The organism is Pseudomonas sp. CMR5c (genome assembly GCF_003850545.1).
Taxonomy (GTDB): Bacteria; Pseudomonadota; Gammaproteobacteria; order Pseudomonadales; family Pseudomonadaceae; genus Aquipseudomonas; species Aquipseudomonas piscis.
In genome coordinates, this window is the sequence record NZ_CP027705.1 from 3,836,334 (window position 1) to 3,892,326 (window position 55,993).

The following is a 55,993-nucleotide window of genomic DNA, read 5'->3' on the forward strand; positions in this document are numbered from 1 at the left end:
AAGCTGATGCCCTACACCGCGACCCTGGCCATGGTGGCCAGCGCCTCCATGGCCGGGGTGCCGCTGCTCAACGGCTTCCTGTCCAAGGAGATGTTCTTCGCCGAGACGGTGTTCATCAATTCCAGCGCCTGGGTCGAGATCGCCCTGCCGGTGATCGCCACCATCGCCGGGACCTTCAGCGTCGCCTATGCCCTGCGCTTCACCGTCGATGTGTTCTTCGGCGAGCCGGCCACCGACCTGCCCCACACGCCCCACGAACCGCCACGCTGGATGCGCGCGCCGGTGGAGCTGCTGGTGTTCACCTGCCTGCTGGTGGGGATCTTCCCGGCCCAGATCATCGGGCCGTTGCTGGCCGCCGCTGCGCGGCCAGTGGTGGGCGGGACCCTGCCCGAATACAGCCTGGCGATCTGGCACGGCCTCAATGCGCCGATGATCATGAGCCTGATCGCCATGTCCTGCGGCATCGTCCTCTACCTGTTGCTGCGCAAGCCGCTGGTGGGTGGCCGCTTCGCCTACCCGCCGGGCGTGGGCCGCTTCAATGGCAAGCGCCTGTTCGAACGCTGCCTGGTAGCCCTGACCCGACTGGCCCGTGGCCTGGAACGGCGGCTGAGCACCAAGCGCCTGCAAAGCCAGTTGTTCCTGCTGGTGCTGGCGGCGGTGATCGCCGGGTTGATCCCCATGCTCTACAGCAGCCTGACCTGGGGCGACCGGCCGAAGATCCCCGGTTCCATCGTCTTCGTGACCTTCTGGCTGCTGGCCATCGCCTGCGCCCTGGGCGCCGCCTGGCAGGCCAAGTATCACCGCCTGGCCGCCCTGACCATGGTCAGCGTCTGCGGGCTGATGACCTGCGTCACCTTCGTCTGGTTCTCCGCCCCCGACCTCGCCCTGACCCAGCTGGTGGTGGAAGTGGTGACCACTGTGCTGATCCTGCTGGGCCTGCGCTGGCTGCCGCGGCGGATCGAGGACGTCTCGCCGCTGCCCAGCAGCGTGCCCAAGGCGCGTATCCGCCGCCTGCGCGACCTGAGCCTGTCGGTCGCCGTGGGCCTGGGCATGGCGCTGTTGTCCTACGCCATGCTGACCCGGCCGACGCCCAACGACATCTCCTCGTTCTACCTGAGCCGGGCCCTGCCCGAGGGTGGCGGCACCAATGTGGTCAACGTGACCCTGGTGGATTTCCGCAGCTTCGACACCCTGGGCGAGATCACCGTGCTGGTGGCCGTGGCCCTGACCGTATTCGCCCTGCTGCGACGCTTCCGCCCGCCCAAGGAAAGCATGCAATTGCCGGCCCAGCAGCGCCTGCTGGCACCGGACGTGGTTACCGACCTGGTCAACCCGCGCCAGGCCAGCGACACCGCCCTGGGCTTCATGATGGTGCCTGCGGTGCTGGTGCGCCTGCTGCTGCCGATCGCCCTGGTGGTGTCCTTCTACCTGTTCATGCGCGGGCACAACCTGCCGGGTGGCGGTTTCGTCGCCGGGCTGGTGATGTCGGTGGCGTTCATCCTGCAGTACATGGTGGCCGGTACCCAGTGGGTGGAAGCGCAGATGAGCCTGCGACCGCTGCGCTGGATGGGCACCGGCCTGCTGTTCGCGGTGGCCACGGGCCTCGGCGCGCTGGCCTGGGGCTATCCGTTCCTGACCACCCACACCCTGCACCTGGACCTGCCGCTGTTCGGTGATATTCATATCGCCAGCGCGCTGTTCTTCGACATCGGCGTGTACGCGGTGGTGGTGGGCGCGACGCTGCTGATCCTCACCGCCCTGGCGCACCAGTCGGTGCGGGCCCACAAGCCTGCCAGCCAGTCCAAATCCCTGATCAAGAGCGGAGCCGCCTGATGGAAGAAGTCATTGCAATCGCCATTGGTGTTCTCGCCGCCTCGGGAGTCTGGCTGGTGCTGCGCCCGCGGACCTTCCAGGTGGTGATGGGCCTGTGCCTGCTGTCCTACGCGGTCAACCTGTTCATCTTCAGCATGGGCAGCCTGTTCATCGGCAAGGAGCCGATCGTCAAGGACGGCGTGCCCCAGGACCTGCTGCACTACACCGACCCCCTGCCCCAGGCGCTGGTGCTCACCGCCATCGTCATCAGCTTCGCGATGACCGCGCTGTTCCTTGTGGTACTCCTGGCATCCCGGGGCCTGACCGGCACCGACCACGTCGACGGTCGGGAGCCCAAGGAATGAACCTGTTGTCGTCGCACCTGATCGTCGCCCCTATCCTGTTGCCGCTGCTGACCGCGGCCCTGCTCCTGTTGCTGGGAGAAAAACACCGGCCGCTCAAGGCCCGGCTCAACCTGTTCTCCAGCCTGCTGGGCCTGGGCCTGGCGCTGTACCTGCTGTACTGGACCCAGGCCGATGGCGCCACCGGCTCGTTCGGCGTGTACCTGCCGAGCAACTGGCAGGTACCGTTCGGCATCGTGCTGGTGGTCGATCGCCTGACGGCGCTGATGCTGGTGCTGACCGGCATCATCGGGGTCAGCGCGCTGCTGTTCGCCATGGCCCGCTGGGACGGCGCCGGCGCCAGCTTCCACGCGCTGTTCCAGATCCAGCTGATGGGCCTGTACGGGGCCTTCCTCACCGCCGACCTGTTCAACCTGTTCGTGTTCTTCGAAGTGCTGCTGGCAGCGTCGTATGGCCTGATGCTGCATGGCTCGGGACGGGCGCGGGTGTCCTCGGGGCTGCACTACATCACCATCAACCTCCTGGCCTCGTCGTTGTTCCTGATCGGCACGGCGATGATCTACGGAGTCACCGGCACCCTGAACATGGCCGACCTGGCCATGAAGATCCCGCTGGTGCCCGAGGCCGACCGTGGCCTGTTGCACGCCGGCACGGCGATCCTGGCCATCGCCTTCCTGGCCAAGGCCGGGATGTGGCCGCTGAACTTCTGGCTGGTGCCGGCCTATTCCTCGGCCAGCGCACCGGTAGCGGCCTTGTTCGCGGTGATGACCAAGGTCGGGGTCTATACCGTGCTGCGCTTGTGGACCCTGCTGTTTTCCGGCCAGGCCGGAGCCTCGGCCTATTTCGGCAACCAGTGGCTGGTGTACGGCGGCCTGGCGACGATCTGCTGTGCGGCGCTGGGCATCCTCGCCGCGCAACGCCTGGAGCGCATGGCCAGCCTGAGCATCCTGGTCTCGGCGGGGATCCTGCTCGCGGTGATCGGCTTCGCCCAACCGGCACTGACCGGCGCGGCGCTGTTCTACCTGTTCAGCTCGACCCTGGCCATGTGCGCGCTGTTCCTCCTGGCCGAACTGATCGAACGCTCACGCTCGGCCACCGAGGCGCCCCTGGAAGACGAAGGCGAGATCCTGCCCCAACCACTGGGGGCCTCGCCGCCCCGGGGCAGCAACCTCGACGATGAGCAGCAGGTGGTGGTCGGCCAGGTGATTCCCTGGACCATGGCCTTCCTGGGTCTGAGCTTCATCGCCTGTGCCCTGCTGATCATCGGCATGCCGCCGCTGTCGGGCTTTATCGGCAAGCTCAACCTGATCGCCGCCCTGCTCAATCCCCAGGGCCTGGGCAGTGGCCTGCAGACCCAGGTGCCGGTGGCGGGCTGGTGCTTCCTGGCGCTGCTGATCCTCTCCGGCCTGGCGTCCCTGATCGCCTTCGCGCGCCTGGGCATCCGCCGCTTCTGGACGCCCGAGGAGCGACCCTCGCCTGTGCTGCGGCGCCTGGAGTGCGTGCCGATAGTGGCGCTGCTGGGCCTGTGCGTGTTGCTGAGTTTCAAGGCCGAGCCGCTGCTGCGCTTCACCCAGGACACCGCCGACAACCTCAATCATCCCGAGCACTACGTGATGGCGGTACTGGGCACCCGGACGGTGCTCAGCCCCGAGGCCAAGGCTGCACTGTCGATGGAGGTGCAGCCATGAAGCGCCTGTTCCCCTCGCCCTTCCTGTCCCTGGCGTTGTGGCTGCTGTGGCTGCTGCTGAACCTCTCCGTCAGCCCCGGCAACCTGCTGCTGGGCGCGGCGCTGGGTTTTCTCGCGCCGCTGCTGATGCGCCCGCTGCGCCCGCAACCGATCCGCATCCGCCGGCCCTGGACCATCCTGCGCCTGTTCCTGCTGGTGGGTCGCGACGTACTGGTGTCGAACCTGCTGGTGGCCTGGGGCGTGCTCAACAACGGCCGGCGTCCGGTGCGCTCGGCGTTCGTCAAGGTGCCCCTGGACCTGCGCGACGCCAACGGGCTGGCGGCGCTGTCGACCATTACCACGGTGGTGCCGGGCACGGTCTGGTCCGAGCTCTCCCTGGACCGCAGCATCCTCTTGCTGCACGTGTTCGACCTGGAGGATGAAGCGCAATTCATCCAGCACTTCAAGGCCACCTACGAGCGCCCGCTGATGGAGATCTTCGAATGAGCGCACTGATGGATAACGCGATCCTGCTGAGCCTGTTCATCTTTTCCCTGGCCATGGTCCTGACCCTGGTGCGCCTGTTCCGGGGGCCTTCGGCCCAGGACCGGGTCCTGGCGCTGGACTACCTGTACATCCTGGCGATGCTGATGATGCTGGTGCTGGGCATTCGCTACTCCAGCGATACCTACTTCGAGGCGGCGCTGCTGATCGCCCTGTTCGGCTTCGTCGGCTCCTTCGCCCTGGCCAAATTCCTCCTGCGTGGCGAGGTGATCGAATGAACGACCTGCAACAACTGCCCCTGTGGGTGGAAATCCTGGTGGCCCTGTTGCTGCTGCTGGGCAGCCTGTTCGCCCTGATCGGCGCGCTGGGCATCCTGCGCATGAAGAGCTACTTCCAGCGCATGCACCCGCCGGCCCTGGCCTCGACCCTGGGCTCGTGGACCGTGGCCCTGGCCTCGATCCTGTATTTCTCGGCGCTCAAGTCGGGGCCGGTGCTGCACGCCTGGCTGATCCCGATCCTGCTGTCGATCACCGTACCGGTGACGACCCTGCTGCTGGCCCGCGCCGCGCTGTTCCGCAAGCGCATGGCCGGCGACGACGTGCCGGCGGAAGTCAGCAGCAAACGCCAGGAAACCGGCAACTGAGCAGGCGCGGGCTCGCCCCGCGCTTGCCTTGCGGGGCTGCTCAGGCCCAGGCCAGCACCAGCAGCCCAGCCCCCAGTACCACGCACAAGGGCGAATAGAACAGCGTGTCGAGCCGGGCGAAGCGCGAACCCCGCACCTGCTTGAAGAACCCCACCAGTTCCGAATCGCCAATGGCCCGGCCGAACATCAGCAAGGCCATGGCGCTGATGACCCACTGCAAGGCCGGATGGCTCACGCTCGGCAACAAGAGCCCGACCCGCAGGCACACCAGCAGCGCGACCAGCAACAGGGCCAGCGCCACCAGCAAGGTCGCCAGCGCCGGTATCTGGAAGGCCGGCTGGCTCTGCCCGGGCGCAGGCCCAGGCACCTGCGGGATCACCGCCTCGCTGCCGCGCTTGCCGCCAGCGGCCCAGTACAGGTGCAACAGGCTGATCGATAAAAAGGTTCCGGCCACTCCCTGTGCAAGCAGATGAGTCATGTTGGACGTCCCTGGAAAATTTCGCTGAAGAATGGACCTGATTGCGCGTTTTGGTAAGTACGTTCGTCGTCTTCGATGCTAAAGTGCCGGCCCATGAAATTCGCCCGTTCCGATCGCTCGCTCGTTGCCTGGATGCTGTATTGCTGCGTCCTGTTCAACGTGTTCGCCTGCAGCATCGGCCATGGCCAGATGCTGGGCATGCAGCTCAACGGCATCGGCGGGCAGTTCTGTAGCGTCGATCCGGCCACCCAGGCGCCGGTACAAGCCCCCACCGACCAGGATTCGCTGCCGACCCTGGCCAAGGCCTTCGGTTGCCCGCTGTGCTCCACCGGTGGCATGGGCCCGGCGCTGAACACCAGCCTTGGCCTGGCTTTCCTGCCGCAGCCCCAGGCGCCGCCGCTGGCCGGCCCGCTCCAGGTCGATCTCCCCGCCCACCATAGCTGGCCCACCGCCCGTCCCCGGGCACCGCCCCACGCCTGACTCTTGTCCCTACCCGCCCCACCCACCGCGCCCTTTGCGTGGCGCATGGCCGTGGGCTGTTTCCTAGTCAAGAATTCAGGACCTATCAATGAAACACCTTCCTCTGCTGGCGAGCCTGCTGGGCTGCCTGTGTGCCAATGCCTGGGGCGCGCAGCGCCTTGAACTGGCCCCCACCACCATCGGCGCCGACGAAACCGAGGCCGAGCCCGGCCTGTCCCTGGACCAATCCAGCGGCATGGCCTCGCGCTTGGGCCTGAGCCTGCGCGAAACCCCTGCCTCGGTGGCGGTAAGCAACCGCCAGGACATCGAACGCCGGGGCGATCGTACCTTCCAGGACGCCGCCAATGCCCTGCCCGGGGTCAATGCCAGCGCTCCTCCAGGGTTCGGCGGCTTCGTTTCCTATCGTGGCTTCACCAACAGCCAGATCACCCAGATGTTCAATGGCATCAATGTCGCCACCGGCCTGGCCCGCCCTGTGGACGCCTGGATCTACGACCGGGTGGAACTGGTGGGCGGCCCGTCGTCGCTGATCAATGGCGCAGGCTCCGTGGGCGGTTCGCTGAACTACGTGACCAAGCTGGCCGAACGCCGCGAACTGGCCGCCGAGGGCCTGCTCGGCTATGGCAGCTTCGACACCACCCAGACCGCCTTCGGGGTCAACCATGCCCTCAGCCCGGCCAGCGCCGATGTGCAGCACTTCGCGCGGCTGGATGTCAGCCACAACACCAGCAACGGCTATATCGACCGCCAGGAACGCGACGCCTGGAGCCTGGCATTCTCCCTGCTCAGCGACCTGACCCCGGACCTGTCCCACACCCTGGCCGTGGAGTATCAGGACGAGCACGAGGACAGCCCCTACTGGGGCACGCCGGTACTCAATCCCAAGGCCGGCGACCTGAAGATCGACAAGCACAACCGCTTCAACAACTACAACGTCGCCGATGGCCTGTACGAACAGCGCACCGTCTGGCTGCGTTCGATCCTCGACTACCGGATCAACGACAGCACCAGCCTGCGCAATACCCTTTATCACCTGGACAGCCAGCGTGACTACCGCAACCTGGAGACCTACCAGTACAGCCCCGACAACCGGCTGGTGAACCGCTCCACCGCCTACCTGGTGCGGCACCAGGGCAACCAGGTGGGCAACCAGTTCGAGGTGCGTCACGAAGACCAACTGCTGGGCCTCGACACCACCTGGGCCGCCGGTTTCGAGTACAAGGTCAACAGCACCACCAATTCGCCGAACAACGTACCTGCACGCAACAGCGTCGACCCGAACAGCTACCGTCCTGGGCACTTCTACGAACTGGAAGGAACCCGCCAGGGCTGGGTCAAGGACAAGACCAATCAGGTCACCACCCGCGCGCTGTTCGTCGAGAACCGCCTGGCCCTGACCGACGAGCTGTCGCTGCTCAGCGGTTTGCGCTACGACGCCATCGACCTGGACGTGACCAACCACCGCGCCATCACCGCCAGCAACCCGCGCCACTTCAAGCGCAGCTGGGAGCCGGTCACCGGACGCCTGGGCCTGACCTGGCAGTTCTTGCCCAGCGCCAACGTCTATGTGCAATACAGCACCGCCGCCGAACAGCCCAGCGGCACCCAGAACTTCGACGTATCCACCGGCAAGCAGTGGGAAGTGGGGAGCAAGTTCGACTACCTGGACGGTCGTGGCTCGGCGACCGTGGCGGCCTACCGCATCGAACGCAAGGACTTCGCCGTGACCGATCCACTGGACCCGGCCAATAGCATTCCGGTGGGCCAGCAGACCTCCAAGGGTATCGAGCTGGCCAGCTCGCTGCACATCACTCCACGCCTGCTGGCCCAGGGCAACTTCGCCTGGGTGGATGCCGAATACGATGCGTTCAACGAGAAGCTCGCCAACGGCACGGTGGTCTCGCGCAAGGGCAATACCCCCACCAACGTGCCCTCGCGGCTGGCCAATCTGTGGCTGACCTACGACCTGGCGAGCAATTGGCAAGCCGGCGTCGATGCCCGCTACGTGGCCTCGGTATACGCCGATAACGCCAACACCCTGACCATGCCGGCCTACACCCTGTATGGCAGCTTCCTGCGCTACCAGCTCGACAGCCACACCAGCATCACCGGCCGGGTGCGCAACCTGACCAACGAAACCTATGGCCAGTTCGCCCACGTGTCCCCGGCCTACTACCTGGGTACGCCGCGAACCTTCGAGGTGGCCGTGCAGACCCGCTTCTAAAGCCGGTCCCGCCTTCGCGCAAGGCGCAGGCGGGACACACCGCTAAAGTGTCGCAGCGAGCTTGTCCGCCACGTCAGCGGGCACCCAGGCACGCCACAGGTCGGGGTGTTGCCGCAAGAATGCCCGGGCGCTGTCCCGGGGCTCGCTGTGGTTCTCGCTCATCTGCGCCAGGGCCTGGTTCAGGGGCCCGATGGGCAGGTCGACCTTGGCGAAGAACTCCACCAGCTGCGGGTATTGCTGCTGGAACGGCGTGGACACGCCAATCGACAGTTTGGAAGCCAGGGACCGGGTCGGACGGGGGTTGGGCTCGGCGGGATCGGTCAGGGTCTTCCAGGCCTGGGCATCGAAGGGCGGCTCCTGCAACTGGACCAGCTTGAAACGCCCCAGCAACGGCGTTGGCGACCAGTAGTAGAACAGCACCGGCTTGCCACGCCGGATCGACGAGCTGATCTCGGCGTCCAGGGCCGCTCCGGAGCCGCTACGAAAGTTCACGTAGCTGTCCTCCAGGCCATAGGCCTTGAGCTTCTGCTTGTTGACGATCTCCGAAGTCCAGCCGATGGGGCTGTTGAGAAAGCGTCCCTTGTCGGGGCTTTCCGGGTCCTTGAACACTTCCTTGTAGCGCTTGAGATCGGAGACGCTACGCAGCTCGGGGGCCAGGGGCTTGATGCCCCGCTGCGGATCGCCCTTGATCACGTATTCGGGAACCCACCACCCCTCGGTGGCGCCCTTGACCGTGTCCCCCAGCGCCACCACCTTGCCCTCGGCCTCGGCCTTGACCCATACCGGGCTGCGCCCTGCCCACTCCTCGCCGATGACCTGGATGTCGTTGTTGGCCAGGGCAGTTTCCAGGGTGATGGTGGTGCCGGGCAAGGTATCGGTGGGCAGGCCATAGCCGCTCTCGACCACCGTGCGCAGAATCTCGGTGATCAGGCTGCCGCTCTCCCAGTTCAGGTCGGCGAAATGGATCGGCTGCGGCGCCGCAGTCGCCGCTGGCGCCGCGCCAAGAGCAGCAAGGGTCAACAGGCTGCTGGCCAGCAGCGCACGTAATCCGTTCATGGCAAGCACCTCTCTAGGTCGAGTCCTGGGCAAGAGGGACAGCGACGCACCAGCGCAAGGCCCCTGAAGCATTAAGTCAACTGACTGTAGTAGAGGTTCCGTGTTTTCAAGCACCCACGGATGGCATCAGGAGTCCGGCGGCTCCTGCAGGCACTGCAATTCGCGGCGCACCATGCTGGCGTAGGCCGCTGGCCGCAGGTTGTAGATCTGCGCGGCCACCCAGCTCAACCAGGCACCTTGCAGGACGGGCTTCTGTGCGAACAGGCGCTGGGCCTCGCTGCGCGCAGCGGCCAGATGCTGCTGGTGGAATTCGGCGCGGCTCTGGCTCGTCACTCGCTGGCCTTGAAGCTGATCAGTTCGCCCTTGCGCCACTTGGCGGCCTTGGCGGATATGGCCTTGAGGGTCTTGGTCAGGCCTTCCTGCAACTGCTCGTTGGCGGCGAAAACCATCACCACCGATTGCCCTTCCCTGAACACTATCCCCTGCCCCAGGGGGCTGGCGACGAAGGCGTAGTCGCCCAGGCCATAGACCGTCAGCTTGATCTCGCGAAAGCGAATTTCCATCTTGCCGCCTTCGCGGCTGGGCAATACCGCAGCGCGAAAATGGTCTCCTACTTTCAGTTCCAGGCGGGGCTTGTCGTCCACCACCATGGCCGTCTCGGTATCGAGTTCGGCGATGTAGATGCCTTCGGCGGACTGTTCGGTGACATAGACAAAACGAGATTGAAACTGCTTGACCAGCTTTGCGCGCAAATCACCCAAGACAAACAACGCGTGCATTTCAAGATTACTTACTGCCAAGGAAAGGCTCCCCGATACTCAAAATGATGCTGTCCTTAAAAAAACGGGCAGCACAAAAAAACGCCATGACGGCGTACTCACTCCAATCACTCAACCAGAAGTTCACTCAGATGGACCTGCTACTCCGGCGGCCGTGGGCACTGGGCAAGGGGAATTCCACCATTGCATAGGCACATGTCGAAGGCTGGAGAATAGGCTCTGAACCCGAAAAACGTGGCGCCGCGCAGTAGGGAACGAGTGCTGGAACAGGCCTGCTGGCCGTAAACACCCTGGTCAATTCCCGGAATCGGCAGCCACTTCGGGCGGCTGGGGGCAATTCTAGAGCAACTTTGTGTATTTCGACTATGCAAAGCGCAAGTCCATCACCCTTTGCACCAGTCAAGCAAAGACCAGTACCGCACTCCAGCCGGTAACGTTATCCCAGGCATGTTACCGGCAGGCGTCATTCTAGTGCGCCGCCCCACTCCTGTCCTGGCATTGCTGATGCAGATACTTGAGCGCCGCTCTTGAGGAAAATACTCACAAGCTGATCTGACTCAGGATCCGGTTTGCCCATCCACGCAATACTCGACGCCGGGTCCACCGGCCACACTCCGTGGGCACCCGAGACTCAACGAGCCAAAGGAGCAGAGGGGAAATGAAAGAGCTGGATATTGGCGAATTCTTCATCCGCGGCCAGTGCCGGGAAGTCAGGGGCGAATACCAGGCCGTGATCGCCCTGCGCACCAAGGTGCCCAAGAGCCGGTTCCACTTCTACCAAGTGGAACGCGACCGCTGGTTCAAGACCTCGGAGGAAGCCGCGGCAGCAGCCCGGGAACAAGCCAGGGCCCTCAAGCAAGCGATCGACCAGGGCGCGCTGGCCCCTTGAGCCAGTGGAGCCGGCCTAGGCCGAGTGCTTGAAACGGTCCGGGTCGGGGGCAAGCACTGCCAGTTGCTCCTGCCAGGCCAACTGGCATTCCTCAGCGTCGGCGCGACTGGCGAACGCGGTACCCCGTTGTTCGCCATTGACCAGTACCACCCAGCACACCTTGCGCCCCAGGGCTTGCAACGAGCCGGGCACGCCGCTGCCTATCATCACCGCTACATCGACCTTGTACATGGCTATCCCCGCGGAAATAGTTAGCAACCTAACGATATAGGCATGCTAAATGATTTCCGCCTCTGGACAACAGCCGGTTATTGCACATCAGCATTACGCCAACGGTAACAATCGCCGCTCGCCATCAGGCCCGCCGAGATGGCGCCTGCTCGGGTTTGTAGCCCAGGCGCAGGCCGCCCCAGTGGCGTCCCTGGACCATGATCGGCACCGAAAGATCGTGCATCAGCTCGCCGGTATCGCGGGTGTAGGTCTGCAACAACAGCGGCTGCTGATGGCTGCCGCAGCGAATACCGGTGCGATCGGCGAACTTGCGCTTGCTGCGGTTGTGCAGGTTGTCCACCTGGGGATCGCCGGTCAAGGGTTGGGAAAACGCCTGGTTATGGGTCGGCACGTAGCCTTCCTGGGTACAGGCGATGGCGAACACCAGGCCGTCATGGCGTGGCAGCAAGGACTCCTGGATCGCTGGCAGCACCTGATCGGTATAGCGATCGAAGCGGGTGTGATACCTGCTTGGCTCGGTGTTGGGAATCAACTGGTAATTGCGGTCGAACAGCTCGTCGAGGCTGATGCGCTGGGCCGCGAGGTCGGCCTCGAACTGCTCGGCGATGCGTCGCGCGCCTTCGCGGGCCAGGTCGTAGATGCGCTGGTGATATTCATCCAGGCCCACCGCGGCCAGGCGCTCGCTGATGGTTTCCGCCTGCCCTTCCATTTGCACCGCCGCCTCGGCCAGGCTGCGGGTCTGCTGGTCGCTGACCGCCAGGTCGCTGCGCATCTGCTCCACCGCGTGGAACAAGCTGTCCAACTGTTCGCGATTGGTCTCGGCGCCCCGGGCGATCTCGCTGACCTGCTCCTCGACCCCGGCCGCCAGGCGGGCGATGTTGTCCAGGTGGCGACCGGTATGCTCCACCTGCTCGACCCCAAGATTCAGGTCATCGGACAACTGGCGGATCTGTTCCACTACATCACCGGTGCGCTGCTGGATATCGGCCACCATCACCCCGACCTCATCGGTGGCCACCGCCGTGCGCCCGGCCAGCCCGCGCACCTCGTCGGCGACCACGGCGAAACCGCGGCCATGCTCGCCGGCCCGGGCCGCCTCGATGGCCGCATTGAGGGCCAGCAGGTTGGTCTGGCTGGCAATGGACTGGATCACCAGGGCCACGCGCTGGATCTCCTCGCTGCGCTGGCTGAGGGCCTCGATCGACTCACGGCTGTCGTTGGCGCGCTGGCTCAGAAGGTGCATGCGGTTGATGGACTCGCCCAGCACCGTGCGCCCTTCGGCACTGCTGGCATGGGCTTCGCTGGCGGCTCCCAGCGCTTGGCGGCTGAGCTGCGAGGTGACCTGCTCGGTCTTGATCATCACCTCGGCGTTGCCGACGATGCGCACCGCGGCATCCAGCTGGGATTGCAGCTTGTCGGCCAAGCGGGTTACCGAATAGGCCACGCCAGCGGCGGACAATGCATTGTGGGAAGTGCTGTAGGACAGATCGCGGGTCAGCGCCGACATTTCGCCATCGCTGGCCGCCAGCACCGCCCCCGTCACCTTGCGGCTACGCAGCCGGGGCAACCAGATCACCACCACCGCCAGCGGCAGGCACAGGTACAGCGGCCAGTCGCCCAGGGCCTGACCGGCCAACAGCGCCATCAGGGCCGCACTCTGTAGCGCCGGAGCCCACCAACGGGCAGGTTCGGGAGTTGCCAGCGCCTGCGCCACAGGCACCGCGAGAGATCCATCTCTTGACATGTTGCTCACCCCATATCGTTCTAATTGTTTTGCCGCATTAAACGCCACTATAACGCCATGATCCATGGTCCCTTAGTCGGAACAGGCACAGCGGCAAGCTTGCAGCCTCAAGCGGCAAGAAGCGCGTGCGGGGCATTATTCAGGGTCTGGCGGGATGGGTATTGCAACAGATCAAGGGAACGGTGGCCGTGGCGCGGCTACCGAAGGGAGGGCAATTGTAGCGAGGGGTTTGCACTCCAGGGACGCAGCGCCGGCTAGGCTGCGCCCCTGAAGGCATCAATGCACTTGAAACACTTGCAGCGGCTGTCAGGCCTGGCGCTGGTGCTTGTCGATCTGCTCGTGACGCTCTTGGGCTTCGATGCAGTACTTGGTGGTCGGGCTGATCAGCAGGCGCTTGAGGCCGATCGGCTCGCCGCTGTCGTCGCACCAGCCGAAGCTGTCGTCACTGATCCGGCCCAGGGCCTGCTCCAGCTGCGGCAACATGCGCTGGTCGCGATCGATGGCATTGACCAACCAGGTGCGCTCTTCTTCGACGGAAGCGGCGTCGGCCGGGTCAGCCGGGGTATCCAGGCTTTCAATGGCGATCCGGTTCTGCTCGATGCGCTCGTGGGTTTCCACCTTCATGGCTTGCAACAGCTCAGTGAAAAAAGCGTGTTGCTCGGCATTCATGTAGTCATCCGCCGGCATGGCCAGCAACTTTTCCTTGGTCATTGATTTCTCTATAAAAAATACGTGCATTAAGGCGAATTCAAACTGTTTCCGGTTGACCTTCAGGGTCATCAGAAAGGCGCCATACCTTCCAAGCGCCACCCGGCACTCAATTTACGAGGGGCGGCAGTCTAAGGCCGGTTTGAGGGCTCAGCAACTGAAATGACAGCGAATCTGTCCGACAAACCGCACAAAGCCCGCAATTGCGGGCTTTGGGGCTGGTGATCGGAGTGCTTTTATAACAAAAAATTCCATGCACGAAGGTCTTTTAGAAGACAAACGGCAGTACCGGACAGCGGATTTGGCCATTTTTGCGACAGATTACCGCCCTGCCCGTCCGCCTCCAGGCATCGACATCAGCGTTTGAGCTTGCGTTTGTTGCGGTACTGGTCGATGACCACCGCCACCACGATGATCAACCCCTTGATGATGTCCTGGATGTAGGCATCGACACCGACGAAAGTGAAACCGCTGGCCATCACCCCCAGGATCAGTGCGCCGATCACCGTGCCGGTGATGCGTCCCACGCCTCCGGCCAGGCTGGTGCCGCCGATCACCGCAGCGGCGATGGCATCCAGTTCGTAGGACATGCCCATCCCCGCCTGCCCGGTGGCGGCCCGCGCCGAGGCCACCACCCCGGCCAACCCGGCCAGCAGCCCGGCGATGCTGTAGACGATCACCAGGTGGCGCTTGACGTTGATCCCCGACGTGCGTGCCGCCTGCATGTTGCCGCCGATGGCGTAGGTGTACTTGCCATAACGGGTGTAGCGCAGGGCGACATGGAAAATCACCGCCACCGCCAGGAAGATCACCACCGGCATCGCCCCATGGCCAATGGCAGTGTAGGAATCGGACAGCATGCTCACCGGCTGGCCCTGGGTGTAGTAGCGCGCCAGGCCACGGGCCGAGACCATCATTCCCAGGGTGGCGATAAAGGGCGGGATACCACTGAGGGCGATGATGCTGCCGTTGATCGCCCCCGCCAGCAGGCCGACCCCCAGCCCTGCCAGTACCGGGATCCATACCGGCAGATCGGTCAACCCGGGGAACACCGCGCGGCTGAAGTCGGAAGTCTGCGCCAGGCTGGCGGCGATCATCGCCGACAAGGCCAGCACCGAGCCCGAGGACAGGTCGATGCCGGTGGTGATGATCACCTGGGTCACGCCGATGGCCAGCAGGCCAATGACCGAGACCTGGAGGATCATCAGCACCAGACGCTGGGAATTGAGCAAGAAGCTCTGCTCGCGGACCACCCAGCCGGACAGCTCGAACACCAGGGCGATGCCGATCAGCACCAGGAAGATACTCAGTTCGGTCGGCAGGCGCCGACGGCTCTTGGCCGGTGCCAGGGCCGGTTTGTTTTCCAGTATTGCGTTCATCACCGTCCACCTTGATCAGGGGCGGCGCCATTGCAGGCGGCCGGCCCAGGTTGAATGTCGTGTGTCGCCGCTAGTGTTCCAGGGCCAGGCCCGAGGCCAGCTGCATCACCCGCTCCTGGCTCGCTTCGCTGCGGTCCAGGGTGCCCATTAGCTGCCCCTCGTGCATGACCATTACCCGGTCGCTCATGCCCAGGACCTCGGGCAGTTCCGAGGAGATCATCAGCACCGCCATGCCTTCGCCGGCGAGTGTGGCGATCAGGCGATAGATCTCGGCCTTGGCCCCGACATCGATGCCCCGGGTCGGCTCGTCGAGGATCAGGATCCGCGGCCGGGTCATCAGCCAGCGGGCCAGCAGGGCCTTTTGCTGGTTGCCGCCAGACAGGGTGTCGATGCACTGCTCTAGCGACGGGGTCTTGACCCGCAACTGGCGACACATGTCCTCGCACAGCGCACGCAGGGCCTTGTGCTTGACGAAACCCGCCCCGGCATAGTGCTTGAGCACCGCCACTTCCATGTTCTCCAGCACCGACAGGCAGGGGAACAAACCACTGAGCTTGCGATCCTCGGTGAGCAGCGCCAGGCCCTGGCTGATGGCCACGTGGGGCTCGCCAATGCGCAACACCTGGCCATCGAGGATGATCTGCCCGCCATCGGCCGGGGTGATGCCGAACAGGGTCTCGGCCACGTTGGTCCGCCCCGAGCCCATCAGCCCGGCGATACCGAGGATCTCGCCGGCATGCAGGTCGAACGACACCCCCTCGAACACCCCGTCCAGGCGCAGGTCGCACACCTGCAGCAAGCGCTCGCCGATGGGCTGGTCACGCGTGGGAAACAGCTGGCTCAGCTCGCGCCCGACCATCATCGAGATCAGGCTGTCGCCGTCCAGGTTCTCGGCCCGTTGCAGGCCGATGTAGGTGCCATCGCGGAACACCGCCACCTCATCGGCGATGGCGAACACTTCGTTCATCTTGTGGGTGATGTAGATGATGCCCTTACCCTGGGCCTTGAGGTCGGCGATGATCGAGAACAGGTGGGCCACTTCCTTGTCGGTGATGGCCGAAGTCGGCTCGTCCATGATCAGCACATCGGAGTCATAGGACACCGCCTTGGCGATCTCCACCATCTGCCGCTCGGCAATGCTCAGGTGGCCCACCTGTTCCTGGGGATCGAGCTCGATGCGCAGGCGCGCCAACAGCGCGGCGGTGGCCCGATGCATCGCCCGATGATCGACCAGGCCCAGCCGGCCCAGCGGCTCGCGGCCGATCCAGATGTTCTCGGCGACGCTCATGTGCGGCATCAGGTTGAGTTCCTGGTGGATCATGGCGATCCCCGCCTCCAGGGCCGCCAGTGGCGAGGCGAAGCTCACCGGCCGGCCCTTGAGGCGCAACTCGCCGGCATCGGGCTGGTAGATCCCGGCGATGATCTTCATCAGGGTCGACTTGCCGGCCCCGTTCTCCCCCATCAACGCCAGCACAGTGCCGGGACGTACCCGCAACTGCACCTCTGACAGGGCCACCACCCCGGGAAAGCCCTTGCTGACATTGATCACCTCCAGCAGGTAAGGCTCGATGACGGGGGTGATCCCGGCCGGATTCGAAACGGACGCACAGGCGTTCATGCTCAGCTACTCCCGCCGCCAGGCACCCAGGGCGCCCGGTCGGCTTGCTCGGTGAATGAGGCCCGGCTACTTGAACTGGGCGACGTTGTCCGGAGTGATCAACCGATACGGGATCCACACCGCAGCCTCCACCGGCTGCTGCTTGATCATCTTCACCGCGGTCTCCACCGAACCTTCGGCCTGGCCCTTGGCGTCCTGGAATACCGACATCGCCAGCTCGCCGCGCTGCACCGCGCGCAGCCCGTCGGGGGTACCGTCGACCCCGGCGATCAGCACGCTGCCGCGTTCCACCCCGGCCTGGTTCAAGGCCATGGCGGCGCCGATGGCCATCTCGTCGTTGTTGGCCACCACGGCGTTGAACTCGCGGCCCTGGGTCAGCCAGTCATTGACCAGGGTCATGCCGCGGTCGCGCAGCCAGACCCCGGTCTGCTCCTGGTCGATCCGGATGCCCGGGTACTTGGCCAGCACCTCCTTGACGCCCTTGGTGCGATTGGCCGTGGAGTTGTTGGCCAGGTCCCCCAACAGGATCACCACGCTGCCCTTGCCACCCATCTTGTCCGCCAGGTACTGCATCTGCATCCGTCCGGCCTCCAGGTCGTCGGAGGCCACGGTGACCACCCCCTTGGGCAGGGCCAGGTCATCCGGGCGACGATTGACGTAGACCAGCGGGATCCCGGCCTTGACCGCCGCCTCGGTGATCTTGCGAGTGGCGGCGGTATCCACCGGGTTGACCACGATGGCGTCGACCTTCTGGCTGACGAAGCTTTCGACCTGGCTCAACTGCTTGACCACGTCGCTGCGGGCGTCCTCGAACTGCAAGTCCACGCCCTCGGGCATGGACTTGGCCTTCTGGTCCATGGACTCGCGCAGGTAGGTCAGCCAAGTGTCATCGAACTGCGACATGCTCACACCGATCCGCATCTGGGCCTGGGCCACGCCGCTGGACAGCAGCAAGGCCAGGGCCAGGGAAACCACTCGGGTCTGGATATTCATCAAGGGTGCTCTCCACGTTGTTGTCGGTTGGCGGTTCGGGCGCCGCCGTGCCTCAGGCGCGTGAATACAGGACCGGGGCGCCGGGCATGCAGCCCAGCAGCGAACCTTGGTGTTCGACACACAGGCAACCCAGCAGCGACAGCAAGCGGGAGGACCAGGGAGTGCGAGGCATCTCGCGAGGGGGAATGGCACCTGCCCGGGAGGGCAATGGCGTGGCAGAGCGAGGGATCTTCATCGACGGCACCTGTGTTGTTTTTGTTGGATGGCTGGCCAGGACACCAGGCAGAACCTGAAGACCCCGGCAGCCTGGGTAGTCGGCAACCTGGAAACGACTCTATTGGAAAATATTTTCTATATCAACTCATTTTAGAATTTTGTTGCAAGCCCTGTTCAAGCCCCATTCGAGGGCCTTGGCCCGGGCCTCTCAGCCATAGAATGCGGGGCGCGGCGGCAAGTGCACCGGCACAATGGCCCCGCTCTGCTGGGCCTGGATGCAAGCGTCGGCAGCCACCGCCGCCGCCAGGCCGTCCCAGGCCGAGGGGCCACCCACCTGCCCTGCCGCCACGGCATCGATGAAGGCTTGCAGCTCGACGTCATAGGCGGCGATGAAGCGCTCCTTCCAGTCCATGAGGATGGCGCTGGACAGGTTGGCCGCACTGCGCAGTTGCACCTGGGGCGGCTCGGGCAGGCGCGCGATACCGCTCTCACCCACCACCTCGCACTGGATGTCGTAGCCGTATTGGCAGTTGACGAAAATCTCCACATCGATCCGCACCCCACGGGCGGTCTCCAGCAGCACGATCTGCGGGTCGCGCAGTTGCCCATGGGCCTTGCTCGAAACCCGGGGGAACAGCACCTGCACCGAGACGTAGTCGTCGTCCAGCAACCAGCGCAGCACGTCCAGTTCGTGGATCAGGGTGTCGGTAATGGCCATGTCGGTCTTGTAGTTCGGCCCTACCCGCGGATTGCGGTGGGCGCAGTGCAGCATCAGCGGCGTGCCGATCCGACCACTATCCACCACGGCCTTCAGCGCCTGGTAGCCAGCGTCATAAGGACGCATGAAGCCCACCTGGACCAGGCGCTTGCCATGGGCCAGCTCGGCCTCGACGATGCGCCGACAGCCCTCGGCGGTCACCGCCAGGGGTTTCTCGCAGAACACCGGCTTGCCGGCGGCGATGGCCGCCAGCACGAACTCCTCGTGGCTGGGCCCCCAGGACGTGACCAGCACCGCCTGCACCTGCGGCGAGCGGATCAAGGCATGGCCGTCTGCATGGACTTCAGCCTGCAGTTGCAGGTCGTCGACCACCCGTGCCGCCTGTTGCCGATCGATGTCGGTCACGGCCACGACCCGGCTGCCCTGCAGGGTCTGGCTGCAACGCCGGATGTGATCCTGGCCGATGGCCCCGGTCCCGATAACGCCTAGCTGCAAAGACATGGATGTACTCCTGTGGTTGTTCGTGGCAAAGGATCAATACTGGCGGGCCCTGGCCAGTTCGGCGGCAATGGCCCGGGACGCGGCGGCAACCCGCTCGCTGCCAGAGACTTGGGCCACCCCCACATGCCACCAGGACTGGTAGCCATGGAGCATGGTCTTGGGCAGGACCTTGATGTCGATCAGGGTCGAGACCGTCTGCCGGCGGGCGTCCGCCAGGGCCGCCTGCAACTGCTCGAGGCTGGTGACCCGGTAGGTCTTGCAACCGTAGGCCGCAGCGCTCATGGCGTAGTCCACCGGGATCAGGCCGCCGTCAAGCCGGCCCGTGAGCGGGTCGCGATAGCGAAATTCAGTGGCGAAGCTGTCCTGGCCCTGGCCCAGTTGCAGGTTGTTGATGCAACCGAAGGCCATGTTGTCCAGCAATACCAGGTTGATCTTGCGCCGCTCCTGGAGCGAGGTGACCAGCTCCGAATGCAGCATCAGGTAGGAGCCGTCCCCCAGCAGCGCATAGACCTCGCGCCCAGGCTCGGCGAGCTTGACCCCCAGGGCCGCGCCGACCTCGTAGCCCATGCACGAATAGCCGTACTCCACGTGGTAGCTGTTGAGCCCCTTGCTGGCCCAACTGCGCTGCAAGTCGCCGGGCAGGCTGCCGGCGGCGGCGACGATCACCGCTTCTTCGTCCAGCACCTGGTTGAGCACGCCCAGTACCTGGCTCTGGGTCAGGCAGGAGCCGGTGAGCTCGATGAACTCGCGCAGCACCGCCGGGTCCAGTGAGTCGTCGACCTCGGGCACGAAGGCCTGCGCCGAATACTGCACGCCATGCAGGCGCTGCACCTCGGCCGCCAACTGCGCCTTGGCCGTCGCCACCTGCTCGCCCCAGCCGGCGCGATAGTCACGCTCCACCAGGACCTGCGACAGGCCCTGCAAGCCGGCGCGGGCATCGGCCAGCAGCTGCACGCCATCGAGCTTCAGGGCATCGCCGGGGTTGACGTTGAGATTGAGGAACTGCACCTGCGGATGCTGGAACAGCCATTTCGAGGACGTGGTGAAATCGCTGTAGCGCGTCCCCACGCCGATGATCAGGTCGGCCTCCCGGGCCAACAGGTTGGCCGCCAGGCAGCCGGTCTCGCCAATGCCGCCGACGTTCAGCGGATGGCTCGAGAGCAGCGCGCTCTTGCCCGCCTGGGTCTCGGCCACGGGAATCGCGAAACGCTCGGCGAACGCCTGCAGCGCCTCGCCGGCAGCGGAGTACTTGACCCCGCCGCCACAGATGATCAGCGGCCGGCGCTTGCCCAGCAGCAGCGCCGCGGCATCGGCCAGCATGGCCGCGGTGGGCAGGCGCCGATCGATACGGTGGACCCTGCGGGCGAAGAACGCCTCGGGATAGTCGTAGGCCTCGGCCTGCACGTCCTGGGGCAGCGCCAGGGTCACCGCGCCGGTTTCCGCCGGGTCGGTCAGCACCCGCATGGCCTGCAATGCGGCACTCATCAATTGTTCAGGGCGGTTGATCCGGTCCCAGTACTTGCTCACGGCCTTGAAGGCATCGTTGGTGCTGATGCCCAGGTCATGGAACTGCTCGATCTGCTGCAACACCGGGTCCGGCTGGCGGCTGGCGAACACATCGCCGGGCAACAGCAGCAAGGGGATGCGATTGGCCGTGGCGGTGGCAGCCGCGGTCAGCATGTTCGCCGCACCAGGCCCCACCGAGGCGGTACAGGCATAGACCTGCCGACGCAGGCGCTGCTTGGCAAAACCGATGGCCGCGTGGGCCATGCCCTGCTCGTTGCGCCCCTGATGCACCTGCAGGCCACCCGGGTCCTGCTGCAGGGCCTGGCCGATGCCCAGGACGTTGCCGTGGCCGAAGATGGTGAAGACTCCGGCGACGAAGCGGCTCTGTTGTCCATCCACCTCGACGTACTGGTTGTCGAGGAACTTCACCAGGGCCTGGGCCATGGTCAGGCGTAGCGTGCTCATTTCAGCTCCTTGCAAGGGATAGGGACGTCGCGCCGGGCACTCATTCCAGGGCCCGGCGCAGATGGTCGATGCTGGCGCCCAGGGCCTGGCGGACATCCACCAGGCCATGGACGCAGGCGGCGAAAGGCTCGAACGACAGGTAGCCGGTGTAGCCCTGGTGCAACAGCGCCTTGAGTTGCGCCACGTTGCCGAGCCGATCCGCCGCGCCCACCAGCACTCGATGGTCGTCGCGCAACAGCTCCAGGGGCGCCTGCGCCTCCTCGACCCCGGAGATGTGCACCAGGGCGGTCAGTTCGGCGAACAGCTCCTGGTCTCCAGCCAGGCGGTGATGGAAGGTGTCATGCAGCAGGCGCAGGACATCCAGGCTGGCGGTGTCGCGGACCGCCTCCAGCGCCAGGCGCTTGCTGCGCAAGGCGCTCTCCTCAAAGCCCAGGGGCTCGATGAAGCCGTACAGGCCATGCCGGCGCAGTACCGGGGCGATTCCCTCGAGGGCGCTGCGCAGCGCCAATTCCCGCTGCGCGGCATCGCGCGGGTCCCCGGCCTCATTCAGCGGACACAGCACCAACCCCCTGGCACCGCAGGCCACGGCATACTCGGCCAATTGCCGCAGTTGCCGCTCGCGCTCCGGGCTCCAGACATCGAAGGGGTACAGCGCATTGATCGACAGCACCCGCACGCCACGGCTCGCGCACAGCTCGCGAACCCGCTCCGGCGGCGTGCCATCGGTGATTTCCACGCCCGGCAGGTCGTTGCGCAACTCGATGGCGTCGATCTGCAACTCCAGCGCCAGGTCGATGAATTCCACCAGCGACAAGCTCGGCGCGACCATCCGGTTCAAGGCAAAACGCAAGGGCCGGGGCATGTGGCTGACTCTCCCTATGGCGTGGCGCTCTCAGAGATCGAGCAGCCAGCTGTGCTGCGGATCGTTGTGGAATTGCCAGGCGCGTTTCGGCCCGGCCATGACATTCAGGTAATAGGACTGGTAGCCGTACGGCACGCAGACCGGGTGATAGCCCTCGGGGACCACCACCAGGTCGTGGTGCTCCACGGCCATGGCTTCGTCCAGTCGTCGATCATCGGTGTACACCCGCTGGAATACGAAGCCCTGGGCTGGGTCGACCTGGTGGTAGTAGGTCTCTTCGAGAAAGCTCTGGTGCGGCAGGTCGTCGGTGTCGTGCTTGTGGGGCGGGTAGCTGGAGGAGTGCCCGGATGGCGTGCGCACCTCCACCACCAGCAGCGAATGCGCAGGCTCGCTGGCCGGCAGGATGTCGCAGACATAACGGGTGTTGGCGCCCTTGCCCCGTACGCTGCGCGAGCACTGCTGCGGGCGGATCAGCCGCGGCGCCAGCCCGGCCTCGCGACACCCGGGGGCTGCGCAGACCGCCAGCTGCACCGGGCCCAGTGCGGTGATCCGGGCCTGGCTGCCCGGCGGCAGGTAGACGGCGAACGGCGCCAGGTCCTCGAACACCGATTGGCGCTCGCCGATCCCCTCCCAGCGGAACGCGCCATGCCCCGGCGCTTCGCCCTCGACCCGCACATGCCCGGCCAGCAGCACCAGGCATAGCTCGCGCTCACCGGCACTGACCGGCAGGCTTTCGTCCCGGCCCAGGCGGTAGGCGGCGAAACCCACGTACTGCAAACGGCCTTCCTCGAGTCGCACCAGCTCCTGGCCCGCGCCCGCGCCCTTGACCAGCAGGCTCATCGAGCAGCCCTCCCATGTCCGGCGCTGGCCAGCAAGGCGCGCAGGGTGTCGTAGCCCTTTCGGGCATAGACCTCGCTGGGGGCCACCGCCGGGTCCTGCTCGGCCTCCACCACCAGCCAGCCCTGGTAGCCGGCGCCCAGCAACACCTGCAGCAACGCGGCAAAATCCAGGTCGCCATCACCGGGCACGGTGAAGGTGCCGTTGACGATACAGTCGGGAAAACTCCAGAGCTGGTTGCGCGCCAACTGCACCACCGGCTTGCGCACATCCTTGAAATGCACATGGCAGACCCGCCCGACATGTCGGCGCAACACCTCCAGGGGCTCGCCGCCGCCCATGTAGCAATGCCCGGAGTCGAACAGCAGGCCCACCTCGGGGCCGCTGCGGCGCATCAGCTGGTCGATGTCCTGCGGCGATTCGACGTAGGCACCCATGTGGTGGTGATAGGCCAGGCGCACGCCCTGGGAGAGGGTGAAACGGGCCAGTTCGGTGAGCTTGTCGGCATATTCCTGCCAGGCCTGTTCGGCATGAAAGCGCGGGCGCTCCACCAGGGCGATGGGTTGGCCCTGGATCGAGTCGGCCACCTCGCCATAGACCAGCACCGTGGCGCCATTGTGCGCCAGCAATTGCACGTGGGCGGCGATGGCTTCGATCTCCTCGGCCACCGAACGCCGCGCCAGCTGACCGCTGTACCAGCCGGAAACCAGCGCCAGCTCGTAGGGCCGCAGCACCTCGGCCACCCCCTGGGCATCCCTGGGGAACTTGCCGTTGAGCTCGAAGCCCTCATAGCCGATGGCCTTGCCTTCGGCCAGCGCCGTGTCCAGGGGCGTCTCGCCCCCCAGGGACGGCAGGTCGTCATTGCTCCAGGAAATCGGGTTGATGCCAATTCGGATCGCGGGCATGGCTGCACCTTTTATTGTTGTTCGGATCGCACTCTAAAAAACCGCCTCGCCACCAAGGCCTGGGGCGTTCACGGGCGGGCGCTGCGCCAGGCCTCGATCAACTGGACGAACGTGCCCTGTACTTGCTCGATCAGCTGCTGGTCGTCGATCTCCCCTGCCAGCCAGGCACGACTGGGCTCCTGGAAGATCGTGCGACCCACGGCGAAGCCCCGGCAACTGCTGCTGCCGGCGGCCTGGCGAAAGCCCTCGGCCAGGGCCTGGGGCGAGGCGTTGAGCCCCAGCAATACCACCCCACGGCAGTAGGGATCACGCTCCTGGATCAATTGGTCCAGGCGCTGCCACTGCTCGCGATCCTGGGCCTCGATCTTCCACCAGGCCGGGTAGATGCCCAGGTTGTAGAGGCGCTTGATGGCCCGGTACAGCACCTCGGGATGGGCCCCGGGCAAGTCCTTGGGCGGGATGACCTCCAGCAGCAGCTCATGGCCGCTGGCCTGGGACGCCTGGTACAGGGCGCGGATCTGCGCCTCCTGCTCCAGGCGCAGCATGGGTTCGTCATCGGGATGAAATTGCACCAGGCACTTGATGATCTGCTCCTGGGGCCAGGCGATCAGGTTGCTGCCGATGGCCCGGCCCTGCTCGAACACCAGGGGCCGCGAACCCTGCAGCTCCACCGGGCGCGCCACCCACCAGCCACGACCGGTGGCGGCGTTCAGTGCATCCTGGCCGAAGCGCTGGTCCGCCAGCACGCCGACATCGGCCTCGACGCCCTGGCGTCGCAGGTCGGCCTCGACCCGCTGCACCGCCTCGACGAACAGCAGCTTGAGTTGCTCGATGACCTTGAGCTCGCGCCCACCCTGGCGGGCCAGCTCCACCAGTTGCCCGCGATGATCGAAGGCGAAGATGAACAGCGGCCGCCACGCCTTGCGCGGCACGCTGACCTGGTGCAGGCGCCGCAGGGTCGGGTCTTGGTCCGGACGGGTGATGGGCCGCGGGCTGCCGAACAGGTAGTCGAGCTCGGCACGGGTCGGCATCGCCGGGGCACAGGCATGGCGCGAGACCACCAGGGCGCCGCAGGCATTGGCCAGCTGGCAGCAGCGCTCATCGTCCGCCCCCTCCAGCCAGCCACTGAGGAAGCCGGACATGAACGCATCGCCGGCGCCCAGCACGTTCAGCACCTCGACCTGCACGCCCTGGTGCACCTGCAGGTCCTCCAGATGGCCGGGAATGGCCCCATGGATCACCGTGCAGCCCCTGGGGCCGAGCTTGACCACCAGGGTCGCGGTCGTCAGCTCGCGCACCCGGCGCAGGGCCGCCAGCAAATCCGGCTCGCCCCCGGCAATCAGGAATTCCTCCTCGGTGCCGACGATCAATTCGAAGCGCGGCAGGATGCCCTGCACATGCTGGCTGACCTGGCGGTCGGCGACGAAACGGGTCTGGCCATCGGCCTTGGCCGCCAGGCCCCAGAGCACTGGCCGATAGTCGATGTCCAGCACTCGCCGCACCCCATGGCGCTCGGCATAGTCGAGGGCCTGGATGCTGGCGCGGTAGACCTGATCGCTGGAAAAATGCGTGCCGGTGATCAGCAGCGCCTTGCTGGAAGCGATGAAGGCCTCGTCGATGTCCTCGGCGGCCAGGGCCATGTCGGCGCAGTTCTCGCGATAGAACACCAGGGGAAAACTCTCGCGGTCCTTGAGGCCCAGCAGGACCAGGGCCGTCAGGCGCTCGGCATCGACCCGCACGGCGCGGGTGTCGCAGCCTTCGCGCTGCAACGACTCCAGCAGGAAGCGCCCCATGTGGTCGTCGCCGACCCGCGTCAGCATCGCCGACTTCAGGCCCAGGCGCGCGGTACCGAAGGCGATGTTGGCGGACGAGCCGCCAAGGTATTTGGCAAAACTGGCGACATCTTCCAGGCGGGCCCCCACTTGCTGCGCGTAGAGGTCGACGCCCAGGCGTCCGAGGCAGATCAGATCCAATTGACGCCCACTGGCAAAGCGGTCCTGGCCCATGCTGGCTCCTGTTATTGTTATCAGCCGCTGCCTGCCGCCGGTTCCTCGGCAAGCACTCTTGGTGGGTGCAGACTAGAACGGCTTTCACTGCCAGATCAATATTTATTCTAAATTTTTTTACATGGAATATTTTTTCCACTAAAGTTCGCTGCACGCCGAAATCTATGTCCTGCATCGTTTCAGCAATGCGCCGCAGGCCCCGGCCGGCATGATTTTCCCGGCGCCGACCCTGTAGACTGCCCGCAGTCCGCCTAGTCTCAGGGGCACTACCCAGGCTCGCCCCATCAGCACCGCAAGAAGGATTGACCATGCCCCATACCGATCAGCCGGCCTTGTCCGAAGGCACCCCGGACAGCGACCTCGCCACTCGCCCGCTCGATGCCGAGGGCCTGCTGCAACTGATCGCCCGGGAATACGAAAGCCTGCCGCGCCAGCTCAAGCGTATCGCCAGCTACATGAGCCAGCAGCGCGACCGGATCATGGTCGATCGCATCAGCGACATCGCCCGCGAATGCGAAGTGCACCCCTCGGCCATCGTGCGTTTCTCCCAGCGCCTGGGCTTTCGCGGCTTCAGTGACATGCAGACGTTGTTCCGCGAGGCCTATACCCACAAGGCCACGCCGGTACAGAACTACCAGCAGCGCATCCGCAGCCTGATCGCCAACAAATCACAGAAGGCCAGCAGCGCCGACCTGGCTCGCGACTGCATCGGCGCCACCCTCTCGGGGATCGAGCGCCTGGAGCAGGAGCTGGACGAGGCGGCCCTGGAGCGAGCCGTGGACCTGGTGGTCAATGCCGAGAACATCTACGTGGTGGGGGTGCGGCGCTCCTTCGCGGTGGCCGACTACCTGGTCTACAACCTGCAGCACACCAACAAGCGCATCCACCTGGTCTCGGGGCTCGGTGGCAGCTACCGCGAGCAGATGCGCAGCATCCGCCCCGGCGACCTGGTGATCGCCATCAGCTTCACGCCCTACGCCAAGGAAACCCAGCACTGCCTGCGGATTGCCCAGCACCACCAGGCCAAGACCCTGATCATCACCGACAGCACCCTCTCGCCCCTGGCCAAGCGCGCCAACAGCGTGCTGCTGGTCAACGAGGGCAGCTCGTTCGCCTTCCGCTCGCTGAGCGCCACCTTGTGCCTGTGCCAGGCGCTGTTCATCGCCGTGGCCTACCGCCTGGAGCTGAAGATGGATGAAATCCACGAGCAGAGCGGCTTCGAGGATTAGCCGCGCAGCGGGTGCCTCATTCGTAGATCTTGCCGCAGTACAGGAACACCGCGAAGCGCTTCCACGGCGAGGCGTCGGCCAACCCCTGGCTGGCGCCCATGGCACTGGCTTCGGCCCAGGCATGGGCGGAGTCGAGGAAGTCCTCGATGGAGTCGTTCTGCCAGTCGCTGGCTTGGCGCCGGTCGGCGCTCAAGGCCTGGACGAACGCCAGGAAACTGCGCTCATCCACCACTTGCTGCAAGGCTTGATCCAGGTCCACGGTTACCTCGGGGTCATCGGCGCCTGCCAGTCCAGGCCCAAGCGCAGCAACTCCTTGCGCAAGATCGGCCGGTCCAGGCAGTGCAGGCCATTCACGGCCGGGCACTCTAGCAGCCGGTCCAGCTTCTGCGCACTAGCGGCTCCACCACTGAGCAAGTAGCTGCGCCCCTCGCCGAGGCTGATCAGGTTCAGCAGCCAGTCATCGCCCCACTGCCCCAGCACCCTTTCGATCAAGGGCCGTTGCTGGCGCAGCAAGCGATCGGCATTCCACAAGGTCAACTGGGCGAAACGCCTGGGCAGGTTGCTCTCTTCCCCGAGGACTTTCAGGTCCTTGTGCAGGGCCTGCTCCAGTTGTTCCTCGATCTGGCGCTGGCACTGGTCGAAGTAGCGTGCAGGCCATTGCTCGTCCAACCCGGCGTGCCGGGCCAGCATGGCATAGGCCTGGCGATCGGCCTCGGTGCAGATCCGGGCGGTGAAGTTCAGGGTGTTGTCGAGAATCCCGGCTGCCAGCAATTGCGCACTGTCGCGGCTCATCTGCGCCAGCAGCCCCGAGTCGCGCCAACGCTCATAGACCTGGGTACAGGCGGCGCCGATCCGGCGGATATCCGCACGCGGCCCCAGGCGCTCGGCCCAGAACCCTTCGAACCCGGGATGATGGTCGATGACCTCCACCACCCGTGCAAGATTCACCAGCGGGTCCAGGTGCAGGTGATTGGAAACGTCCACCAGCACGAACACATCGTCGTCGCCGATCGGCACCGATGCATCCAGCCCCTTTAGGGCCGAGCGCAGTTGCCGGGGGATGCTTTCGTTCAGCGGCGCGCTGCTCAGGGCCCGGGCCGGCTGGCCGCGCAGGTTGAGCCATTCGGCGTAGGCGATGCAGCCGGCGTAGGCGTCCATGTCCAGGTAGGCCGCGCCGGAGGTGACAATGATCATGACGTCCTTGTGCAATACGAAGGCCCTGGGGCCGGGGTGCCGAGCATGGCCGGCGAATATGACAGCGCCATGACAATTATGCCCCGGCCCGGGCTTGCCGGGCCTCATCCACCAACAGGGCCGCCAGGCGCGAGCCACTGAAGCGGATCTGCGCCAGGCTCAAGGCGGCATAGCCGATGATCACCGCCGGGCCCGGGCGCACCTGCTGGCAATGCTCGGCCAGCCCTTGCAGGACGATCCCGAGCGCAGCGGCGCGCTGGCGCAACCGCGCTTCATCGCCACCCGGCGGCAGGTGCAGCAGCAGGTGCAGGCCCGCTTGTTGCCCGCTGATGCTGTAGCAGCCCGGGGCCTCCCGGGCCAGGATTGCAAGCAGCAGGTCGCGGCGCTCCTGGTAGGCTTGGCGGGCGGCCCGCAGGTAACGCAAAAAGGCGCCGCTGGCGATGTAGTCGGCCAGGGCCAGCTGCTCGATCACCCCCACTGAGCGCCCGGTGCTCTGCAAAGTGGCCAGCAGCCGCTCGCGCAAGGCGTCGGGCACCAGCATGAAGCCCACCCGCAGGCCGGCGAACAGGGTCTTGTTGAAGCTGCCGCAGTAGATCACCCGATCGTCGCGATCCAGGGACTTGAGCGCCGCCAGGGGGGCGCTCTGGTAGTTGAACTCGCTGTCGTAGTCATCCTCCACCACCCAGGCGCCACTGCGCCGCGCCCACTCCAGCAACGCCAGGCGCCGAGACACCGGCATGGTCATGCCCAAGGGCGCCTGATGCGCTGGCGTGACGTAGACCATCCGCGCCGCGCCATGCTCATGCAGGCGGTCCACATCGATGCCCTCCTCCAGCACCGGCACCGGTATCGCCTGTGCCCCGGCCAGGGCGAACAGCTCCCTGGCCGACAGGTAGCCGGGGTCTTCCAGGCAGACCTCGTCCCCCGGTCGCAGCAGGCTGCGGGCCAGCAGGTCGAGGCCATGGCGAATGCCGGTGGTGACCATCACTTGCGCAGGCTCACAAGCGATACCCCGATGCTGTCCCAGGTACTGGGCGATCTGCTGGCGCAGTTGCGGCAGGCCCCCAGGGTCGTGGTCGCACAGCGACTGGGCCGGGGCGCCGGCCAGGGCCCGGGTCAGGGAGCGGGTCCAGCGCGCCAGGGGGAACAGCGCCGGGTCGGCCAGGCGCGCGACGAAGGGCTGGCCGGCACGCACGCCCTGGGGCTGCGGCCTCGGGCCATCCTCGTCACTGGCAGCAGGCGCCACGGCAAGCGGCGCACTCAGGTAGAGATCCGGCACCACCGCGCAGACCCGAGTCCCGGAACCTGCGGCCCGGCTGACGTAACCCTCGCTGCGCAAGCGGTCGAACACCACCTCCAGGGTGCCCCGGGACATGGCCCAGCGCTGGGCCAGGGTCCGCGTCGAAGGCAAGCGGCAACCCGCCGCCAGGCGCTTGTCCAGGATCGCCTGGCGCAAGGCGCCATAGGCGCTGTCCTGCTTGCCCAAGCCCTCGCCCAGGGCCTGTGGCAGCGGCAAGTCCAGGGGAACGGGGTATTTGCCACGGCTCATAGTGGTCCACTCGAAATGACGGTAAATGGCTCTGCGCATTAAACCATAAAGCCCTTAACGTCCCGGCCAAGCCCTTGTTGCGAGCCGACCATGCGACCGACCACCGATACCCCGCCCCTCTCTCCCGCCGCCGCGCAAGACCTGGCCCCCTGGCTCTGGACCTTGCTGTTGCTGGTGGTGGTCTGCCTGCCGCGGATCAGCATCGACCTGTACCTGCCGGCCTTGCCGGCCATGGCCGACGAACTGGGGGCCAGCGATGCCCAGCTGCAACTGACCCTGAGCCTGTACATGCTCGGCTACGCCCTGTCGATGCTCCTGGGCGGACCGCTCTGCGACCGGTTTGGCCGGCGTCCGGTGCTGCTGTGGGGCATGGCGCTGTTCCTGCTGGCCACCCTGGCCTGCATGTTCGCCAGCCGGGTCGAGGTATTGATGGCCGCCCGCCTGCTACAGGCCCTGGGTGGCTGCTGCGGCACCCTGGTGGGCCGGGTCATGGTGCGTGATCGCTGCCCGCCGGCGGAACAGGCGCGGCTGCTGGGCCTGTTGTCCATGGGCATCGCCTTGTCGCCGATGCTGGCACCAGTTCTTGGCAGCCTGCTGGAGCAATTGCTGGGTTGGCGCGGCCTGTTCCTGGCCCTGGGCCTGGTGGCGGCCGCGGTGTGGCTGCTGATGCTTGCCAGGCTGGCGGAGACCCGCGTGCCCCAGCCCCTGGCAACGCCCCGGGAAAGCCTGCCACGGCTGTACCTGCGCTTGCTGGGCACGCGCTACTTCATGCGTTACTCCCTGGCCATCGGCTGCCTGTACTGCACTTATTTCCCCTTCATCCTGCAATCACCGGCCTTGCTCCAGCGCGGCCTGGGCCTGTCCTCGGGCAGCTATGCCCTGGTGTTCGCCGCCACCGTGGCCGGTTACCTGCTGGGCTCACGCCTGTTCCAGCACCTGGCCCCCAGGCTCGGCGCCGACCACCTGATCGCCCGCGCCACGCTGCTGAACCTGCTGGCGGCAGGCTTGCTGCTGGCCACCCGCAGCTTGTGGCCCGACAGCTTGCTGGCCATCGTCCTGCCGATGCTGGCGATCATGCTGTCGGTGGGCCTGGCGATTCCCGCCTGCCAGCTGGCGATCCTGCAACCCTATGCGGCGGTGGCCGGCAGTGCCTCGGGCCTGTTCTTCTTCATCCAGATGGCCATGACCGCTGCTTGCGGGCTGCTGGCCAACGCCCTGGTCGACAGTGCTGCCGGGTCCTTGCAAGCCCTGACCGGCCTGTTCAGCCTCGCCCTGGGCCTGGCCTGGTACGCCCTGCGCCCCAAGCCATAGGCCAGCCGGCACGTCATCGACGGCCACCGCGAAGCGGATCGATCACATGACAGCTCTAGTCATTGCACAGGCAATTGCGCGGTGAAGCGGGCGATGCGCCGGCAAGCTTCGGCCAGCTGCTGGCAGTCCAGCACCAGGGCGATACGCACGTGCCCGACGACGCTGGGGCCGAAGGCATCCCCGGCCAGCACCGAAACGCCATGGCCCTCCAGCAGGCCATCGGCGAAGGCCTGGGCCCCAAGGCCGGTGCGGCGGATATCGACCATGACGAACATGCCGCCATCGGGACGCACCGGTTGCAAGCCGGGACACTCTTGCAGCATCGAACACACCAGATCGCGGCGCCGGCGGTACTCCTGGCGCATCTGCACCAACTCCGGCAAATCGCTGGACAGCGCCACCACCGCGGCGTTCTGGATGAACTCGGGCAAGCCGTAGAGCATGCACAGGGCCAGGTTGCCCAGGTGCCCGGCCAACACCGTCGGGGCGATCACCCAGCCGATCCGCCAGCCGCTCATGGCATGGGACTTGGACAGGCTGTTGATGGTGGCGGTGCGCTCGCCCATGCGGGGCAGGCTGCCCGGACTCAGGTGTTGCCCCTCATACAGCAAGTCGCTGTAGACCTCATCGGAGATCAGCCACAGGTCGTGCTCCAGGCACAAGCGCGCCAGGGCCTGCCAGTCATCCAGGGACAGGCTGGCGCCGGAGGGATTGTTCGGGCTATTGAGCAGCATGGCCCGGGTGCGCGGACCGATCCGCGCGGCGACGTCCAGCGGATCGACGCAGAAGCCGCGCTCGGCCCGCACCGGCACCGGCACCACGGTCGCGCCACAGGCGCCGATCACCCCTTCGTAGGTGACGTACATGGGTTCGGCCACCAGCACCTCGTCGCCTGGGCCCACCAGGCACTGGGCCACCGAGAACACCGCGCACTGCGCCCCCGGCAGCACCACCACATGCTCGGCATCCACCACCTGGCCACTGCGTTGGTGATGGCATTGGGCGATGCAACTGCGCAAGGCCAGGTTGCCGCGCACGTCCGAATAATGGGTATCGCCGGCCAGCAAGCTGTCGATCGCCGCCTGGACCACCGGACCTGGAGTATCGAAGTCCGGGTCGCCCACCGTCAGCAGCAACACATCGCGTCCCTGCTCACGCAGGGCCAGGGCCCGGTAATGGATGTTCCAGGCCGCGGAACCTTCGCCGGCGATCCGCTGGGTCAGGGCTGAGTAGCGCATGGCTTTCTCCTTGAAAGACGCCTCAGCCCAAACCCTAGGTGCTGCAACCCGACTCGTCGAGCGCCGCCCACGGCGGCGTCAGGTCAGATCACGAAGCGCGCGACCATGGCGTTGAGCTCCACCGCCAGGCGCGACAGCTCGTGGCTGGCAGCGCTGGTCTGGTTGGCCCCGGCCGCCGACTGGGTCGCCAGGTCGCGGATGTTCACCAGGTTGCGGTCCACCTCGCGGGACACCTGGGCCTGCTCCTCCGAGGCGCTGGCGATCACCAGGTTGCGCTCGTTGATCTGGTTGATGGACTCGGCGATCTGCTCCAGGGCCTCGCCGGCGGCGCGAGCCAGGTCCAGGGTGCTCTGGGTGCGCTGATTGCTCTGCTGCATCGACTCCACGGCGTGGCCGGTGCCGTTCTGGATGCCAGCCACCATCTTCTCGATCTCCTGGGTCGACTGGGCAGTGCGATGGGCCAGGGCCCGCACTTCGTCGGCCACTACCGCGAAGCCGCGCCCGGCCTCGCCGGCCCGGGCCGCCTCGATGGCAGCGTTGAGCGCCAGCAGGTTGGTCTGCTCGGCGATGGCCCGGATCACGTCCAGGACCTTGCCGATGTCCCGGCCCTGGGTGGCCAGGCCCTCGATCATCACCGAGGTGTTCTGCACGTCGTGGGCCATGGTCTGGATCGCATCGACGGTCTGCACCACCCGGTCGCGGCCGTCACGGGCGGCCTGGGTCGATTGCTGCGAAGCCTCGGAAGTCGACACCGCGTTGCGTGCCACCTCCTCCACCGCCGCGGTCATCTCGTTGACGGCGGTAGCGGCCTGCTCGATCTCGGTGTTCTGCTGCTGGACGCCACGGGAGGTTTCCTCGGTTACCGCGCTCAGTTGCTCGGAAGCCGAGGCCACCTGGGTCGCCGAACCGGCGATCTGCTCGATGGTGCGGCGCAGGCTCGCCTGCATCTCGGCCAGGGCCTGCAACAGGCGCGCCGGTTCGTCCTTGCCGTCGACTTCGATGCTCTGGCGCAGGTTGCCGCCGGCGATCACCTCGGCGGCGTTCAATGCCTTGTTCAACGGACTGACGATGCTGCGGGTCAGCAGCAACGCGAGGATGATGGTCAGCGCAGCAGCGATCAGCGCGACGATGACGATCCCGGCAATCGCGCTGCCGTAGTGCTCGCCGGCGGCCTTGGAGGCGGCCGTGGCATCGGCGGCGTTGATGGCGATCAACTGGTTCAGTTGCTCGCCCATCTGGTCGGTACCGTCCTTGATCCGGGTGTTGATCAGCTGGCGCATTGCATCGAGCTTGTCCTGGCGCGACAGCTCGAGCATTTCCTTCTGGGCTTGCAGGTAGTTCTCCAGGGTCGTGGAGAAGGTCTTGTACAGCGCGGCCTCCTGCGGGCCGGCCGGCAGCGCGGCATAACCGGCCTGGGCCTGGCGCACCTTGTCCACCAGCACGCCGATGCGCGTCTGGGCTTCGGCCAGGCCCGCCGGTTCGCGGTTGACCAGCACCCGGAACGACAAGATCCGCAGGCGCAGCACGTTCTCCGTGAGGTTGCCCAGGTAGCTGACGCTAGGCAGTTGGTTGCCTTCCATGTCGACCGAGGCCTCGCGGATGATCGACATGCGATTGACCGCGAACACCCCCAGCACGACGACCAGCAAGGCAATGAAGGCAAAACCGAGGAAAGCTCGAGGGGCGATATTCAGGTTACGCAGGGTCATAGGGCGACTCTCGCAGGAGAACATGACGATCAGCATCCTTGCCATTGAATGATCCGCGCATCAGCGCTGCGCCGACGTCGGAAACCTTGGCACCGGGGTCCTTGGGCCTATCCTGGATATCGGCCGAAGTTGCGCTTTCATATGGCTGATTCGTAAAAAAAATCCCGGAAATGACCGCTGATTCAGGACTGAAACGCCACAACGCGAAGTGAATCGATAAAGCACTGATGGGCGGTCCAGGGATGGGCCAAAACGCGCTGCCCAGGAGTTTTTGCTCCGGTTCGCGGCAGTTCCCGGCAAGCCCATGGAAAGTGCAAGCCATTCGCCGAAAAAGCCATTTCTGCGCCGCCCGCCGCTGCCCATCATGGTCCCGGTCAATAAAAACAACGCCGAGACTGGATATGAAACCCGAAGACTTTCGTGCCTCCCCCGATCACCCGCTGACCGGTGCCGAATACCTGGCCAGCCTGCGCGACGACCGTGAAATCTACATCTATGGCGACCGGGTCAAGGACGTCACCACCCACCCGGCCTTTCGCAACTCGGCCGCCTCCATGGCCCGCCTGTACGATGCCCTGCACGACCCGGCCACCCATGAGCAACTGTGCTGGCCCACCGACACCGATAATGGCGGCTACACCCACAAGTTCTTCCGTTCGGCCAGGAGCCCCGACGAGTTGCGCCAGCAGCGCGACGCCATCGCCGACTGGTCGCGCCTGACCTACGGCTGGATGGGCCGCAGCCCCGACTACAAGGCGGCCTTCGGCAGCGTCCTGGGAGCCAACGCCGAGTTCTACGGCCCCTTCGCCGACAACGCGCGGACCTGGTACAAGCGCATCCAGGAGGCCTGCCTCTACCTCAACCACGCCATCGTCAACCCGCCCATCGACCGCGACAAACCGGTGGACCAGGTCAAGGATGTGTTCATCTCGGTGGACGAGGAAGTCGAAGGCGGGATCATCGTCAGCGGCGCCAAGGTGGTGGCCACCAACTCGGCGCTGACCCACTACAACTTCGTCGGCCAGGGCTCGGCCCAGTTGCTGGGGGACAACACCGATTTCGCCCTGATGTTCATCGCGCCGATGAACACCCGGGGCATGAAGCTGATCTGCCGCCCCTCCTACGAACTCCAGGCCGGCATGAGCGGTTCGCCCTTCGACTACCCGCTGTCCAGCCGCTTCGACGAGAACGACGCGATCCTGATCATGGACAAGGTATTCATCCCCTGGGAGAACGTGCTGATCTACCGCGACTTCGAGCGTTGCCGGCAGTGGTTCCCCCAGGGTGGGTTCGGCCGGTTGTTCCCGATGCAGGGCTGCACCCGGCTGGCGGTCAAGCTGGACTTCATCAGCGGCCTGCTGGTCAAGGCCCTGCAATGCACCGGCGCCCTGGAGTTTCGCGGGGTCCAGGCCCAGGTCGGCGAGGTGGTGGCCTGGCGCAACCTGTTCTGGTCCCTGACCGACGCCATGCACGGCAATGCCAGCGAGTGGCAAAACGGTGTCTACCTGCCCAGCGCCCAGGCCCTGCAGGCTTACCGGGTGCTGGCGCCCCAGGCCTATACCGAGATCAAGAAGATCATCGAGCAGGTGGTGGCCAGCGGCCTGATCTACCTGCCCTCCGGTTCCCGGGACCTCAAGGACCCCGTGCTCAACCAGTACCTGGGCACCTATTGCCGCGGTTCGGGAGGCATGGGTCACGAAGAGCGGATCAAGATCCTCAAGCTGTTGTGGGATGCCATCGGCACCGAGTTCGGCGGCCGCCACGAGCTGTACGAGATCAACTACGCCGGCAGCCAGGACGAGATCCGCATGCAGTGCCTGCGCCACGCCCAGGCCAGCGGCTCGATGCAAGCCATGACCGCCCTGGTGGATCGCTGCCTGGCCGACTACGACCTCGACGGCTGGACCGTGCCGCACCTGACCAACCCCGACGACATCAACATGCTCGACCGCATCCGCCAGTAGTCGTGCGCAGCGAGGGCCACGTGCCCTCGCCACCCAGGCCTTCGGAGAACCCTCATGTCCGTACTCGACCCCAAGCAACTCGCCTTTCGCAACGCCATGGCGCACATGACCGCGGCGGTCAACGTCATCACCAGCAATGGCCCGGCCGGCCGTTGCGGCATCACCGCCACGGCGGTGTGCTCGATCACCGACAGCCCGCCGACGCTGATGGTCTGCGTCAACCGCAACAGCGCCCTGAACCCGGTGTTCAAGGGCAATGGCCGGCTGTGCGTGAACATCCTCAGCGGCGCCCATGAAGACCTGGCCCGGCACTTCGCCGGCATGACCGGCGTGGCCATGGACCAGCGCTTCGGCCTGCACCCCTGGCGCGACGGCCTGCAGGCCTTGCCGGTGCTGGAGGATGCCCTGGCCAGCCTGCAGGGACGGATCACCGAGGTCCAGGAAATCGGCACCCACTCGCTGATGCTGGTGGAGCTGGACGAGATCAGCGTGCAGGAGCGCGGTGATTCGCTGGTGTACTTCAGCCGCAGCTTCCACCGCCTGCCCCGGCCCTGCCAGGCCGCCTGAACCCCGCCCTCCCGGCCTGGCCCCCGCGCCGCCTCCTGCATCTGTAGGATGGCGGCCAGCGGTCCAAGCGCCGATACTCGACCCAGGTCCTGCCCACGCCTGCCCTGGCGTACCGGCCGTCGATCCTTCAGTGACGAAAACAATAACAACGTCGCCCCGAGGTACCGCGCCATGAGTCGATTCCAGCCCCCCGCGCCCGGCCGCTTGCAGGCCTTCAGCGAACTGGTCCTGGCCTTGCAGCAACTGGCCCAGAACAAAGACATCGAGCACCTGCACCAGCACGCCCTGGCCCGCATCGCCAGGTTGCTGCCCTTCGACAGCGCATGGTGGGGCCGCTCGGCCCTGGTAAACGGCGTGCCGGACGAACACAGCTGCTACCTGTACCGCCTGCCTCCCAGCTACCTGCCGGACTGGCAATCGATCCGCCATGTCGATGTCACCGTGAGCCGGGTGCACCAGGTCCCGGGCCGGTCGGTGATCGTCGATATGGCCGACCCGGACAACGGCGCCGGCCTGAACTGGCTGGGGCGCCTGTACAACATCGGCGAGCTGTTGTGCGTGGTGCACATCGACCCCCATACCCACCTGAGCAGCCACCTGGCCCTGTACCGCCAACCCGGCGCAGCGCGTTTCACCGCGCACGACCGCGAACTGCTGGACAACCTGATGCTGCACCTGGTGGCGGCGGTCTCGGCCAACCAGATCCGCACCCTGGTGGCCACCCGCGAGCAACTCACCCGGCCGCGCAACCTGGCCCTGGCGGTCTGTGACCAGCGCGGCGTGCTGCACTGCGCCGAGAGTGGCTTCGTCGAACTGCTGCTCAACGAATGGCCGCACTGGAGCGGCCCGCAGCTGCCGCAATCCCTGGAGCTGGGCAACTACGAAGGCAAGTGCCTGCAAGTGGAGTCCCAGGCGGTGGGCGACCTGTTCCTGCTGGCGGCCCGCAGCCGCACCTTGCTGCCCCAGCTCAGTCCCCGGGAAAACGAGGTCGCGCAGAGCTTCGGCGACGGCAAGACCTACAAGGAAGTGGCGCGCGACCTGGGCATGTCGCCCAACACCGTGCGCCATCACATCCGCGCCATCTACAGCAAGCTCGGGGTCAAGGACAAGGCGCGCATCGCCCAGCTGCTGCACGCCCCGCCCGACTGACCCTCGTCGCGCCTTCCCACGCTGATTCGCGCCGTCACCCGTGACGGTCACGGGCAGCCTTTGCCCGGTTTCCAGCCCCTGCCGCCTGCCGGCAAGCCCTGCGCCGCACAACAACGCCAACAAGAGACGCATCGCCCATGACCAGGAACCTCATCCGTACCGCGCTCGCCGTGGCCAGCACCCTGGCCAGCCTGTCGCCCCAGGCCGCCGATCTCAACGCCCGGGACTTCTTCGCCGCCCCGGTAGGCACCAGCCTCGGCGTGCTGTACCTGCCCGCCACTCGCGCCGGCAGCTTCCATGGCCCGGCCGACACCACCGGCAAGGCCGACCTGAGGGTCAATGCCATGGCCTACCGCCAGGTGTTCTTCAGCGACCTGTGCGGCACCCTGTGCACACCGCAGTTCATCGTGCCCTTCGTCGACACCGATGCGCGCCTGCCCGGTGCCACGCGCCGTAGTCGCGAGAGCGGTTTCGGCGATCCCCAGGTGGGCGGCACGCTGTTCTTCATCAACCAGCCGCAAAGTCGCACCTACAGCGGCTTGCTGACCCTGATCACGCTGCCGGTGGGCGAGTACCACAGCCGCGAGCCCGGGGTCTCGCCAGGGGCCAACCGCTGGGGCGCGACCTTCGTCTACAACTACACCCAGGGCCTGGGCGAGAAGTGGGTCCTGGAGGCCAACCTCGAAGCCCAGTTCTACGCCACCAACGATGACTACCTGGGCAGCGACCTCAAGCAGGACCCGCTGTACCGCCTGCAAGCCTTCGCGTCCTACGACTTCACTCCCAGCACCTACGGCGCCCTGCGGCTGATCCAGGCCGATGGCGGCGAACTGCGCATCAACGACCGACGCATCAACGACACCCACCGGCGCTACACCCAGGTCGGATTCGAGCTGGGCCACTGGCTGGATTCGCGCAACCAACTGATGTTCAGCCTGTCGCGCAACGTCGCCACCGACAACGGTTTCGCCGGCACCGACGCCCTGTTGCGCCTGGTCCACGTGTTCTGACCCCCGCCCGAGGAAGCCCGGCCATGCATAGCCACAACCCTGCCCTGAGCGACACCGCGCCATCTGCCCGCCAACCCCTGGGGCTCCTGGCGGCCATCGTGCTGTTCGCCGCCATCACCCCCGCGGTGCTGCTGATGGCCCCGGCCATCGCCGCGCAACTGGCCAGCCAGTGGCAACTGAGCCCGACCCAGATCGGCGACCTGTTCAGCGCCGAGCTGGGGGCCATGAGCCTGGCCACCCTGCCCGCCATCTGGTGGCTCAAGCGCCTGGACTGGCGCCGCGCCGCCTTGTGCAGCGCCGTGCTGTTCATCGCCGCCAACCTGTTGTCGATGCTGGTCCATGACTATTGGCTGTTGCTGGTGGCGCGTTTTTGCAGCGCCCTGGCCGGCGGCTCGCTGATGATCATCTGCCTGGCCAGCGCCGCCGCCAGCCCCAACCCCAGTCGCGCCTACGGCTTCTGGGTGATGGGCCAGCTGGTGCTGGGGGCCATTGGCCTGAGCCTGCTGCCGCTGCTGTTCGAGCACTTCGGCCTCGGCGCCTGCTACCTGATCCTGGCGCTGCTGATGGTGCTCTGCCTGCCCCTGGCACGGTGCTTTCCCGCCGGCGCCGAACAGTCACTGGACGCCGCCACGCCAACCCCGCCGATCTCCTGGCTCAAGGCCGGCCTGGGCATCCTCGGCATCCTCGCTTTCTACATCAGCCTGAGCGGGGTCTGGACCTTCATCGGCGCCATCGGCAGCCAGGCCGGGCTCTCGCCCCAGGCCAGCGGCGACATCCTGGCCATCGCCACCCTGATGGGCATCGTCGGCGCCCTGTGCGCCACCTTGTTCGGCGACCGCCTGCCCGGCAGCGGTCTGCTGTGGCTGGGCTACGGCCTGATGGCCGGCTCGGTGCTGATGCTGTACGGCCAACCGCAACTGGCGCGCTTCGCCCTGGCGGCCCTGGTGTTCAAGTTCACCTGGACCTTCATCCTGCCGCTGGTGTTGGCGCGCATGGCGCAGATGGATCGCAGCGGACGGTTGATGAACGCCTCCAACCTGGTGATCAGCGTCGGCCTGGCCATCGGCCCGGCCCTGGCCGGACGCCTGATCGAAAGCAGCGGCGGCTTCCACGGCCTGTTGCTGGCCGGCGCCGCCCTCACCCTGTTGTCCCTGGCGCTGGTCCTGGGCTGCCGCCCCACCCGCTCGTAACCGTTTTCTTGAACGATGGATATCACCATGACCTGCAAAACCGCGTTTTTCTTCGATGAACTGTGCCTGTGGCACAGCGCCAGCCCCCACAGCCTGACCCTGCCGGTAGGCGGTTGGGTGCAGCCACCGGCCGCGGCCGGACATGCCGAGTCGCCGGAAACCAAGCGCCGGCTGAAAAGCCTGATGGATGTCAGCGGGCTGACCCGCCAACTGCAACTGCGCAGCGCCGAACCGGCCAGCGACCAAGACCTGCTGCGGGTCCACGGCGCCGCCTACCTGCAACGCTTCAAGGCCCTGAGCGATGCCGGCGGCGGCGAGCTGGGCGACCAGGCACCAGTGGGGCCCGGCAGTTATGAAATCGCCAAATTGTCTGCCGGGCTGGCCATCGCTGCGGTGGATGCGGTGCTCAGCGGCGAGGCCGATAACGCCTACGCCCTGTCCCGGCCACCGGGACACCACTGCCTGGCCGACCAGGCCATGGGGTTCTGCTTCCTGGCCAACATCGCCATCGCCATCGAGGCGGCCAAGGCCCGCCACGGCCTGGGCAAGGTGGCGGTGATCGACTGGGACGTGCACCACGGCAACGGCACCCAGGCGATCTTCGAGGAGCGCGCCGATGTACTGACCCTGTCCCTGCACCAGGACGGCTGCTTCCCGGCCGGCTACGGCGGCGAGCAGGACCGTGGGCGCGGCCCGGGCCTGGGCTGCAACATCAACGTTCCGCTGCTGCCCGGCGGTGGGCACGACGCCTATCTGCAAGCCATGCAGCGCATCGTGGTGCCGGCGCTAGAGCGCTTCGAGCCGCAACTGATCATCGTCGCCTGCGGCTACGACGCCAACGCCGTGGACCCGCTGGCGCGGATGCTGTTGCACAGCGACTCGTTCCGCGAAATGACCCAGTGCCTGCGCGACGCCGCCGCGCGCCTGTGTGGCGGGCGCCTGGTGCTGGTGCATGAAGGCGGCTACTCCGAGGCCTACGTGCCGTTCTGTGGCCTGGCGACCCTGGAGGCATTGTCAGGCATCCGCACTGCGGTCACCGACCCGATGCTGGAGTTCGTGCGCCTGCAGCAGCCCAAGGAACCGGTCCTGGCCCTGCAACGCCAGTTGCTGGAGCGCCAGGCCCAGGCCCTGGAGGCCTTCGCTCACTGAGCCCTGCGGCGCCCGGCCACTCAAGGGCGCCTCTAAAAACTACCTGCGTTGTCATCGCTGCGTTAAAAACCGACTGGTGCGCCAGCCCGGTCAAAATGCTCATTTAGCCCTTTGTAAAATGCGCTTTTTGGCCCGGGTTTTGCCTTGCGCTGGCTGCCTCGCCTACGTTTTTTAAGGCGCCCTCAAGCTGGCGTGGGGCCGTGGCGCCGCGCTTCACTGGGCGTGAGTTGGTAGCGGGCCTTGAAGGCCCGGGCAAAGTGCGCCTGGCTGGCAAAGCCATGGCGATAGGCGATTTCGCTGATATCCAGCGCAGCCCCCCGGGGGCTGCACAGCAGTTGCTGGGCCTGTTGCAGGCGCTTCTCCAGGATGAAGCGGCTGGGCAGCCACTCCTCCAGGGCGAACAACCGGGCCAGGTGGCGCGGCGACACACCGACCTGCGCCGCCACCCGCTCGCAACTCAACTCCGGGTCCGCCAGGTGCTCCTGGATGTACTGCTTGGCCGCCAGCAGATAGGAGGCACTCAAGGCGTTGATCGGCCGTTGCCCCACTTGCCCGGCGATCAGGCTGGCCAGCAGTTCGAAGGCTTGCTCCTGGTAGTCCTCGGCCGCGCCGCACAAGGGTTGCTGGAAAAACCCCCGGGTGCGCTCGGCCAGGGTGCGCAACAACAGACGCTGGCCACCGCCCTGCACGCCGATCTTCAACGGCTGGTCGAAGCGCCGCAGGCAACGGCGGGCGAACTGCTCCTGGGGAATATCGAAGATGAACTGGCGCATGGCTGCGGAAAAACCGAACAGGTAGGGCTTGTCGGTGCGATACACCACCAGCTCGCCCGGCTCCAGCAACTGGCAGGTGCCGCCCTGGTAGAAGAACGAACCACTGTCGGTGACCAGGGAGACGAAGATCGATTCCTTGGGCACGCCACGGATCATCGAACGGTCACGCTCCACGACATGTTCATTGCCGACGATCCGCGCCAGGCGCATGGCGCTCAAGTGCAGGTTGTCCTGGCGGGCGGTGAAGCCGCTCTCGGCGTAGGAGTTGCATTTGAGCCCCACCAGGGTGCTGGCGTTGTAGTCCTCCCAGAATGCCAGGCGCAGGTCCCGGTCGATGGCCTGGGTGCTGGCGTGGCGGGTTTCGAGCAAGGCGCATGGAGACATTGTTGTTCTTCTCATGGCAGCGGGATGTTTCCCGGGCGGCAAGGCTCCGTCCAGGCACCTGGAGCCACGGAACCCGTGGCCTGCGGCCATTCATTAATATCTGAATGATCTCACCTGTCAACTTCCCCCGCCCACTGGCAACCGCCGTGGAGCAACCGTCCGAAACCGACAACAAAGCGGTCCGATCCGGACAAACCGCCCGCCCCTGGCCGGCCTAGAGTCGTGCCGTCAGCCCCGCTGGCATTGCACCGACGACTCCACGACAACAAGAGAGACCGACCATGCCTGAAGCCGCCACCCGAGAGTTCTGGAAAGACCTGCAGCCCATCGCCAACTGCTTCAAGCCCGACGCCAAGCCCGAGGTCTACCTGCCCGACGCCGCCAGCGACGACCTGAGCCTGTACGTGCCCTTCACCGAGACCGTGTCTTCGCGCCCGCTGTGGATCTCCCCCAGCGAGAACCGCTGGTGCGACATCCTGATGGCCAGCAGCGCCGGGCTGGTCAACCGCCACTACCACCCCCACGAGGTCTTCGCCTACACCCTGTCCGGCAAGTGGGGTTACCTGGAGCACGAATGGACCGCCACCGCCGGCGACTTCGTCTACGAGACCCCAGGCGAAGGCCACACCCTGGTGGCCTACGAACACGAGCAGCCGATGCGGGTGTTCTTCATCGTCAAGGGCCCATTGATCTGGCTCGACGAACAGGGCGAGCCCGACGGCTACTTCGACGTGCATTCCTACATCGCCATGTGCCGCGCGCACTACGAAAACATCGGCCTGGGCGCGGCCCATATCGACACCCTGTTTCGCTGATCACTGTCTCGACCTGCGTGCGGAGAATCACCATGGCTTATAAAAACAACAAGGCCAGCTACGAGAACACCTTGCTGGGGGTGCTGTTCCTGACCTTCGGCTTCGTGTTTTTCGACCGCCTGGCGCTGTCCTTCCTGTTCCCCTTCATGGCCGACGAGTTGCAACTGGGCAACCGCCACCTGGGCTTGCTGTCTTCGGTGCTGGCCCTGGCCTGGGCGGTTTCCGGAGCGCTGGTAGGGGCCTGGTCGGACCGCCGTGGCCGGCGCAAGCCGCTCTTGATCGTCGCGGTGCTGCTGTTCTCGCTGTGTTCGGCGCTGTCGGGGCTGGTCACCGGCTTCCTCAGCCTGCTGCTGTTTCGCGCCATCATGGGCCTGGCCGAAGGGCCGATCCTGCCGCTGTCGCAATCGCTGATGGTGGAAGCTTCCTCGCCTCACCGTCGGGGCCTGAACATGGGCCTGCTGCAAGGCTCGGCCGCCGGCCTGCTGGGGGCGGTGATCGGCCCGCCGGTCCTGGTGGCCCTGGCCGAGGCCTACGGCTGGCGCCATGCGTTCATCATCTCGCTGGTGCCCGGCTTGCTGATCGCCCTGCTGATCTGGCGCTACGTCCAGCCGGATGCGCCCAGCCGCGCAGCGTCCGTACAGGGCCCGAGCGGCAAGGGTATCAGTCGGCTGGCGCTGCTCAAGAGCCGCAACATCCTGCTGTGCACCCTGATCAGTTGCTTCTTCCTGACCTGGTTCATCGTGTTGATCTCCTTCACCCCGACCTTCCTGGTCAAGGTCCGCGACTACAGCCCGGCCAGCATGGGCACGGTGATGAGCTGCCTGGGCGGTGCCTGGGTGCTCTGGGGGTTTGGCGTACCGGCGATTTCCGACCGCATCGGCCGGCGCCCGACCCTGGTGCTGTTCTCGCTGGTGGCGGCCTGCTGTCCCCTGGCCCTGCTCTTCGCGCCCACGCCGTGGCTGTTGGGCGTGCTGATGCTGCTGACCTACACCGGGCTGGGCTGCTTCACCCTGTTCATGGCCACCATCCCGGCGGAGACCGTGCCCCGGGAAGTCATGGCCACGGCCCTGGGGCTGATCATGGGCATCGGTGAGCTGGTGGGTGGTTTCGTCGCCCCGACCCTCGCCGGCTTCGCCGCCGACCGCTTCGGTTTGTCGATCGTCATGTGGATGTCCTGCGTCGGTGCGCTGCTGGCCGCGGTCCTGGCCCTGCTGCTCAAGGAAACCGCGCCGGCGGTGCTGGCCCGGCGTCAGGCCGCGAACCTCCACTCACCGACCCTGCAAGGAGAACGCCCATGAAAGCACTGCGTTGGCATGCTGCCCGCGACCTGCGCCTGAGCCAGGTACAACTGCGCCAGCCCGGGCTTGGCCAGGTGCTGCTGCAAGTCGCCTATTGCGGCATCTGCGGCAGCGACCTGCACGAATACGCCAATGGCCCGCACTCCATCCCCCAGCAGCAGGCGCATCCGCTGTCCGGTTGCCGGGCACCCTTGACCCTGGGCCACGAGTTCTGCGGCCAGGTGCTGGCCCTGGGACCCGGGGTCGATCCCGGGCTGCTCGGCCAGCGGGTGGCGGTGGAGCCGGAATACCGTTGCGGCCAATGCCGGTATTGCCAGGCGGGCCAGTACAACCTCTGTGAGTCCATGGGTTTCATCGGCCTGATGGGCGATGGCGGTTTTGCCGAACAGGCGCTGGTTCCGGCCTACATGCTGCACCGGCTGCCCGATAGCGTCAGTTTCCGCCAGGCGGCGTTGCTGGAACCGGCGGCCGTGGCCTGCCACGCCCTGAACCAGAGCAGCCTGCAACCCGGCGCCAGCTGCGCGGTGTTCGGCCTGGGGCCCATTGGCCTGCTGCTGGTAATGCTGGCCCGGCTCCGTGGGGTCGAGCGCATCTATGCCGTGGACCTGGACCCCGGGCGCCGGCAACTGGCCCTGGAACTTGGGGCCACCCAAGCCCTGGATGGCGCGGCGCCCGACTTGCGCCAGCGACTGCGGCAGTTGAGCGATGGCGGGCTGGACAGCGCCTTCGAGGCGGCCGGTAGCCAGCAGACCCTGGACCATGCCCTGCACAGCCTGCGCAAAGGCGGCGAAGCGGTGCTGGTGGGGCTGATGGGCCAGGTGCAATTCGATGCCTTCCACCTGGTCAACAACGAGCTGCGCCTGCTGGGCAGCGTCGGCTACCGCGACGTCTATCCGCAGTTGCTGGAGCTGCTGGCCAGCAAGGCCCTGGATCTGTCGCGGCTGGTCAGCCGCTGCCTGTCCCTGGAGCAGGCGGTAACGGAGGGTTTCGAGGTCCTGCTGCAGGACAAGTGCCAGATCAAGGTGCTGGTCAACCCCTGCCCGGCCCTGGCCGAAGCCTGATCGAGGCGCTGTTCATCACTCACCACAAGAACAACAAACGAGTACCCGACATGAATGCCACCCATGCTCTCGGCCCGCTGCTGGCCGCCCTGCTGTTGCCCCTGCCCGGCCTTGCCGCTACCGCCAGCGAACCGCGCAGCGGACCGCTGGCCGGCCTGGGCGACTACCTGGCCGGACAGGGCGTCACCCCGCATATCCAGTTCCTCAGCCTGTCCATGAAGAACCTCGATACCGGCCCCCGGCCCCACAGCTTCGGCAACAGCGGAGACCTGTTCGTCGGCGCCGATATCGACCTTGCGACCTTCGCCGGCCTGGACGGTGCGGCCCTGCATGTCGAGCAGACGCTGTTCATCCTCGACCAGGGGACCGGCGTACCCACCTCGCGCAACTGGCAAGGGGCCGCCGGCAGCTACTTCGGCGGCGCGCCGATCCACAACGACCTGACCAGCAACCAGCTGAGCCTGTTGACCTACCAGCAGACCTGGCTCGACGGCCAGGTCGACCTGACCCTGGGGCGGACCAACGCCCGGCGCTATTTCTACATCTACAACTGCGAGAGCACGGTGACCTGCAACGACCCGATCATCGAGGCCTCCACCGGTATCCTGCCGCCACCCTACGGGGCCTGGGGCGGCTACCTGAAGTACCAGGTGACGCCGCAGTGGTACCTGCATGGCGGTGCCTTCGAATCCAACCCGGTGGACTACCTCAAGCATCGCCAGGGCCTGGACTTCAGCACCGACGATGCCAGCGGCACCAGCCTGCTGCTGGGCGTGGGCAGCCAGCGGCAGGACGGCTATGGCTTTCACTACGAGCTCAACGGCTACTACAACACCTCCAAGCAGGAAGACCCGCTGACCGGCGCCACCGCCTTCGGCAGCGCTGGCGCCTTCTTCAAGTTCCAGCAGGCTGTGTGGCGCGCCGACGGCGGATCAGGCAGCGCGCCACAGGCCCTGCTGCTGTTCGGCTCGCTGTCGGCGGCGGCCGATGCCAAGCAACCCTTCAGCCACTTCGCCGAGGCCGGCCTGACCTATCTCGCGCCCTTCGACCGCCCGCAAGACAAGCTCAACTTCAAGGCCAGCTACCTGCGCCTGAACGATCACCAACTGCGCTTCCAGCAGCAGGCACGGATCGCCAACGACGGCGACTCGCGCCTGGGCCGGCGCAATGTCTATGCCCTGGAAGCCAACGCGAACATCGCCCTGACCCGGCAACTAACCCTGGAGCCGAGCGTCCAGTACTTGATCAACCCGGACAATTTCTACAACCCCGAAGCCCGCGAGCTGAGCGGCAACGGCTTTGTCGTCGGCCTGCAAGTGAGCCTGGACGTCGGCTCGCTGCTGGGGTTGTGAGATGGATTTCCCCGACTGCCCAAGAGGTCACCGCCATGCCTGAAACTCCACCCCACAGCTACGACTACATCGTGGTCGGCGCCGGCTCCGCCGGTTGCGTGCTGGCCAACCGACTGTCCGCCGACCCCAGCCTCAAGGTGTGCCTGATCGAGGCCGGCCCCAGCGACCGCAGCCTGCTGCCGGGCGCCTACATACGCACGCCGGCGGGCATCATCCGCCTGATCGCCAACCCGCGCTGGAACTGGATGCATGCCTTCAGCGCCCAGGCCACCAGCGGCGGACGCCCGATCCCCTGCCCCCGGGGCCGGGTCTGGGGCGGCTCCAGCGCCATCAACGGCATGATCTACATCCGTGGCCATCGCCACGACTACGACCAGTGGGCCGCCGCCGGCAACCAGGGCTGGAGCCATGACGAGCTACTGCCCTACTTCAAGCGCTCGGAACACTTCGAGCCCGGGGACGCGCCCTGGCATGGCCGTGGCGGCGAACTCAACGTCGCCGAGCAGCGCAGCCCCAGTCCGGTGAACCGGGTGTTCTTCGAGGCGGCCACGGAGTTGGGCTGGAGCTACAACCCGGACTTCAACGGGCCGGAGCAGGAAGGTTTCGGGCCCTTTCACGTTACCCAGGTCAACGGCGAGCGTTGCAGTGCAGCCCGGGCTTTCCTGCACCCGGTGCTGGAGCGCCCGAACCTGACGGTGCTGAGCAGCACCCTGAGCCATCGAGTGTCGCTGCAAGGCAACCGCGCCTGTGGCGTGGAGGTCAGCCAGGACGGCCAGGTGCGCCAGCTGCTGGCGCGGCGCGAGGTGATCCTCTGCGCCGGGGCGATCAATTCGCCGCAGTTGTTGCTGCTCTCGGGGATCGGTCCCGCCGAGGAGCTGCAACGCCATGGCATTGCCCAGCGCCATGCCCTGCCCGGGGTCGGCCATAACCTGCAGGACCACCAGGACATCGTGTTGATGTACCGCTGCCGTCCCGAGCTGAGCTACGGCCTGTCGCCCCGGGGCTTGCTGCCCCTGGCCCGCTCGCCCTGGCAGTACCTGGCCCGGCGCCGGGGGCCGTTGACGTCCAACACGGTGGAGTCCGGGGCTTTCTTGCGCCTGGACCCGGACTCGCCGGTGCCGGAGCTGGGCCTGATCGTCGCCCCGGCGTTGAAGAACCAGCCGCAACGCCTGGTGCCGGTAGGCCATGGCATCAGCCTGCATGTGGCGGTAATGCACCCGCAAAGCCGCGGCCGGGTGCGCCTCAACTCGGCCGACCCGCAGGACAAGCCGCTGATCGAGGCCAACTTCCTCAGCCACCCGGAGGACATGCGCAAGCTGGTGGCCGGCCTGCGCCTGGTGCGCCGGCTGGCGGCGACCCGGGCCTTCGCCCAACACCTGCAGGACGAGCTGGTGCCCGGGCCGCAGGTGCAGAGCCAGGAACAGATCGAGCAGTGGATCCGCCACAACCTGGGCACGGTGTTCCACCCGGTGGGCAGCTGCAAGATGGGCCATGACGAATGGGCGGTGGTGGACGACCAGTTGCGGGTCCATGGCCTGCAGGGGCTGCGGGTGGCGGACGCCTCGATCATGCCGCAGCTGATCACCGGCAACACCAACGCCGCAGCGATCATGATCGGCGAGAAGGCCGCCGATCTGGTGCTGGCCAGCGCGCGGGCGCAAGCGAGCCTCGTGCCCCAGGGTGAGGCTTGCACCTGATGCCGGGCTCAGGAGCGCTTCGGCGCCTCGGCGCTCCAGAGCACCGGCCATTGGTCGTAGCCCAGGCCACTGCAGTTGGGCATGCGCCGGTAGTCGGTGAGCTGGAAGGCCTGGCCGTCGAAGTGCCATCTGGCCATTTCACCGCAGTCGCCTATGCCGCGCCCCATCAGGTAGCTGCTGAGCAGGCCGGTCTCGGGGTCATAGTTGAGGCCACCGGCATGGTCGACACTGCCAGCCGGCAACGCTTGTATCTGCAGGGCTTGCAGCCCGTATGGCGCGCTCCGCGAGCGGCTGCTGATATCGAACAGGCAGGTGTAGGCGCCGCAGTCGGAGAACTCGAACACCAGCGCCTGCTGCTCGGTCAGGGGATAGACCTCGATCCTCGGCGGCATGACGTAGTCATCGTCTTGCACGGCCTTCGGTGCCGGCAATGCCGCCTGCACCGCCGCCAGCAGCCCTGCACGTTCCTGAGCGCCAAGGGGCGTCACCCCCGGGTAGGGACGCAATGCCCGGGGCGGCTGGACCCGGGGCACCGAGCTCGCTGGCTGCTCGCCGGGTTCGGCCAGGGCGCTGGCCGTGCCCTGGCGGTGCTGGACCTGGTCCACCCGGTGCAGCAAGTGCGGCAGAGTCGCCAGGAGCACTTGGGCCGGCTCCTCAGCGGGCAGCTCCAGCACCTGCCCGGCCTGCAGCCGTGCCAGCCACTGGCGGGCCAGGGCCTGGTCCTCGACCCGGTAATACTGTTGCTCTGGCTTACCGTCGGGGCCCTGCGGTTCCTCGACCAAAGACGCCAGCAAGGCTGGTTCCAGCGGCTGGCCATCCAGGCGCAACGCCTGCAGCTGGAATGGCGCCCCCTGGTGCTCCAGTTGCAGTTGCACCCGCCCCGCGGGGCCGGCTTGGCTGCGGATGATCAGCGTCAGGTGGTTGACCTGCTCGGCAAACTCGATGTTCGGCACATAGAGCAGTTGGCAATCGCGGCGGTTGTCGCACGCGCTGATCCAGCCCTTCTGCTGCTGCCACAACGGCGTCAGCTCGGGCAGCTCCCGGGCCTGGCAGGCCATGGCGCCAAGCATCAGCAGGGACAACGCAACGGGACGCAACATGGCGACGCTCCTTGTCGGAAAAGGCGCGGATTCTGCCACGCTCGCCAGGTTTCGAATACCACTGGCAAGGCCTGCGGGCGGCGCCTGCCCACCCAGCCCGGCTGCTGCACTCAGTGACCCGGCACAGGCGACGTGACCAGCCCCTGGCGCGCCCGATACTCGCCCGGGGCGGCCTTGGCATAACGCTGGAAGAACCGGCTGAAATAGGCCGGATCCTTGAACCCCAGCTGGTAGCAGATTTCGCTGGCCGAGCTGCCGGTGAACAGCAACAGGCGCTTGGCCTCCTGCATCAGGCGTTCGTAAACCAAGTGCTTGGACGGCAAGTCGGCGATGCGTCGGCAGACATCGTTGAGCCGCGCCTCGGTCACCCCGATCTGCCCGGCATAACGCCCCAGGGGCCAGTGCTCCAGGTAGTGGGCCTCGATCAGCTCGTTGAAGCGATGGAAGATCTGCAGGTCTTCATGGCGCGCCGGGCGGGCTTCCAGGGAGTTGGCCGAGAGCCGCAGCAGGCTGATCAGCAGCAACCGGGTCAAGGCTTGCAGCGCCGGCTCGCGCCCGGCCCGCTGCCCGTCGATCTCCTGCTGCAATTCATGGAACAGGCATTCCAGGCGCCGCACCTCGCCGGCGAACCCGGCACCGAGCCGGCCCAGAGCCACGCACGCCGGCGGCACCTGGGGAGCCGGGGCCAGGGCCGGGTCTGCGCCGATCAACTCCCATACCAGTTGCTGGCGCACCGTGAGCACATGGCCCTCGGCATCGGCCTCGGTGACGAAGGCATGGGCGATGGTCGGCGGCGTGAGGAAGAACATCGGCCCGGACTCCAGGTATTGCCGGTCGTCGAGGTAGACGCGCACCGCGCCGCTTTGCACGTAGTGCACCTGGAAGAACCGGTCATGGCGGTGCACCGGCATGTTGCGACCGAAAAAACCGGCCAGGTTGCTCAGCTTGTCGTAATGCACCTGGGCATCGGCGTAGCGCTGGTCGTAGACCTGGCCGATGTTGATGTTGGGGATCGGTTGGCGTGGGTGCATGGCGCCCCTCTCTTGTTGTTTTCAGCACGCGGGCCTGGGCCATCCTGGGTGATTCGCCGCTTGCCCGCCAGGGTGCGGCACAACATGCAAGACAGCTGCTTGACGATCGTTAACATATTAAATATAACGTTAACACATTAACGAATTCATCCCGCGACCGGCAAGCGCCGCACGGGCCCGAGACCCGCAACCAGGAGACGCTCGATGAGCCGAGCCTTGAACGACCACGCTGGCGGCACCCTGTTCGGCGTGGCGCTGAACTACCAGGGGTTGCTGCACGAGCACCTAGAGAGCTTCAGCCAGCCGCCCTACCAGAAGCCGCCGGTGAAGCCGGTGCTGTTCATCAAGACCCCCAACACCCGCAACCAGCACGACGGCGCTGTCGAGCATCCGGCCGGCGAACGGCTGCAACCGGGCCCGGCCCTGGCCGTGGTGATCGGCAAGCGCGCCAGTCGGGTCAGCGAAGCCCAGGCCCTGGAACACGTGGCCGGCTACACCATCGCCAACGAATTCAGCCTGCCGGAGGACAGCTACTACCGCCCGGCGGTCAAGGCCAAGTGTCGCGACGGCTTCTGCGCCCTGGGCCCGGTCCTGGTGCCGGCCGCCGAGGTCGCCGACCCGCAGGCGCTGACCATCAAGCTGCTGGTCAATGGCCAGGTGGTGCAGGAAAACACCACCGCCAACCAGGTCCGCAGCGTGGCCCGGCTGATCGCCGAGCTCAGCGAATTCATGACCCTGGACGTCGGCGATGTGCTGCTCACCGGCACCCCCGAAGGCCGGGTCGACGTGCAGCCCGGTGATCGCGTCGATATCGAGATCAGCGGCCTGGGCCGCCTCACCAACCACATCGTCGCGCCACAGGAGGCTCGCCCATGAAACACGCCCGCATCCTGTTCGAAGGAAAGGTTCACAGGGTCCAGGTCGACGACCAGCACAACGTGCGCCTGGCCGATGGCCGCACGCTCGGTGAGCAACAGGTCACCTGGCTGCCGCCCGCCACCGGCAACATGTTCGCCCTGGGCCTGAACTATGCCGACCACGCCCGCGAGCTGGCCTTCACCCCGCCCACCGAGCCCCTGGCGTTCATCAAGTCACCGGGCACCTACACCGGCCACAACCAGCGGACCTGGCGCCCGGATGGCGTGGCCTACATGCACTACGAGTGCGAGCTGGTGGCGGTCATCGGCAAGCCGGCGAAGAACGTCAAGCGCGCCGACGCCCTCGACTACCTGGCCGGCTACACGGTGTGCAACGACTACGCCATCCGCGACTACCTGGAAAACTACTACCGCCCCAACCTGCGGGTGAAGAACCGCGATGCCACCACCCCGGTGGGCCCCTGGATCGTCGACGTCGGCGACGTGCCCGATCCCGGCAACCTGAAGCTGCGCACCTGGATCAACGGCGAGCTGAAGCAGGAAGGCACCACTGCGGACATGATCTTCGACATTCCCTACCTGATCGAATACTTCTCCAGCTTCATGACCCTGCAACCGGGCGACATGATCGCCACCGGCACCCCCGAGGGCCTGGCCGACGTGGTGCCCGGCGATGAAGTGGTGGTGGAAGTGCAAGGCGTAGGGCGCCTGGTCAACCGAATCGTCAGCGAAGCCGAGTTCTTCGCCCATCCAGCACAAGGGGCAACAGCATGATCAAGCATTGGATCGACGGCCGCGAAGTCGCAAGCCGCGACACCTTCGTCAACTACAACCCGGCCACCGGCGAGGCCATCGGCGAAGTCGCCAGCGGCGGCGCCGAGGAAGTGGCCCGTGCGGTGGCCGCGGCCAAGGAGGCGTTTCCGAAATGGGCCAATACCCCGGCCAAGGAACGCGCGCGCCTGATGCGCCGCCTGGGTGAGCTGATCGACCAGAACGTGCCGCAACTGGCGGAGCTGGAGACCCTGGACACCGGCCTGCCGATCCACCAGACCCGCAACGTGCTGATTCCCCGGGCCTCGCACAACTTCGATTTCTTCGCCGAGGTCTGCACCCGCATGGACGGCCACAGCTACCCGGTGGACGACCAGATGCTCAACTACACCCTGTACCAGCCGGTGGGGGTCTGCGCCCTGGTGTCACCGTGGAACGTGCCGTTCATGACCGCCACCTGGAAGACCGCGCCCTGCCTGGCCCTGGGCAACACTGCGGTGCTGAAGATGAGCGAGCTGTCGCCGCTGACCGCCAATGAACTGGGGCGCCTGGCCGTGGAAGCCGGCATTCCCAACGGCGTGCTCAACGTCATCCAGGGCTATGGCGCCACCGCCGGCGATGCCCTGGTGCGCCACCCGGATGTGCGCGCCATTTCCTTCACTGGCGGCACTGCCACCGGCAAGAAGATCATGCAGACCGCGGGCCTGAAGAAGTACTCCATGGAACTGGGGGGCAAGTCGCCGGTACTGATCTTCGAGGACGCCGACCTGGAACGGGCCCTGGACGCCGCGCTGTTCACCATTTTCTCGCTCAATGGCGAGCGCTGCACCGCCGGCAGCCGGATCTTCATCCAGCAAAGCGTGTACCCGCAGTTCGTCAAGGAGTTCGCGGCCCGGGCCAAGCGCCTGATCGTCGGTGACCCGACCGACCCCAAGACCCAGGTCGGCTCGATGATCACCCAGCAGCACTACGACAAGGTCACCGGCTACATCCGCATCGGTATCGAGGAAGGCGCGACCCTGCTGGCCGGTGGCCTGGAGCGGCCGGCCGGCCTGCCGGCGCACCTGTCGCGCGGGCAATTCATCCAGCCCACGGTGTTCGCCGACGTGGACAACAAGATGCGCATCGCCCAGGAAGAGATCTTCGGCCCGGTGGTGTGCCTGATCCCGTTCAAGGACGAAGCCGAGGCCCTGGCCCTGGCCAACGACACCGAGTACGGCCTGGCGTCCTACATCTGGACCCAGGACATCGGCAAGGCCCACCGCCTGGCCCGGGGCATCGAGGCCGGCATGGTGTTCATCAACAGCCAGAACGTGCGCGACCTGCGCCAACCATTCGGCGGCGTCAAGGGCTCGGGCACCGGGCGCGAAGGGGGTGAATACAGCTTCGAGGTGTTCGCCGAGATCAAGAACGTCTGCCTCTCCATGGGCAGCCACCACATCCCGCGCTGGGGCGTGTAACAGGCCGTTGAAAAACTACTTGCGTTGCCATCGCTGCGTTGAAAACAGGCTGGTGCGCCAGCCCGGTCAAAATGCTCATTTACCACTTGTAAACTGCGCTTTTTCGCCTGCTTTCGCCTTGCGCTGGCTGCCTCGCCTACGTTTTTCAACGGTCTGGTAAGGTTCAGGACCGTCCCGGATCCCCCCAACAATAAGATGTTTCAGGAGAAGCACCATGGGCGAAGTCGTCATGGCCGCCAAGGTCTGCCACGTTCCATCGATGTACCTGTCCGAGTTGCCGGGCAAGCACCACGGCTGCCGCGAGGCGGCCATCGCCGGGCACAAGGAAATCGCTCGCCGGGCCCGGGCCCTGGGCGCCGACACCGCGGTGGTGTTCGATGTGCACTGGCTGGTCAACAGCGGCTACCACATCAATTGCGGCGAGGTGTTCAACGGCACCTACACCAGCAACGAGCTGCCGCATTTCATCAAGAACATGACCTATGACTACCCGGGCTGCCCGGCGCTGGGAGAGTTGATCGCCGCCGAGGCCAACGCCGCCGACGTGCGCACCCTGGCTCATAACATCCCCAGCCTGGAGCTGGAGTACGGGACCCTGGTGCCCATGCGCTACATGCACATGGACGTGCCCGCCGCCGAGCATTTCCAGGTGGTGTCCATCGCTGCCTGGTGCGCCTGGCACAAGCTGGCCGACAGCTTCACCTTCGGCGCCGCCGTGCGCCGGGCCATCGAGAAGAGCGACCGCAAGGTCCTGGTGCTGGCCTCCGGCTCCCTGTCCCACCGGTTTTCCGATGACCGCGAGGCCGAGGCCAACATCCACAACTGGACCCGGGAATTCGACAAGCAGGTCGACCAGCGCGTGGTGGAGTTGTGGCAGCAGGGCCGCTTCCGCGAGTTCTGCGCGATGCTCCCCGACTACGCCGAGCACTGCTATGGCGAAGGCAAGATGCACGACACCGCGATGCTCCTCGGGCTGCTGGGCGGCCCCGAGTACAACCGCCCGGCCGAGATCGTCACGCCGCTGTTCGGCAGCTCCGGCACCGGCCAGATCAACGCCATTTTTCCGTTGTGAAGGCAGCGACAAGCTTCTAGCTACGAGCTGCAAGAAAACGCCAAGAGCAACGGTGAGCCGCGAGCCCCAGCCACAGGAGATCCCTCTTGCAGCTTGCGGCTTGCCACTTGCCGCTGCCCACAAAGGAGGTTCCCGTGCCGCATTTCATCGCTGAATACACCGACAACATCGAAGCCCAGGCCGACCTGCCGGGGCTGTTCGAAAAGGTCCACGACTACCTGGGCGCCAGTGGCGTGTTCCCCCTGGGTGGCATCCGCAGCCGCGGGGTACGCCTGGACACCTGGCGCATGGCCGACGGCAAGCATGACTACGCCTTCGTCCATATGCGCCTGCAAGTGGGGGCCGGGCGCGACCTTGAAACCCGGCGCCAGGTGGCCGAGGGCCTGTTCCAGATCATCAAGGCGCACTTCGCCCAGTTGCAGGCCCAGCGCCTGCTGGCCCTGTCGTTCGAGATGAGCGAGCTGGAGGCCGAGCTCAACTTCAAGCACAACAACGTCCACGCCTTCCTCAAGTCGCTGTAGCCGCCGTAACCGGCGGCTTGCGCAACCCACAAGAACAACAACGAGGCCATGCCCATGTCCCGCCCTGCCATTGCCCAGGCCCCGCTGGCCGAGGCCAACGATTGCTATCGCAAGATCACCTGGCGCCTGATGCCATTGCTGTTCGTCTGCTACATCTTCGCCCACCTGGATCGGATCAACATCGGCTTCGCCAAGTTGCAGATGACCCAGGACCTGGGCTTCAGCGACAGCGTCTACGGCCTGGGCGCCGGGTTGTTCTTCATCGCCTACGCGCTGTTCGGCGTGCCCAGCAACCTGGCCCTGGAGCGGGTCGGGCCACGGCGCTGGATCGCCCTGCTGATGCTGGTCTGGGGCCTGCTGTCCAGCGCGCTGATGCTGGTCCAGGACGCCTGGGGTTTCTATGTGCTGCGCTTCTTGCTGGGGGTGGCCGAGGCCGGTTTCTTTCCCGGCATCCTGGTGCTGCTCAACCGCTGGTTCCCGGCCGACCGCCGTGGCCAGGCCACCGCGCTGTTCGCCATCGCCGTGCCCATGGCCGGGGTCCTGGGCGGCCCGCTGTCGGGCTGGATCCTGGAGAATTTCCATGACCGGGGCGGCTTGCGCGGCTGGCAATGGATGTTTTTGATCGAGGGCCTGCCGGTGGTGCTGCTCGGGCTGCTGGTGCTCAAGGCATTGCCGGACAGCATCGACCAGGCCACGTGGCTCAGCGCCGCGCAAAAGGCCTGGTTGCACAAGACCCAGCAGCAAGAGGAGCAGCGCAAGTCCATCAACCGCTTCAGCGACATTCTCAAGGACCGCCACGCCTGGTTGCTGGTGGGCATCTATTTCGCGGTGATGCTGGCGGTCAATACCATCGCCTTCTGGATGCCGACCCTGATCCACCATTCCGGCGTGGCCGGGGACGGCGACGTCGGCCTGCTCAGCGCCCTGCCCTACCTCGCC

The 55,993-nt window shown here is 66.2% G+C and carries 53 protein-coding genes (2 of these 53 only partly in view); 28 read left to right on the forward strand and 25 right to left on the reverse strand.

Features of this window, described 5'->3' with window-relative positions; all coding sequences use genetic code 11:
* The 6 genes in view from C4K40_RS17610 to C4K40_RS17635 are tightly spaced (each overlapping or abutting the next) and all read left to right on the forward strand, a layout consistent with a single transcriptional unit that may run on beyond the window.
* Positions 1-1,833, forward strand: partial view of a monovalent cation/H+ antiporter subunit A gene (locus C4K40_RS17610; RefSeq protein WP_053130640.1) — the 3' portion only. The gene continues 1,086 nt to the left of window position 1, outside the view; only the last 1,833 of its 2,919 coding nucleotides appear in the window; its start codon lies off the left edge, out of view; its stop codon occupies positions 1,831-1,833.
* Positions 1,833-2,177, forward strand: a complete 345-nt coding sequence (locus C4K40_RS17615) for a Na+/H+ antiporter subunit C (RefSeq protein WP_011060906.1) — start codon at positions 1,833-1,835, stop codon at positions 2,175-2,177. Before C4K40_RS17610 ends, C4K40_RS17615 begins: the two co-directional genes overlap by 1 nt.
* Positions 2,174-3,862, forward strand: coding sequence for a monovalent cation/H+ antiporter subunit D (locus tag C4K40_RS17620; protein ID WP_053130642.1), 1,689 nt, complete (start codon positions 2,174-2,176; stop codon positions 3,860-3,862). Before C4K40_RS17615 ends, C4K40_RS17620 begins: the two co-directional genes overlap by 4 nt.
* The gene (locus C4K40_RS17625) at positions 3,859-4,347 is read left to right on the forward strand and encodes a Na+/H+ antiporter subunit E (RefSeq protein WP_022643989.1); all 489 of its coding nucleotides are present in this window, start codon (positions 3,859-3,861) and stop codon (positions 4,345-4,347) included. Before C4K40_RS17620 ends, C4K40_RS17625 begins: the two co-directional genes overlap by 4 nt.
* Positions 4,344-4,622 carry a K+/H+ antiporter subunit F gene (locus C4K40_RS17630; RefSeq protein WP_022643988.1) on the forward strand — a complete coding sequence of 93 codons (279 nt, stop codon included), beginning with the start codon at positions 4,344-4,346 and terminating at the stop codon, positions 4,620-4,622. The genes C4K40_RS17625 and C4K40_RS17630 overlap by 4 nt, the downstream gene beginning before the upstream one ends.
* Entirely contained in the window at positions 4,619-4,987 is a 369-nt protein-coding gene (locus tag C4K40_RS17635; RefSeq protein ID WP_022643987.1) for a Na+/H+ antiporter subunit G, read from the forward strand. The genes C4K40_RS17630 and C4K40_RS17635 overlap by 4 nt, the downstream gene beginning before the upstream one ends.
* 40 nt (positions 4,988-5,027) lie before the next feature.
* On the opposite strand, the gene C4K40_RS17640 is transcribed toward C4K40_RS17635, so the two are convergent.
* A complete protein-coding gene (locus C4K40_RS17640; RefSeq protein ID WP_031321572.1) occupies positions 5,028-5,465 on the reverse strand; it encodes a DUF3995 domain-containing protein in 438 nt (145 codons plus the stop codon).
* A 93-nt stretch (positions 5,466-5,558) separates the two neighbouring features.
* Between C4K40_RS17640 and C4K40_RS17645 the strand changes: the two genes are divergently transcribed.
* On the forward strand, positions 5,559-5,945 hold the full coding sequence (locus tag C4K40_RS17645) for a DUF2946 domain-containing protein (RefSeq protein ID WP_172681617.1): 387 nt from the start codon (positions 5,559-5,561) through the stop codon (positions 5,943-5,945).
* 88 nt (positions 5,946-6,033) lie between these two features.
* A complete protein-coding gene (locus tag C4K40_RS17650) occupies positions 6,034-8,169 on the forward strand; it encodes a TonB-dependent siderophore receptor (RefSeq protein ID WP_053130648.1) in 2,136 nt (711 codons plus the stop codon).
* Positions 8,170-8,211: 42 nt separating this feature from the next.
* Here the strand turns inward: C4K40_RS17650 and C4K40_RS17655 are convergent, their stop codons facing one another.
* The 3 genes from C4K40_RS17655 to C4K40_RS17665 all read right to left on the reverse strand — a co-directional run bounded on the left by C4K40_RS17655 (position 8,212) and on the right by C4K40_RS17665 (position 10,025).
* A complete protein-coding gene (locus C4K40_RS17655) occupies positions 8,212-9,225 on the reverse strand; it encodes an ABC transporter substrate-binding protein (protein WP_053130649.1) in 1,014 nt (337 codons plus the stop codon).
* 126 nt (positions 9,226-9,351) lie between these two features.
* Positions 9,352-9,558, reverse strand: coding sequence for a hypothetical protein (locus tag C4K40_RS17660; protein ID WP_022643983.1), 207 nt, complete (start codon positions 9,556-9,558; stop codon positions 9,352-9,354).
* Positions 9,555-10,025, reverse strand: a complete 471-nt coding sequence (locus tag C4K40_RS17665; protein WP_083456875.1) for a hypothetical protein — start codon at positions 10,023-10,025, stop codon at positions 9,555-9,557. Before C4K40_RS17665 ends, C4K40_RS17660 begins: the two co-directional genes overlap by 4 nt.
* Before the next feature lie 637 nt (positions 10,026-10,662).
* Here C4K40_RS17665 and C4K40_RS17670 point away from each other — a divergent pair.
* Positions 10,663-10,893, forward strand: coding sequence for a hypothetical protein (locus tag C4K40_RS17670; RefSeq protein WP_022643981.1), 231 nt, complete (start codon positions 10,663-10,665; stop codon positions 10,891-10,893).
* Positions 10,894-10,908: 15 nt separating this feature from the next.
* Here C4K40_RS17670 and C4K40_RS17675 read toward each other — a convergent pair whose 3' ends face one another.
* The 13 genes from C4K40_RS17675 to iolC all read right to left on the reverse strand — a co-directional run bounded on the left by C4K40_RS17675 (position 10,909) and on the right by iolC (position 25,582).
* Entirely contained in the window at positions 10,909-11,124 is a 216-nt protein-coding gene (locus C4K40_RS17675) for a hypothetical protein (protein ID WP_022643980.1), read from the reverse strand.
* A 124-nt stretch (positions 11,125-11,248) separates the two neighbouring features.
* Complete coding sequence (locus C4K40_RS17680) at positions 11,249-12,934, reverse strand: methyl-accepting chemotaxis protein (RefSeq protein WP_371263407.1); 1,686 nt, start codon at positions 12,932-12,934, stop codon at positions 11,249-11,251.
* Positions 12,935-13,174: 240 nt separating this feature from the next.
* Positions 13,175-13,579 (reverse strand): TraR/DksA family transcriptional regulator, encoded by a 405-nt coding sequence (locus C4K40_RS17685; RefSeq protein WP_022643977.1) that lies wholly within the window; start codon positions 13,577-13,579, stop codon positions 13,175-13,177.
* Positions 13,580-13,932: 353 nt separating this feature from the next.
* Positions 13,933-14,955 carry an ABC transporter permease gene (locus C4K40_RS17690; RefSeq protein ID WP_053130651.1) on the reverse strand — a complete coding sequence of 341 codons (1,023 nt, stop codon included), beginning with the start codon at positions 14,953-14,955 and terminating at the stop codon, positions 13,933-13,935.
* Between the two features lie 70 nt (positions 14,956-15,025).
* A complete protein-coding gene (locus C4K40_RS17695; protein ID WP_053130654.1) occupies positions 15,026-16,573 on the reverse strand; it encodes a sugar ABC transporter ATP-binding protein in 1,548 nt (515 codons plus the stop codon).
* Between the two features lie 66 nt (positions 16,574-16,639).
* A complete protein-coding gene (locus C4K40_RS17700; RefSeq protein WP_022643975.1) occupies positions 16,640-17,566 on the reverse strand; it encodes a sugar ABC transporter substrate-binding protein in 927 nt (308 codons plus the stop codon).
* A gap of 52 nt (positions 17,567-17,618) precedes the next feature.
* Positions 17,619-17,801, reverse strand: a complete 183-nt coding sequence (locus C4K40_RS17705; RefSeq protein ID WP_083456876.1) for a hypothetical protein — start codon at positions 17,799-17,801, stop codon at positions 17,619-17,621.
* A 189-nt stretch (positions 17,802-17,990) separates the two neighbouring features.
* Complete coding sequence (locus tag C4K40_RS17710) at positions 17,991-19,001, reverse strand: Gfo/Idh/MocA family protein (RefSeq protein WP_053130656.1); 1,011 nt, start codon at positions 18,999-19,001, stop codon at positions 17,991-17,993.
* 33 nt (positions 19,002-19,034) lie between these two features.
* Positions 19,035-20,972, reverse strand: a complete 1,938-nt coding sequence (gene iolD, locus C4K40_RS17715; protein ID WP_053130659.1) for a 3D-(3,5/4)-trihydroxycyclohexane-1,2-dione acylhydrolase (decyclizing) — start codon at positions 20,970-20,972, stop codon at positions 19,035-19,037.
* A 40-nt stretch (positions 20,973-21,012) separates the two neighbouring features.
* Positions 21,013-21,834, reverse strand: a complete 822-nt coding sequence (locus tag C4K40_RS17720; RefSeq protein WP_053130662.1) for a TIM barrel protein — start codon at positions 21,832-21,834, stop codon at positions 21,013-21,015.
* 30 nt (positions 21,835-21,864) lie between these two features.
* The gene (iolB, locus tag C4K40_RS17725) at positions 21,865-22,674 is read right to left on the reverse strand and encodes a 5-deoxy-glucuronate isomerase (RefSeq protein ID WP_053130665.1); all 810 of its coding nucleotides are present in this window, start codon (positions 22,672-22,674) and stop codon (positions 21,865-21,867) included.
* Positions 22,671-23,576, reverse strand: coding sequence for a myo-inosose-2 dehydratase (iolE, locus tag C4K40_RS17730; RefSeq protein WP_053130668.1), 906 nt, complete (start codon positions 23,574-23,576; stop codon positions 22,671-22,673). Before iolE ends, iolB begins: the two co-directional genes overlap by 4 nt.
* A gap of 68 nt (positions 23,577-23,644) precedes the next feature.
* Entirely contained in the window at positions 23,645-25,582 is a 1,938-nt protein-coding gene (gene iolC, locus C4K40_RS17735) for a 5-dehydro-2-deoxygluconokinase (protein ID WP_053130671.1), read from the reverse strand.
* A gap of 308 nt (positions 25,583-25,890) precedes the next feature.
* Here iolC and C4K40_RS17740 point away from each other — a divergent pair, with 308 nt between their 5' ends.
* A complete protein-coding gene (locus C4K40_RS17740) occupies positions 25,891-26,811 on the forward strand; it encodes a MurR/RpiR family transcriptional regulator (protein WP_053130674.1) in 921 nt (306 codons plus the stop codon).
* A 16-nt stretch (positions 26,812-26,827) separates the two neighbouring features.
* Here the strand turns inward: C4K40_RS17740 and C4K40_RS17745 are convergent, their stop codons facing one another.
* From C4K40_RS17745 to C4K40_RS17755, 3 genes are all read right to left on the reverse strand, one after another.
* On the reverse strand, positions 26,828-27,070 hold the full coding sequence (locus tag C4K40_RS17745; protein ID WP_053130677.1) for a hypothetical protein: 243 nt from the start codon (positions 27,068-27,070) through the stop codon (positions 26,828-26,830).
* Between the two features lie 2 nt (positions 27,071-27,072).
* Positions 27,073-28,005, reverse strand: coding sequence for a DHH family phosphoesterase (locus C4K40_RS17750; protein ID WP_053130680.1), 933 nt, complete (start codon positions 28,003-28,005; stop codon positions 27,073-27,075).
* 76 nt (positions 28,006-28,081) lie between these two features.
* On the reverse strand, positions 28,082-29,554 hold the full coding sequence (locus tag C4K40_RS17755) for a PLP-dependent aminotransferase family protein (RefSeq protein ID WP_053130684.1): 1,473 nt from the start codon (positions 29,552-29,554) through the stop codon (positions 28,082-28,084).
* A 90-nt stretch (positions 29,555-29,644) separates the two neighbouring features.
* Between C4K40_RS17755 and C4K40_RS17760 the strand changes: the two genes are divergently transcribed.
* Entirely contained in the window at positions 29,645-30,865 is a 1,221-nt protein-coding gene (locus C4K40_RS17760) for a multidrug effflux MFS transporter (protein ID WP_053130687.1), read from the forward strand.
* Between the two features lie 59 nt (positions 30,866-30,924).
* On the opposite strand, the gene C4K40_RS17765 is transcribed toward C4K40_RS17760, so the two are convergent.
* Both C4K40_RS17765 and C4K40_RS17770 read right to left on the reverse strand, forming a co-directional pair.
* A complete protein-coding gene (locus C4K40_RS17765; protein WP_053130689.1) occupies positions 30,925-32,103 on the reverse strand; it encodes a pyridoxal phosphate-dependent aminotransferase in 1,179 nt (392 codons plus the stop codon).
* An 83-nt stretch (positions 32,104-32,186) separates the two neighbouring features.
* Positions 32,187-33,812 (reverse strand): methyl-accepting chemotaxis protein, encoded by a 1,626-nt coding sequence (locus C4K40_RS17770; protein ID WP_022639068.1) that lies wholly within the window; start codon positions 33,810-33,812, stop codon positions 32,187-32,189.
* A 401-nt stretch (positions 33,813-34,213) separates the two neighbouring features.
* On the opposite strand from C4K40_RS17770, the gene hpaB reads away from it, so the two are divergent.
* The 6 genes from hpaB to C4K40_RS17800 all read left to right on the forward strand — a co-directional run bounded on the left by hpaB (position 34,214) and on the right by C4K40_RS17800 (position 40,841).
* On the forward strand, positions 34,214-35,776 hold the full coding sequence (gene hpaB, locus C4K40_RS17775) for a 4-hydroxyphenylacetate 3-monooxygenase, oxygenase component (RefSeq protein ID WP_053130691.1): 1,563 nt from the start codon (positions 34,214-34,216) through the stop codon (positions 35,774-35,776).
* Positions 35,777-35,830: 54 nt separating this feature from the next.
* Positions 35,831-36,343, forward strand: coding sequence for a 4-hydroxyphenylacetate 3-monooxygenase, reductase component (gene hpaC / locus C4K40_RS17780; RefSeq protein ID WP_053130693.1), 513 nt, complete (start codon positions 35,831-35,833; stop codon positions 36,341-36,343).
* Between the two features lie 171 nt (positions 36,344-36,514).
* Positions 36,515-37,492: a helix-turn-helix transcriptional regulator gene (locus C4K40_RS17785; RefSeq protein ID WP_031319948.1), complete on the forward strand. Its 978-nt coding sequence runs from the start codon at positions 36,515-36,517 to the stop codon at positions 37,490-37,492.
* Between the two features lie 137 nt (positions 37,493-37,629).
* On the forward strand, positions 37,630-38,502 hold the full coding sequence (locus tag C4K40_RS17790; protein ID WP_053130695.1) for a transporter: 873 nt from the start codon (positions 37,630-37,632) through the stop codon (positions 38,500-38,502).
* 23 nt (positions 38,503-38,525) lie between these two features.
* Positions 38,526-39,692, forward strand: coding sequence for an MFS transporter (locus tag C4K40_RS17795; RefSeq protein WP_053130697.1), 1,167 nt, complete (start codon positions 38,526-38,528; stop codon positions 39,690-39,692).
* Between the two features lie 27 nt (positions 39,693-39,719).
* Positions 39,720-40,841, forward strand: a complete 1,122-nt coding sequence (locus tag C4K40_RS17800; RefSeq protein WP_164485029.1) for a class II histone deacetylase — start codon at positions 39,720-39,722, stop codon at positions 40,839-40,841.
* Between the two features lie 182 nt (positions 40,842-41,023).
* Here the strand turns inward: C4K40_RS17800 and C4K40_RS17805 are convergent, their stop codons facing one another.
* Positions 41,024-41,998 carry an AraC family transcriptional regulator gene (locus C4K40_RS17805; RefSeq protein ID WP_022639075.1) on the reverse strand — a complete coding sequence of 325 codons (975 nt, stop codon included), beginning with the start codon at positions 41,996-41,998 and terminating at the stop codon, positions 41,024-41,026.
* 281 nt (positions 41,999-42,279) lie between these two features.
* On the opposite strand from C4K40_RS17805, the gene C4K40_RS17810 reads away from it, so the two are divergent.
* The 5 genes from C4K40_RS17810 to C4K40_RS17830 are packed head-to-tail and all read left to right on the forward strand — an operon-like array spanning position 42,280 to position 48,221.
* Entirely contained in the window at positions 42,280-42,813 is a 534-nt protein-coding gene (locus C4K40_RS17810; protein WP_022639076.1) for a 2,4'-dihydroxyacetophenone dioxygenase family protein, read from the forward strand.
* A 32-nt stretch (positions 42,814-42,845) separates the two neighbouring features.
* On the forward strand, positions 42,846-44,111 hold the full coding sequence (locus tag C4K40_RS17815) for an MFS transporter (RefSeq protein WP_022639077.1): 1,266 nt from the start codon (positions 42,846-42,848) through the stop codon (positions 44,109-44,111).
* Positions 44,108-45,172, forward strand: a complete 1,065-nt coding sequence (locus C4K40_RS17820; protein WP_053130702.1) for a 2,3-butanediol dehydrogenase — start codon at positions 44,108-44,110, stop codon at positions 45,170-45,172. The genes C4K40_RS17815 and C4K40_RS17820 overlap by 4 nt, the downstream gene beginning before the upstream one ends.
* 50 nt (positions 45,173-45,222) lie before the next feature.
* Complete coding sequence (locus C4K40_RS17825; RefSeq protein WP_022639080.1) at positions 45,223-46,524, forward strand: carbohydrate porin; 1,302 nt, start codon at positions 45,223-45,225, stop codon at positions 46,522-46,524.
* A gap of 35 nt (positions 46,525-46,559) precedes the next feature.
* Positions 46,560-48,221: a GMC family oxidoreductase gene (locus C4K40_RS17830; protein WP_053130705.1), complete on the forward strand. Its 1,662-nt coding sequence runs from the start codon at positions 46,560-46,562 to the stop codon at positions 48,219-48,221.
* An 8-nt stretch (positions 48,222-48,229) separates the two neighbouring features.
* Here C4K40_RS17830 and C4K40_RS17835 read toward each other — a convergent pair whose 3' ends face one another.
* Both C4K40_RS17835 and hpaA read right to left on the reverse strand, forming a co-directional pair.
* Positions 48,230-49,321, reverse strand: a complete 1,092-nt coding sequence (locus C4K40_RS17835) for a DUF1176 domain-containing protein (RefSeq protein ID WP_053130708.1) — start codon at positions 49,319-49,321, stop codon at positions 48,230-48,232.
* Between the two features lie 110 nt (positions 49,322-49,431).
* Entirely contained in the window at positions 49,432-50,352 is a 921-nt protein-coding gene (hpaA, locus tag C4K40_RS17840; RefSeq protein ID WP_022639084.1) for a 4-hydroxyphenylacetate catabolism regulatory protein HpaA, read from the reverse strand.
* A gap of 204 nt (positions 50,353-50,556) precedes the next feature.
* Between hpaA and C4K40_RS17845 the strand changes: the two genes are divergently transcribed.
* The 6 genes from C4K40_RS17845 to C4K40_RS17870 form a co-directional block, all read left to right on the forward strand.
* Positions 50,557-51,228, forward strand: coding sequence for a fumarylacetoacetate hydrolase family protein (locus C4K40_RS17845; RefSeq protein ID WP_053130711.1), 672 nt, complete (start codon positions 50,557-50,559; stop codon positions 51,226-51,228).
* Positions 51,225-52,004: a fumarylacetoacetate hydrolase family protein gene (locus tag C4K40_RS17850; protein WP_053130714.1), complete on the forward strand. Its 780-nt coding sequence runs from the start codon at positions 51,225-51,227 to the stop codon at positions 52,002-52,004. The genes C4K40_RS17845 and C4K40_RS17850 overlap by 4 nt, the downstream gene beginning before the upstream one ends.
* On the forward strand, positions 52,001-53,461 hold the full coding sequence (gene hpaE, locus C4K40_RS17855; protein WP_053130717.1) for a 5-carboxymethyl-2-hydroxymuconate semialdehyde dehydrogenase: 1,461 nt from the start codon (positions 52,001-52,003) through the stop codon (positions 53,459-53,461). The genes C4K40_RS17850 and hpaE overlap by 4 nt, the downstream gene beginning before the upstream one ends.
* Before the next feature lie 214 nt (positions 53,462-53,675).
* Positions 53,676-54,533 carry a 3,4-dihydroxyphenylacetate 2,3-dioxygenase gene (gene hpaD / locus C4K40_RS17860; RefSeq protein WP_053130720.1) on the forward strand — a complete coding sequence of 286 codons (858 nt, stop codon included), beginning with the start codon at positions 53,676-53,678 and terminating at the stop codon, positions 54,531-54,533.
* Between the two features lie 134 nt (positions 54,534-54,667).
* Positions 54,668-55,054, forward strand: coding sequence for a 5-carboxymethyl-2-hydroxymuconate Delta-isomerase (locus C4K40_RS17865; RefSeq protein ID WP_053130723.1), 387 nt, complete (start codon positions 54,668-54,670; stop codon positions 55,052-55,054).
* A 54-nt stretch (positions 55,055-55,108) separates the two neighbouring features.
* Positions 55,109-55,993: the 5' portion of an MFS transporter gene (locus tag C4K40_RS17870; RefSeq protein ID WP_022639089.1), read on the forward strand. It continues 423 nt past the right edge of the window; the window shows 885 of its 1,308 coding nt (coding positions 1-885); it begins with the start codon at positions 55,109-55,111; its stop codon lies off the right edge, out of view.

Excerpts from the sequence above, each read along its gene's own strand:
- C4K40_RS17615 (WP_011060906.1), top strand. The coding sequence starts at position 1,833 with ATGGAAGAAGTCATTGCAATCGCCATTGGTGTTCTCGCCGCCTCGGGA.
- C4K40_RS17620 (WP_053130642.1), top strand. The coding sequence starts at position 2,174 with ATGAACCTGTTGTCGTCGCACCTGATCGTCGCCCCTATCCTGTTGCCG.
- C4K40_RS17625 (WP_022643989.1), top strand. The coding sequence starts at position 3,859 with ATGAAGCGCCTGTTCCCCTCGCCCTTCCTGTCCCTGGCGTTGTGGCTG.
- C4K40_RS17630 (WP_022643988.1), top strand. The coding sequence starts at position 4,344 with ATGAGCGCACTGATGGATAACGCGATCCTGCTGAGCCTGTTCATCTTT.
- C4K40_RS17635 (WP_022643987.1), top strand. The coding sequence starts at position 4,619 with ATGAACGACCTGCAACAACTGCCCCTGTGGGTGGAAATCCTGGTGGCC.
- C4K40_RS17640 (WP_031321572.1), bottom strand. The coding sequence starts at position 5,465 with ATGACTCATCTGCTTGCACAGGGAGTGGCCGGAACCTTTTTATCGATC.
- C4K40_RS17645 (WP_172681617.1), top strand. The coding sequence starts at position 5,559 with ATGAAATTCGCCCGTTCCGATCGCTCGCTCGTTGCCTGGATGCTGTAT.
- C4K40_RS17650 (WP_053130648.1), top strand. The coding sequence starts at position 6,034 with ATGAAACACCTTCCTCTGCTGGCGAGCCTGCTGGGCTGCCTGTGTGCC.
- C4K40_RS17655 (WP_053130649.1), bottom strand. The coding sequence starts at position 9,225 with ATGAACGGATTACGTGCGCTGCTGGCCAGCAGCCTGTTGACCCTTGCT.
- C4K40_RS17670 (WP_022643981.1), top strand. The coding sequence starts at position 10,663 with ATGAAAGAGCTGGATATTGGCGAATTCTTCATCCGCGGCCAGTGCCGG.
- C4K40_RS17675 (WP_022643980.1), bottom strand. The coding sequence starts at position 11,124 with ATGTACAAGGTCGATGTAGCGGTGATGATAGGCAGCGGCGTGCCCGGC.
- C4K40_RS17680 (WP_371263407.1), bottom strand. The coding sequence starts at position 12,934 with ATGGATCATGGCGTTATAGTGGCGTTTAATGCGGCAAAACAATTAGAA.
- C4K40_RS17685 (WP_022643977.1), bottom strand. The coding sequence starts at position 13,579 with ATGACCAAGGAAAAGTTGCTGGCCATGCCGGCGGATGACTACATGAAT.
- C4K40_RS17690 (WP_053130651.1), bottom strand. The coding sequence starts at position 14,955 with ATGAACGCAATACTGGAAAACAAACCGGCCCTGGCACCGGCCAAGAGC.
- C4K40_RS17695 (WP_053130654.1), bottom strand. The coding sequence starts at position 16,573 with ATGAACGCCTGTGCGTCCGTTTCGAATCCGGCCGGGATCACCCCCGTC.
- C4K40_RS17700 (WP_022643975.1), bottom strand. The coding sequence starts at position 17,566 with ATGAATATCCAGACCCGAGTGGTTTCCCTGGCCCTGGCCTTGCTGCTG.
- C4K40_RS17705 (WP_083456876.1), bottom strand. The coding sequence starts at position 17,801 with ATGAAGATCCCTCGCTCTGCCACGCCATTGCCCTCCCGGGCAGGTGCC.
- C4K40_RS17710 (WP_053130656.1), bottom strand. The coding sequence starts at position 19,001 with ATGTCTTTGCAGCTAGGCGTTATCGGGACCGGGGCCATCGGCCAGGAT.
- iolD (WP_053130659.1), bottom strand. The coding sequence starts at position 20,972 with ATGAGCACGCTACGCCTGACCATGGCCCAGGCCCTGGTGAAGTTCCTC.
- C4K40_RS17720 (WP_053130662.1), bottom strand. The coding sequence starts at position 21,834 with ATGCCCCGGCCCTTGCGTTTTGCCTTGAACCGGATGGTCGCGCCGAGC.
- iolB (WP_053130665.1), bottom strand. The coding sequence starts at position 22,674 with ATGAGCCTGCTGGTCAAGGGCGCGGGCGCGGGCCAGGAGCTGGTGCGA.
- iolE (WP_053130668.1), bottom strand. The coding sequence starts at position 23,576 with ATGCCCGCGATCCGAATTGGCATCAACCCGATTTCCTGGAGCAATGAC.
- iolC (WP_053130671.1), bottom strand. The coding sequence starts at position 25,582 with ATGGGCCAGGACCGCTTTGCCAGTGGGCGTCAATTGGATCTGATCTGC.
- C4K40_RS17740 (WP_053130674.1), top strand. The coding sequence starts at position 25,891 with ATGCCCCATACCGATCAGCCGGCCTTGTCCGAAGGCACCCCGGACAGC.
- C4K40_RS17750 (WP_053130680.1), bottom strand. The coding sequence starts at position 28,005 with ATGATCATTGTCACCTCCGGCGCGGCCTACCTGGACATGGACGCCTAC.
- C4K40_RS17755 (WP_053130684.1), bottom strand. The coding sequence starts at position 29,554 with ATGAGCCGTGGCAAATACCCCGTTCCCCTGGACTTGCCGCTGCCACAG.
- C4K40_RS17760 (WP_053130687.1), top strand. The coding sequence starts at position 29,645 with ATGCGACCGACCACCGATACCCCGCCCCTCTCTCCCGCCGCCGCGCAA.
- C4K40_RS17765 (WP_053130689.1), bottom strand. The coding sequence starts at position 32,103 with ATGCGCTACTCAGCCCTGACCCAGCGGATCGCCGGCGAAGGTTCCGCG.
- C4K40_RS17770 (WP_022639068.1), bottom strand. The coding sequence starts at position 33,812 with ATGACCCTGCGTAACCTGAATATCGCCCCTCGAGCTTTCCTCGGTTTT.
- hpaB (WP_053130691.1), top strand. The coding sequence starts at position 34,214 with ATGAAACCCGAAGACTTTCGTGCCTCCCCCGATCACCCGCTGACCGGT.
- hpaC (WP_053130693.1), top strand. The coding sequence starts at position 35,831 with ATGTCCGTACTCGACCCCAAGCAACTCGCCTTTCGCAACGCCATGGCG.
- C4K40_RS17785 (WP_031319948.1), top strand. The coding sequence starts at position 36,515 with ATGAGTCGATTCCAGCCCCCCGCGCCCGGCCGCTTGCAGGCCTTCAGC.
- C4K40_RS17790 (WP_053130695.1), top strand. The coding sequence starts at position 37,630 with ATGACCAGGAACCTCATCCGTACCGCGCTCGCCGTGGCCAGCACCCTG.
- C4K40_RS17795 (WP_053130697.1), top strand. The coding sequence starts at position 38,526 with ATGCATAGCCACAACCCTGCCCTGAGCGACACCGCGCCATCTGCCCGC.
- C4K40_RS17800 (WP_164485029.1), top strand. The coding sequence starts at position 39,720 with ATGACCTGCAAAACCGCGTTTTTCTTCGATGAACTGTGCCTGTGGCAC.
- C4K40_RS17805 (WP_022639075.1), bottom strand. The coding sequence starts at position 41,998 with ATGTCTCCATGCGCCTTGCTCGAAACCCGCCACGCCAGCACCCAGGCC.
- C4K40_RS17810 (WP_022639076.1), top strand. The coding sequence starts at position 42,280 with ATGCCTGAAGCCGCCACCCGAGAGTTCTGGAAAGACCTGCAGCCCATC.
- C4K40_RS17815 (WP_022639077.1), top strand. The coding sequence starts at position 42,846 with ATGGCTTATAAAAACAACAAGGCCAGCTACGAGAACACCTTGCTGGGG.
- C4K40_RS17820 (WP_053130702.1), top strand. The coding sequence starts at position 44,108 with ATGAAAGCACTGCGTTGGCATGCTGCCCGCGACCTGCGCCTGAGCCAG.
- C4K40_RS17825 (WP_022639080.1), top strand. The coding sequence starts at position 45,223 with ATGAATGCCACCCATGCTCTCGGCCCGCTGCTGGCCGCCCTGCTGTTG.
- C4K40_RS17830 (WP_053130705.1), top strand. The coding sequence starts at position 46,560 with ATGCCTGAAACTCCACCCCACAGCTACGACTACATCGTGGTCGGCGCC.
- C4K40_RS17835 (WP_053130708.1), bottom strand. The coding sequence starts at position 49,321 with ATGTTGCGTCCCGTTGCGTTGTCCCTGCTGATGCTTGGCGCCATGGCC.
- hpaA (WP_022639084.1), bottom strand. The coding sequence starts at position 50,352 with ATGCACCCACGCCAACCGATCCCCAACATCAACATCGGCCAGGTCTAC.
- C4K40_RS17845 (WP_053130711.1), top strand. The coding sequence starts at position 50,557 with ATGAGCCGAGCCTTGAACGACCACGCTGGCGGCACCCTGTTCGGCGTG.
- C4K40_RS17850 (WP_053130714.1), top strand. The coding sequence starts at position 51,225 with ATGAAACACGCCCGCATCCTGTTCGAAGGAAAGGTTCACAGGGTCCAG.
- hpaE (WP_053130717.1), top strand. The coding sequence starts at position 52,001 with ATGATCAAGCATTGGATCGACGGCCGCGAAGTCGCAAGCCGCGACACC.
- hpaD (WP_053130720.1), top strand. The coding sequence starts at position 53,676 with ATGGGCGAAGTCGTCATGGCCGCCAAGGTCTGCCACGTTCCATCGATG.